The organism is Chromobacterium vaccinii (assembly GCF_001855275.1).
GTDB lineage: Bacteria > Pseudomonadota > Gammaproteobacteria > Burkholderiales > Chromobacteriaceae > Chromobacterium > Chromobacterium vaccinii.
In genome coordinates, this window is the sequence record NZ_CP017707.1 from 1,852,777 (window position 1) to 1,908,382 (window position 55,606).

The 55,606-nt window shown below is 64.3% G+C and carries 54 protein-coding genes and 3 tRNA genes (2 of these 57 running past the window's edge); 23 read left to right on the forward strand and 34 right to left on the reverse strand.

What is annotated here, in order from left to right; translation table 11 throughout:
- From BKX93_RS08525 to ndk, 4 genes are all read right to left on the reverse strand, one after another.
- Positions 1-916: the 5' portion of a RodZ domain-containing protein gene (locus BKX93_RS08525; protein ID WP_046158353.1), read on the reverse strand. Its footprint begins 23 nt before the window's first position; only the first 916 of its 939 coding nucleotides appear in the window; it begins with the start codon at positions 914-916; the stop codon falls past the left edge of the window.
- Between the two features lie 2 nt (positions 917-918).
- The gene (pilW, locus tag BKX93_RS08530; protein ID WP_235429327.1) at positions 919-1,632 is read right to left on the reverse strand and encodes a type IV pilus biogenesis/stability protein PilW; all 714 of its coding nucleotides are present in this window, start codon (positions 1,630-1,632) and stop codon (positions 919-921) included.
- 32 nt (positions 1,633-1,664) lie between these two features.
- A complete protein-coding gene (gene rlmN / locus BKX93_RS08535) occupies positions 1,665-2,759 on the reverse strand; it encodes a dual-specificity RNA methyltransferase RlmN (protein ID WP_021475000.1) in 1,095 nt (364 codons plus the stop codon).
- Positions 2,760-2,825: 66 nt separating this feature from the next.
- On the reverse strand, positions 2,826-3,251 hold the full coding sequence (ndk, locus tag BKX93_RS08540) for a nucleoside-diphosphate kinase (protein WP_011137089.1): 426 nt from the start codon (positions 3,249-3,251) through the stop codon (positions 2,826-2,828).
- 132 nt (positions 3,252-3,383) lie between these two features.
- Here ndk and BKX93_RS08545 point away from each other — a divergent pair, with 132 nt between their 5' ends.
- Positions 3,384-4,217, forward strand: a complete 834-nt coding sequence (locus BKX93_RS08545) for an SPOR domain-containing protein (RefSeq protein WP_046158355.1) — start codon at positions 3,384-3,386, stop codon at positions 4,215-4,217.
- Between the two features lie 851 nt (positions 4,218-5,068).
- Positions 5,069-5,992, forward strand: a complete 924-nt coding sequence (locus tag BKX93_RS08555) for a LysR family transcriptional regulator (RefSeq protein WP_046158364.1) — start codon at positions 5,069-5,071, stop codon at positions 5,990-5,992.
- Positions 5,993-6,004: 12 nt separating this feature from the next.
- Here BKX93_RS08555 and BKX93_RS08560 read toward each other — a convergent pair whose 3' ends face one another.
- Positions 6,005-7,204: a cyanate transporter gene (locus tag BKX93_RS08560; protein ID WP_046158356.1), complete on the reverse strand. Its 1,200-nt coding sequence runs from the start codon at positions 7,202-7,204 to the stop codon at positions 6,005-6,007.
- Positions 7,205-7,722: 518 nt separating this feature from the next.
- Between BKX93_RS08560 and BKX93_RS08565 the strand changes: the two genes are divergently transcribed.
- From BKX93_RS08565 to BKX93_RS08590, 6 genes are read left to right on the forward strand one after another with little or no spacing between them, the layout of a single operon-like run.
- Entirely contained in the window at positions 7,723-8,337 is a 615-nt protein-coding gene (locus BKX93_RS08565; RefSeq protein ID WP_070979513.1) for a thermostable hemolysin, read from the forward strand.
- Positions 8,334-9,920, forward strand: a complete 1,587-nt coding sequence (locus BKX93_RS08570; protein WP_070979515.1) for an AMP-binding protein — start codon at positions 8,334-8,336, stop codon at positions 9,918-9,920. Before BKX93_RS08565 ends, BKX93_RS08570 begins: the two co-directional genes overlap by 4 nt.
- Positions 9,892-10,776: a TauD/TfdA family dioxygenase gene (locus tag BKX93_RS08575; RefSeq protein ID WP_070979517.1), complete on the forward strand. Its 885-nt coding sequence runs from the start codon at positions 9,892-9,894 to the stop codon at positions 10,774-10,776. The genes BKX93_RS08570 and BKX93_RS08575 overlap by 29 nt, the downstream gene beginning before the upstream one ends.
- 10 nt (positions 10,777-10,786) lie before the next feature.
- A complete protein-coding gene (locus BKX93_RS08580; protein ID WP_070979519.1) occupies positions 10,787-11,932 on the forward strand; it encodes an aminotransferase class III-fold pyridoxal phosphate-dependent enzyme in 1,146 nt (381 codons plus the stop codon).
- Complete coding sequence (locus tag BKX93_RS08585) at positions 11,913-13,241, forward strand: aspartate aminotransferase family protein (protein ID WP_070979521.1); 1,329 nt, start codon at positions 11,913-11,915, stop codon at positions 13,239-13,241. The genes BKX93_RS08580 and BKX93_RS08585 overlap by 20 nt, the downstream gene beginning before the upstream one ends.
- A gap of 8 nt (positions 13,242-13,249) precedes the next feature.
- Positions 13,250-14,650 (forward strand): amidase, encoded by a 1,401-nt coding sequence (locus BKX93_RS08590; protein ID WP_070979523.1) that lies wholly within the window; start codon positions 13,250-13,252, stop codon positions 14,648-14,650.
- A gap of 148 nt (positions 14,651-14,798) precedes the next feature.
- On the opposite strand, the gene BKX93_RS08595 is transcribed toward BKX93_RS08590, so the two are convergent.
- The 3 genes from BKX93_RS08595 to BKX93_RS08605 all read right to left on the reverse strand — a co-directional run bounded on the left by BKX93_RS08595 (position 14,799) and on the right by BKX93_RS08605 (position 15,167).
- Positions 14,799-14,874 (reverse strand) — tRNA-Thr (locus BKX93_RS08595).
- A gap of 62 nt (positions 14,875-14,936) precedes the next feature.
- A tRNA-Pro gene (locus BKX93_RS08600) sits at positions 14,937-15,013 on the reverse strand.
- Positions 15,014-15,090: 77 nt separating this feature from the next.
- Positions 15,091-15,167: transfer RNA gene (locus BKX93_RS08605), tRNA-Pro, on the reverse strand.
- 96 nt (positions 15,168-15,263) lie between these two features.
- On the opposite strand from BKX93_RS08605, the gene BKX93_RS08610 reads away from it, so the two are divergent.
- The 4 genes from BKX93_RS08610 to BKX93_RS08620 all read left to right on the forward strand — a co-directional run bounded on the left by BKX93_RS08610 (position 15,264) and on the right by BKX93_RS08620 (position 19,150).
- A complete protein-coding gene (locus BKX93_RS08610; protein WP_070979524.1) occupies positions 15,264-16,259 on the forward strand; it encodes a recombination-associated protein RdgC in 996 nt (331 codons plus the stop codon).
- A gap of 269 nt (positions 16,260-16,528) precedes the next feature.
- Positions 16,529-17,974, forward strand: a complete 1,446-nt coding sequence (locus BKX93_RS08615; RefSeq protein WP_070979526.1) for a catalase — start codon at positions 16,529-16,531, stop codon at positions 17,972-17,974.
- Between the two features lie 111 nt (positions 17,975-18,085).
- Positions 18,086-18,262, forward strand: a complete 177-nt coding sequence (locus BKX93_RS25080) for a hypothetical protein (protein WP_186009510.1) — start codon at positions 18,086-18,088, stop codon at positions 18,260-18,262.
- A gap of 108 nt (positions 18,263-18,370) precedes the next feature.
- The gene (locus tag BKX93_RS08620; protein ID WP_046166819.1) at positions 18,371-19,150 is read left to right on the forward strand and encodes a DODA-type extradiol aromatic ring-opening family dioxygenase; all 780 of its coding nucleotides are present in this window, start codon (positions 18,371-18,373) and stop codon (positions 19,148-19,150) included.
- 10 nt (positions 19,151-19,160) lie between these two features.
- On the opposite strand, the gene BKX93_RS08625 is transcribed toward BKX93_RS08620, so the two are convergent.
- From BKX93_RS08625 to BKX93_RS25085, 4 genes are all read right to left on the reverse strand, one after another.
- On the reverse strand, positions 19,161-20,111 hold the full coding sequence (locus BKX93_RS08625; protein ID WP_083340482.1) for a dihydroorotate oxidase: 951 nt from the start codon (positions 20,109-20,111) through the stop codon (positions 19,161-19,163).
- Between the two features lie 141 nt (positions 20,112-20,252).
- Complete coding sequence (gene bfr / locus BKX93_RS08630; RefSeq protein WP_070979528.1) at positions 20,253-20,720, reverse strand: bacterioferritin; 468 nt, start codon at positions 20,718-20,720, stop codon at positions 20,253-20,255.
- Between the two features lie 47 nt (positions 20,721-20,767).
- Entirely contained in the window at positions 20,768-22,537 is a 1,770-nt protein-coding gene (gene feoB, locus BKX93_RS08635) for a ferrous iron transport protein B (RefSeq protein WP_070979530.1), read from the reverse strand.
- Positions 22,534-22,764: a FeoA family protein gene (locus BKX93_RS25085; RefSeq protein ID WP_070979531.1), complete on the reverse strand. Its 231-nt coding sequence runs from the start codon at positions 22,762-22,764 to the stop codon at positions 22,534-22,536. Before BKX93_RS25085 ends, feoB begins: the two co-directional genes overlap by 4 nt.
- 226 nt (positions 22,765-22,990) lie before the next feature.
- On the opposite strand from BKX93_RS25085, the gene dcd reads away from it, so the two are divergent.
- Both dcd and BKX93_RS08650 read left to right on the forward strand, forming a co-directional pair.
- Positions 22,991-23,563: a dCTP deaminase gene (gene dcd, locus BKX93_RS08645; RefSeq protein WP_070979533.1), complete on the forward strand. Its 573-nt coding sequence runs from the start codon at positions 22,991-22,993 to the stop codon at positions 23,561-23,563.
- A gap of 270 nt (positions 23,564-23,833) precedes the next feature.
- A complete protein-coding gene (locus tag BKX93_RS08650) occupies positions 23,834-24,310 on the forward strand; it encodes a glutathione peroxidase (RefSeq protein ID WP_046166816.1) in 477 nt (158 codons plus the stop codon).
- Positions 24,311-24,372: 62 nt separating this feature from the next.
- Here BKX93_RS08650 and BKX93_RS08655 read toward each other — a convergent pair whose 3' ends face one another.
- The 5 genes from BKX93_RS08655 to cysK all read right to left on the reverse strand — a co-directional run bounded on the left by BKX93_RS08655 (position 24,373) and on the right by cysK (position 27,969).
- Complete coding sequence (locus tag BKX93_RS08655) at positions 24,373-24,660, reverse strand: hypothetical protein (protein WP_046158150.1); 288 nt, start codon at positions 24,658-24,660, stop codon at positions 24,373-24,375.
- Between the two features lie 277 nt (positions 24,661-24,937).
- The gene (locus BKX93_RS08660) at positions 24,938-25,969 is read right to left on the reverse strand and encodes a histone deacetylase family protein (protein ID WP_070979535.1); all 1,032 of its coding nucleotides are present in this window, start codon (positions 25,967-25,969) and stop codon (positions 24,938-24,940) included.
- A 94-nt stretch (positions 25,970-26,063) separates the two neighbouring features.
- Positions 26,064-26,471 (reverse strand): YchJ family protein, encoded by a 408-nt coding sequence (locus BKX93_RS08665; protein ID WP_046166814.1) that lies wholly within the window; start codon positions 26,469-26,471, stop codon positions 26,064-26,066.
- On the reverse strand, positions 26,471-26,944 hold the full coding sequence (locus tag BKX93_RS08670; protein WP_046158178.1) for a hypothetical protein: 474 nt from the start codon (positions 26,942-26,944) through the stop codon (positions 26,471-26,473). The genes BKX93_RS08665 and BKX93_RS08670 overlap by 1 nt, the downstream gene beginning before the upstream one ends.
- A gap of 92 nt (positions 26,945-27,036) precedes the next feature.
- Positions 27,037-27,969: a cysteine synthase A gene (cysK, locus tag BKX93_RS08675; RefSeq protein WP_046166813.1), complete on the reverse strand. Its 933-nt coding sequence runs from the start codon at positions 27,967-27,969 to the stop codon at positions 27,037-27,039.
- 242 nt (positions 27,970-28,211) lie between these two features.
- Between cysK and BKX93_RS08680 the strand changes: the two genes are divergently transcribed.
- Positions 28,212-29,081 carry an ion transporter gene (locus BKX93_RS08680; RefSeq protein WP_021478996.1) on the forward strand — a complete coding sequence of 290 codons (870 nt, stop codon included), beginning with the start codon at positions 28,212-28,214 and terminating at the stop codon, positions 29,079-29,081.
- Here the strand turns inward: BKX93_RS08680 and BKX93_RS08685 are convergent.
- Positions 29,078-29,590 carry an O-acetyl-ADP-ribose deacetylase gene (locus BKX93_RS08685; protein WP_046158154.1) on the reverse strand — a complete coding sequence of 171 codons (513 nt, stop codon included), beginning with the start codon at positions 29,588-29,590 and terminating at the stop codon, positions 29,078-29,080. The two genes, BKX93_RS08680 and BKX93_RS08685, sit on opposite strands and share 4 nt — an antisense overlap.
- Before the next feature lie 451 nt (positions 29,591-30,041).
- Between BKX93_RS08685 and xseA the strand changes: the two genes are divergently transcribed.
- From xseA to BKX93_RS08705, 4 genes are all read left to right on the forward strand, one after another.
- Positions 30,042-31,406: an exodeoxyribonuclease VII large subunit gene (gene xseA / locus BKX93_RS08690; protein ID WP_082107052.1), complete on the forward strand. Its 1,365-nt coding sequence runs from the start codon at positions 30,042-30,044 to the stop codon at positions 31,404-31,406.
- 595 nt (positions 31,407-32,001) lie between these two features.
- Positions 32,002-32,178 carry a hypothetical protein gene (locus tag BKX93_RS25090; RefSeq protein WP_160298959.1) on the forward strand — a complete coding sequence of 59 codons (177 nt, stop codon included), beginning with the start codon at positions 32,002-32,004 and terminating at the stop codon, positions 32,176-32,178.
- A 63-nt stretch (positions 32,179-32,241) separates the two neighbouring features.
- Complete coding sequence (locus BKX93_RS08700) at positions 32,242-32,691, forward strand: hypothetical protein (RefSeq protein WP_052717360.1); 450 nt, start codon at positions 32,242-32,244, stop codon at positions 32,689-32,691.
- Between the two features lie 38 nt (positions 32,692-32,729).
- On the forward strand, positions 32,730-32,921 hold the full coding sequence (locus tag BKX93_RS08705; RefSeq protein WP_046158156.1) for a hypothetical protein: 192 nt from the start codon (positions 32,730-32,732) through the stop codon (positions 32,919-32,921).
- A gap of 62 nt (positions 32,922-32,983) precedes the next feature.
- On the opposite strand, the gene ispH is transcribed toward BKX93_RS08705, so the two are convergent.
- From ispH to BKX93_RS08745, 8 genes are all read right to left on the reverse strand, one after another.
- A complete protein-coding gene (ispH, locus tag BKX93_RS08710; protein ID WP_070981752.1) occupies positions 32,984-33,919 on the reverse strand; it encodes a 4-hydroxy-3-methylbut-2-enyl diphosphate reductase in 936 nt (311 codons plus the stop codon).
- Positions 33,920-34,014: 95 nt separating this feature from the next.
- Complete coding sequence (gene lspA, locus BKX93_RS08715; protein ID WP_021479003.1) at positions 34,015-34,497, reverse strand: signal peptidase II; 483 nt, start codon at positions 34,495-34,497, stop codon at positions 34,015-34,017.
- Positions 34,498-34,566: 69 nt separating this feature from the next.
- A complete protein-coding gene (gene ileS / locus BKX93_RS08720) occupies positions 34,567-37,344 on the reverse strand; it encodes an isoleucine--tRNA ligase (protein ID WP_046158157.1) in 2,778 nt (925 codons plus the stop codon).
- Entirely contained in the window at positions 37,341-38,276 is a 936-nt protein-coding gene (locus BKX93_RS08725; RefSeq protein ID WP_070979536.1) for a bifunctional riboflavin kinase/FAD synthetase, read from the reverse strand. The genes ileS and BKX93_RS08725 overlap by 4 nt, the downstream gene beginning before the upstream one ends.
- Positions 38,277-38,407: 131 nt before the next feature.
- Entirely contained in the window at positions 38,408-39,088 is a 681-nt protein-coding gene (locus BKX93_RS08730) for an OmpA family protein (RefSeq protein ID WP_021479006.1), read from the reverse strand.
- A 240-nt stretch (positions 39,089-39,328) separates the two neighbouring features.
- Positions 39,329-39,838, reverse strand: a complete 510-nt coding sequence (locus tag BKX93_RS08735; protein ID WP_070979538.1) for a DUF934 domain-containing protein — start codon at positions 39,836-39,838, stop codon at positions 39,329-39,331.
- The gene (locus BKX93_RS08740; RefSeq protein ID WP_046158160.1) at positions 39,822-41,480 is read right to left on the reverse strand and encodes a nitrite/sulfite reductase; all 1,659 of its coding nucleotides are present in this window, start codon (positions 41,478-41,480) and stop codon (positions 39,822-39,824) included. The genes BKX93_RS08735 and BKX93_RS08740 overlap by 17 nt, the downstream gene beginning before the upstream one ends.
- Before the next feature lie 43 nt (positions 41,481-41,523).
- Positions 41,524-42,228 carry a phosphoadenylyl-sulfate reductase gene (locus BKX93_RS08745; protein ID WP_070979539.1) on the reverse strand — a complete coding sequence of 235 codons (705 nt, stop codon included), beginning with the start codon at positions 42,226-42,228 and terminating at the stop codon, positions 41,524-41,526.
- 112 nt (positions 42,229-42,340) lie between these two features.
- Here BKX93_RS08745 and cysB point away from each other — a divergent pair, with 112 nt between their 5' ends.
- Positions 42,341-43,285, forward strand: a complete 945-nt coding sequence (cysB, locus tag BKX93_RS08750) for an HTH-type transcriptional regulator CysB (protein WP_021479010.1) — start codon at positions 42,341-42,343, stop codon at positions 43,283-43,285.
- Positions 43,286-43,531: 246 nt separating this feature from the next.
- Here cysB and fabG read toward each other — a convergent pair whose 3' ends face one another.
- Together fabG and BKX93_RS08760 are read right to left on the reverse strand one after the other, a co-directional pair.
- Positions 43,532-44,272 (reverse strand): 3-oxoacyl-ACP reductase FabG, encoded by a 741-nt coding sequence (fabG, locus tag BKX93_RS08755; RefSeq protein WP_011137123.1) that lies wholly within the window; start codon positions 44,270-44,272, stop codon positions 43,532-43,534.
- Positions 44,273-44,485: 213 nt separating this feature from the next.
- Positions 44,486-46,117 carry an ABC-F family ATPase gene (locus BKX93_RS08760; RefSeq protein WP_046158161.1) on the reverse strand — a complete coding sequence of 544 codons (1,632 nt, stop codon included), beginning with the start codon at positions 46,115-46,117 and terminating at the stop codon, positions 44,486-44,488.
- 313 nt (positions 46,118-46,430) lie between these two features.
- On the opposite strand from BKX93_RS08760, the gene dapA reads away from it, so the two are divergent.
- Both dapA and bamC read left to right on the forward strand, forming a co-directional pair.
- A complete protein-coding gene (gene dapA / locus BKX93_RS08765; RefSeq protein ID WP_046158162.1) occupies positions 46,431-47,306 on the forward strand; it encodes a 4-hydroxy-tetrahydrodipicolinate synthase in 876 nt (291 codons plus the stop codon).
- Between the two features lie 26 nt (positions 47,307-47,332).
- Complete coding sequence (bamC, locus tag BKX93_RS08770; protein WP_070979541.1) at positions 47,333-48,442, forward strand: outer membrane protein assembly factor BamC; 1,110 nt, start codon at positions 47,333-47,335, stop codon at positions 48,440-48,442.
- Between the two features lie 724 nt (positions 48,443-49,166).
- Here the strand turns inward: bamC and BKX93_RS08775 are convergent.
- On the reverse strand, positions 49,167-50,300 hold the full coding sequence (locus tag BKX93_RS08775; protein WP_070979543.1) for a ribosomal protein uL16 3-hydroxylase: 1,134 nt from the start codon (positions 50,298-50,300) through the stop codon (positions 49,167-49,169).
- Positions 50,301-50,441: 141 nt separating this feature from the next.
- On the opposite strand from BKX93_RS08775, the gene BKX93_RS08780 reads away from it, so the two are divergent.
- Positions 50,442-50,921, forward strand: coding sequence for an FKBP-type peptidyl-prolyl cis-trans isomerase (locus BKX93_RS08780; protein ID WP_046158165.1), 480 nt, complete (start codon positions 50,442-50,444; stop codon positions 50,919-50,921).
- 64 nt (positions 50,922-50,985) lie between these two features.
- Here the strand turns inward: BKX93_RS08780 and BKX93_RS08785 are convergent, their stop codons facing one another.
- The 5 genes from BKX93_RS08785 to aroE all read right to left on the reverse strand — a co-directional run.
- A complete protein-coding gene (locus BKX93_RS08785) occupies positions 50,986-51,732 on the reverse strand; it encodes a phosphatase PAP2 family protein (RefSeq protein WP_070979545.1) in 747 nt (248 codons plus the stop codon).
- Positions 51,733-51,735: 3 nt separating this feature from the next.
- A complete protein-coding gene (gene prmC, locus BKX93_RS08790; protein ID WP_070979546.1) occupies positions 51,736-52,557 on the reverse strand; it encodes a peptide chain release factor N(5)-glutamine methyltransferase in 822 nt (273 codons plus the stop codon).
- A 7-nt stretch (positions 52,558-52,564) separates the two neighbouring features.
- Entirely contained in the window at positions 52,565-54,004 is a 1,440-nt protein-coding gene (gene mgtE, locus BKX93_RS08795; protein WP_046166806.1) for a magnesium transporter, read from the reverse strand.
- 221 nt (positions 54,005-54,225) lie between these two features.
- Complete coding sequence (gene mtgA, locus BKX93_RS08800) at positions 54,226-54,912, reverse strand: monofunctional biosynthetic peptidoglycan transglycosylase (RefSeq protein ID WP_070979547.1); 687 nt, start codon at positions 54,910-54,912, stop codon at positions 54,226-54,228.
- A 2-nt stretch (positions 54,913-54,914) separates the two neighbouring features.
- Positions 54,915-55,606 carry the 3' portion of a shikimate dehydrogenase gene (aroE, locus tag BKX93_RS08805; RefSeq protein ID WP_046158170.1) on the reverse strand. Its footprint extends 130 nt past the window's final position, so only the last 692 of its 822 coding nucleotides appear in the window; its start codon lies beyond the right edge, outside the window; it ends in the stop codon at positions 54,915-54,917.

Genomic DNA, 55,606 nt, shown 5'->3' on the forward strand with positions numbered 1-55,606 from the left:
TGGTGCCCTTGATCTTGTCGGCCAGATCCACCGGTTTGCCGTTGTAGCTCAGCTCCACCTGGCTGGCGTTGCCTATCACCACCTTGAACGGCGCGGTGCCGACCACTTCGGCCGGATCGCCCGGCTGCATCACCTTGTAAATCAGCCTGCGGCCGTCGGCGTCCTGCACCGACACCCAGGCGGCATCCTTGACGTTGACGCTGACCTTGTCGGTGCCTTGGGACTGCGGCGCGCTGGCCGCTTGCGTCTTGGCCACCTTGGCCGGCGCGCTCGCCGCCGGTTTCGCGGCGGCCTGGACAGCCGAGGCCACCGGCTTCGCCGCCACGGCTGCCGGCGCCGAGGCCGGCTTCGCGGCCTGAACGGCGGCTTTCGCCGATTCGGAAGCCGCCGCCTTGGCTGCCGGAGCCGACGACTGCTCGGTCAGCATCGGCGCCAGCTCGTTGGCGGAGCGCTCCGCCGGTTTCTCCGGCGAGCCGTCGCGGTTGGCGTACCAGTAAGCGCCGCCCGCCACGGCCACGCCCAGCAACAGCAGGACCACCCACTTGCCGGCGCCGGCTTCCGTGGCTTCCTCCACCGCTTCCACCGGCTCGGGCGCCTGTTCGCGCGCGGTAGTACCCTTGACCAGATTGGCCACGTCGTTCACCGCCGACGGAAAATGCTGCTCCAGCGCCTTCATCAACGGTTCGGAATCCACTTCCAGGAAGCGGGCGTAATTACGGACGAAGCCGCGGACGAAGGTGGCGCCGGGCAGCGAGTCGAAATCGTCGCGCTCTATCGCTTCCAGCTGCCTGAGCGACAGTTTCAGCCTGTCCGCCACTTCTCCCAGGCCAAGGCCGGCCGCTTCCCGGGCGGCCTTCAAGGTTGCGCCGATGCCGCTGGGCCTCGGCGTGTCATGATGTTCGATTTTTTCTTCCATCCTCAGCTTCCACTCAACAGCAGTTGTGTTTCCCTAGAGTCCGGAAACCGGTTCTTTAGTTCATTCTCGCATGCGCGCTCCAGCGCCGCGTTACCGGTTTTGCGGGCGATCCTGGCGCCCAGCCACAGCTCGGCGGCGCCCAGGCCGTCCATCCCGCCGCCGCCGCGCAGCCGTTCGAAATAGAACGCCGCCAGCTTGGCGTTGCCCAGGCCCAGATGCATTTCGGCCAGTTCGCTCAACGCCGGCCCGTAGTTGGGCGCGACGCGCAAGGCGCTCAGCAAATAATCGTTGGCCTGATCCGTCCGCCCCAGCTTGGCGCTGCAGCGGCCCAGATTCAAATAAGCCGACTGTGGCGAATCATACAACGGATTGGCCAGCGCCTTCTGGAACAGGGCCAGCGAATCCTGCTCCCTCCCGTGCTCGCACAGGAACAAGCCGTAATTATTGTTGGCCTGCGGATTGCCGGGTTCCAGCCGCAGCGCCTGCTGGTAATCCTGCTCCGCCCTGCCGTCCATCTGCAGCAGGCCCAGCACGTAAGCCCGGCTCAGATAGCCGGTGACATAGGCCGCGTCCGCCGCCACCGCCTGGTTGGCGTTGTCCAGCGCGGACTTGAGGTTGCCTATCCTGGCGTACTCCACCGCCAGTTGGCTGCGGATCTTCGCCACTTCCGGCGGATTGCCATCCGCCGCGGCGGGAGCGACTACGCCAAATGCCAACAGCCATCCAGCCCATCTCCCCCGCCATGACGTCATGATTTCCTGTCCTCTATGATCTGCGTCCACTTGGCCTGGCGCCGCGTCTTGTCCTGCACTTGGCCGGCCAGCTGGCCGCAAGCCGCGTCGATGTCGTCGCCGCGGGTCTTGCGCACGGTCACCACGTATCCTTGTTCTTGCAGAATTTCACGGAAAATGCGAATCGCGTTGTTGCTGGAGCGATCATAACCCGAGTTCGGGAACGGGTTGAACGGGATCAGATTGAACTTGCAAGGCACGTCCCGCACCAGCTCCAGCAGCTGGCGAGCATGTTCCGGCCTATCGTTGACCCCGTCAAGCATCACATATTCAAAGGTGATGAAATCGCGCGGCGCCTTTTCCAGATAGCGGCTACAGGCGGCCATCAGTTCGGCAAGCGGGTATTTCTTGTTGATCGGCACGATCACGTCGCGGATCGCGTCGTTGGGCGCGTGCAGCGACACCGCCAGCGCCACCGGGCACTCCTCGCGCAGCCGGTCCATCTGCGGCACCAGGCCGGAGGTTGACAGCGTCACGCGGCGGCGGGACAGGCCGTAGCCATGGTCATCCAGCATGATCTGCATCGCGCTGACCACATTGTCGAAGTTGGCCAGCGGCTCGCCCATGCCCATCATCACCACATTGGACACCACGCGCTCGTTCTTGGGCGTCACGCCCATCGCCTTGTTGGCCCACCACAGCTGGCCGATGATCTCGGCGGTGGACAGGTTGCGGTTGAATCCCTGGCGGCCAGTGGAGCAGAACGTGCACTCCAGCGCGCAACCCACCTGGGATGACACGCACAAGGTGCCGCGGTCGTCTTCCGGAATGAACACGGTTTCCACACCGTTGCCGGTGCCGACGTCGAGCAGCCACTTGCGGGTGCCATCACTGGACTCCTGCCCGGTCATCAGCGACGGCACGCCCACCTCGGCGCGCTCGTGCAGCTTGGCGCGCAGGCTCTTGGCGAGGTCGGTCATCGCGTCGAAATCGTCTTCGGCCATCTGGTGCATCCAGCGCATCACTTGCTTGGCGCGGAACGGCTTCTCGCCCATCTCGGCGAAATGCCGGGTGAGCTGGTCCAGATTGAAGTCGAGCAGGTTGGTTTTCATGCAATCCTCAGCAGGCAAAAGAGGCCGCCGGCAGCGGCGACCTCCGGTCATTCAACTACTTTTGAATCAGCGGGAGCTGATTTCGGAAGCGGCGAAGAAGTAAGCCACTTCGATGGCAGCGTTTTCCACGCTGTCGGAACCGTGAACGGCGTTGGCGTCGATCGATTCGGCGAAGTCGGCGCGGATGGTGCCGGCTTCCGCTTTCTTCGGATCGGTGGCGCCCATCAGCTCGCGGTTCTTCAGCACGGCGTTCTCGCCTTCCAGCGCCTGGATCATCACCGGGCCGGAAACCATGAAGTCAACCAGGTCCTTGAAGAAAGGACGCTCTTTGTGCACGGCGTAGAAGCCTTCGGCTTCGGCGCGGGACAGTTGCTTCATCTTGGCGGCGACGATCTTCAGGCCCGCGGACTCGAAGCGGTCGTAGATTTTGCCGATAACGTTTTTGGCTACTGCGTCCGGCTTAACGATGGACAAGGTGCGTTCGATTGCCATATAAATTCTCCCTAACGACAAGACAAGTGGCTAAACTTGAGTATTATTACGCCACTCGGGTTACCCAATTCTGACGAACCCGCTATTTTAGCAGCGTTTTCAATCACGTGCTGCATATTCCGATCAGGCACCATGCGCGAACAAAACCAACAGCAGCAGCCGTACGACGGCGAAGACGAATCCAATCTCAACGGCAAGCTGAAAAAGCGGCTCTGGATCGCAGGCGGCCTGGTCGCCGTCGCGCTGGCGGCCATTCCGCTGATGGACGCGCTGACCAAGCCCAAGGTGGAAATGAGCAGCGACGCGCAAAGCCCCAGCTCCGGCAAGATCATCAAACCGGCCTCATCGGCCGACGCCGGCGCCATCAGCGTCCAGATCAAGTCCGCCAGCGCGCCGGCCGCGCAAAGCAGCGCCCCGGCGGCCGAAGCCGTCAACCACGCGCCCGCATCGCCGGCCGAAACCATTCCGGCGACGCCGGACCTGAGCAAAACGCCGGCCGTCGCCAATCAACAGCCCCCGCATCGCGCCGCGCCGCCAGCCGCTCACGCCCAGCAACAGGCCGCGCCCCAAGCCCCGGCGGCAAAACCCGCCACACCCCCATTCCGGGAAGCGCAGGCCAAGCCTCCGGCGCAACGCGCCGCCGCGCCGCGCGCCGAAACCGCGGCCGCAACACCGCAAAGCGCCGCGCCGGCAGAGACCAACCCCACCCCGACAGCGGCCGCCCCCAGCCCGGCCAAGGCGGAGCCGGCGGGCAGCTCGGTCGGCTACCAGGTCCAACTAGGCCTATTCTCCAGCATGGGAAACGCGCAAAAACTGGTCAGAGACCTGCAAAAACACGGCATCGCCGCGCACACCGTCACCCGCGTGCAGCTGGGGCCGTTCAAAAACCGCGCCGAGGCGGACGAAGCGATGAAGAAACTGCGCGAGCTCGGCTATTCCCCGCTGCTCGCAGCCAGCGGACAGTAAGCCGACACTCCGCTCGAAGCCGGCCCAAAACCAAAGCCCCTGGCAAACGCCCGGGGCTTTCTTATCGCCAGGCCCCACTGCCACGGCAAACCCCGCCACGCCCACCCCGAAACCAGCAATACCGAACAACGCGGCAAGCAAACAGGCGCGACCGAGCACGCGGACGCAAACCCGCCGCAACCCGGGGCAATCACAACAGAAAATGGATTCGCAGGCTCGCGCCGCTTCAACCAGCCAAGCAACCGAGAACAAGAACAAGGAGAGGAAAGAGGCGCAGCCCCCGAGGAGCCTTTCAAGCAGCCGATGCCGCCCGAAAAATGGATTTGACGCGCAAAAGCAAAAGGCCAGCTCTTTCGAACTGGCCTTTTGCTTTTAATTCTGGCAGGCGATACAGGGCTCGAACCTGTGACCCTCGGAATCAAAATCCGATGCTCTACCAACTGAGCTAACCGCCAACACTTCTCGATACGCGCTGCGTGTCGAGAGGGGAAATATACCTCTTACCCTATACGCTTGCAAGTCTTTTTCGAAAATAATTTTCAGCCGATCCGCACCTCAACGTCATGCCGTCCCTAGACATCATTCGCACAGAGATATTACTTATGGCTGAATATTTCAGAATTGAAACAGAATGATGGCAAAGTCACCATGATTTTTGTCATAATAAATTGACGAAATGCAATGTCGATATCATATTATTTCGCAATCGAGCGATCCTCGACATCGCTCGGCCATCACACAATGCACCGACGCCGCTGCCGGCCGTTGCCGCGCCGGCCAGCGCCGCCAAAAAAAACAAATGATTTCCGTTCGCAAACTTGCTTATGGAATCCATCCGGGATCGACAAGCCATGTTGCTCAATAACCGAGTCCGCAAGCTCGACTTTCAGGATCTGGTGATCTTCCAGCTGATCTACAAGCACAGAAGCGTTACCGAAGTAGCCGAACAACTCAGCGTCAGTCAATCCACCATCAGCTACTGCCTGAAGCGGCTGCGCGATTGCTTCGATGACGAGCTGTTCATCAACTCTCGGCTCGGCATGAGTCCCACCCAAAGGACCGAAGCGCTGTCGCCCCGCATCCAGAGCATTCTGAACCAGATGGCGGAATGCGTTCAGGAAGACGCCGCCTTCAATCCCAACGCGGACACATCCTCCTTCACCATCTACGCGCCGGAATACTTCGAGATTCTGGTGATGCCGGAACTGATGAAGAACATCCTGGAGGCCGGCTACAGGGTTTCGATCAATATCAAGAAACCGGAAAAAGACTTGCCCTACGCGGATATCGTCGGCGGCCAGATCGATCTGGCCATCTTCTTCGGCCCCGGCTTCTATCGCACCTACCCCGGCCTTACCACCCAGACATTGTTCCGCGACCATCTGCTGGCAGTACAGGACGGAGAGGACGACCCGCGCCCCCTGCCGCTGGACGACATGCTGGAGAGGCGGCACGTGTTCCCCACTCCCTGGATCTCCGACAGCAATATGGTGGACGGCTGGCTGCTCTCCCAAGGCCGCCATCGCACCATCGCGGCGCGGGCCAACAGCTACTATTCGGCCATCGAGCTGCTGCCCGGCACGGATCTGCTGCTGATGCTGCCGCGGCGGATACACGAGCGGGTGAAGCGCCAGCAGCCCAATATCGGCGCGCGCCCGGTGCCCGACGGCATGCCCGACTTCACTCTGGACATGGTGTGGAGCGCGGCGCTGGCCAACAGCCAGGCCAATATCTGGCTGCGCCAGCAACTGATCCGCGCCTGCGCCAACATTTAGCCCGGGCTCAGCTCAGCGCCGCCCCGCCTGGACCGCGAAGTGCCGCGGATATTCGGCCGGACGGAACCTCGCCACCATCGCCACCATGCCTGCCGACACCAGCGCCAGCAGCAGCCAGGCCTGGGTGAAGCTGGACGACACATCCTTGATGTAGCCGGCGATCAGCGGCGACAGCGCGGCGATCAGATAGCCCACCCCTTGCACGAAGGCCGTCAGCTGCCCGGCGCGGCGCGGCGCGTCCATGTGGTCCATCGCCACGATCAGACTCATCGGGAATAGTCCGCCGATGCCGAAACCCAACAGGCCGGCCCAGACGATGGGATAAGCGGTCGGCGCCAGAATCAGACCGGAGAAGCCGGCGATCACCGAAGCCAGCACCAGCAGCAGCACCGGGCGGCGATCCAGGCTGCGGCTGGCCAGCGCCGGCGTCACCAAGCCTGACACCACTTCCATGCTGGTCAGATAGGCCAGCAACAAGCCGGCATGCGTGTCCTGCCAACCCTGCTCCACATAGAACGGCGGCAACCAGGCCAGCACGCAGGTATAGGATGCGGTGCCTAGGCCGAAGAAGATGCCCAGCAACCAGGCCCGCGGCCGGCTGGAGAACGACTCCGCCGGCGCCGCCGCGCCCTGCTCGGCGGCGGAAAACGACACGATCTCGCCCCGGATCGCGTACCACGCGGCCAACGCCACCGCTGCCAGCGCCGACCAGGCGGCCAGCGCGTGCTGCCAATCGCCCAGCCAGCCGCCGATGAAAGGCGACGCCGAGGCCGACAGCGCGGCGCCGCCCATGATGGCGGTGACATACACCCCCATCAGTAGCGCCACCGCGTCCGGAAAGCGGCTCTTGATGATGCCCGGCATCACCGACTGGATCACGGCGATGCCCGCCCCAGCCACCACCGCGCTCAGAATCAGGTCGAGCGCCGTCGACGCGTACAGCCTGGCCAGGCTGGCCAAGCCGATCACCAGCAAGGAAACCGCGATGGCGCGGTGCTCGCCCCAGCGCGCCGCCAGCCGCGCGCCGCGGAACATCGCGAAACCCATCGCCAGCACCGGCAGCATGGTCAGCAAGGAAATCAATGTGTAGCTCAGGGGAATGCTGTTGCGGATCGAGGTCAGCAACGGCCCGATGGCCGCCATCGACGGCCTCAGGTTCAGGCCGACCAGCACCAGCGCCAGGATCAGCGGCGCGCGGGAAGGTTGGTTCATGTTCTAACTCCATGCATTTCGAGATGACTTGAGCATTGAATAGCTGTAAGCAATTAAATGCAATTCAAAGTTTCGAATCGACTATCGGTTTTTTCGCAAACCCCTCGCCAAGCTGCTGAATACACTGCCGCATCCCCGCCGATCAACCCGAAACCATGACCGCCATCGATATGGACGCCGGGCCGCTTTCATCGAAACAGGCGCTCAGCGGCCATTGCCGCCCTCGCCTCCGACACGCCTCCCCGACCGACAAAGAGCGGCAAGCTTCCCCCGCATCGACAATCCACTAAAAGGCGTGCCAGCGAGAACATATTCAATTTGGAATATCCATACATAACCGAACACCGTCCCAACCGGTATTTTTATAAGAAATTCACATTGAGGAATATTGCACGCATTACCTGACTATTTAAAAGATTCGAGAATTTAAATGTGCGAATCTAATTAATACAACATGACAATGTCACAAGCCAGCCATCATAGCCCTGTCGATTTTCGGCAAACCTACGGGAGATGTGATGAAGATCCGAGTTGCAAAGCACGGAACTGCTTTATGGAATCTTGCCGCAAGCGCCGTGCAGAAAAAGTATCAGAGCGCCTATGAAGCGCAAGTTGAGCCGAATCCTGAAAATTTCGTTGTCGCAATAGACAATGACCAGAATATCCTGGCTTGCGCGGGAATTACATTCGCCGAACGCGCGCCATTATTTTCAGAACAATATCTGGAAAAACCAATTGAACTGCTGACCCGGGAAATATGGCAGCGCGAATATTATCGTAGCGACATTGCGGAAATAGGCAATCTGATCTCCAACGATAAAAACGCCTCGGTCAGCATCATCAAACTGGTGCCGCTATTGGCATGGTGCATGGGCGCCAAGGCGCTGCTCTGCACCATCACGCCCAAGGTGGCGGGCCTGCTGAAAGCCTGCGACATCGAATTCGAACCACTCTGCGAAGCCGATCCATCCAAAGTGGCCGGCGGCGCGCGGGCCTGGGGCAGCTACTACGAAAGCCGCCCGATCACCGGCCTGATCCACGTCGCCAACCATCGCGCGCTGTTCCACAGCCTGACCACATCGATGGATTTCATCCGCAGCAACCACACAAGCCAACTGGAGACCATGTCGTGAGCCTGAGCCGTCAGCTGCACCAACAATTGCTGCGCCAGCCGGAACAGACCGCCTGCGTCGATCACGACGCCGACGGCGGCGTCCGCCGCAGCCTCAGCCGCCGCGAGCTGGCCGATGCCGCCCACTCCCTGGCCGCGCGCCTGCAGGCGGAATTGCCGGCCGGCCGCGCGGAATCCCGCTCGGTCGTCGGCATCGTCATCCGCAACAGCATCGACTGGCTGATCGCCGACCTGGCCTGCCTGTTCGCCAATCTCACCAGCCTGCCCCTGCCCCAGGCCTTCACCCGCGCCCAGGCCGAGCATCTGGCCGCCAAGTGCGACTTCTTCCTGGTGGACGAAACCGGCGAAGCCATCCTGGAACAGCGCTGGGGGCTGCGCCCCGCCGCCGGACGCAAGCTGCGCGCGGACCTGTCGGCGCCGACGCCCGGCGCCGCCGCCGAAACGCAGCCCTCTCCGCCGGACGGCGGCTGGATCTGCAAGATCATCCACACCTCCGGCACCACCAGCCGCCCCAAGGGCGTCTGCCTGTCCGAAAACGCCATCGCCGCCACGCTGGCCAGCCTCGGCGAAGCGCTGCCGGCCGAGTGCCATCGGCGCTATCTGTCGCTGGTGCCGCTGAGCCTGTTGCTGGAGCAGATCACCGCCGCCTATCTGCCGCTGCTGTCCGGCGGCGCGGTCCACTTCCTGCCGCAGAGCGTGCCATTGCTGGGCGAGCCCGGCGGCAACGCCGACAAGATGATCGACTGGCTGCTCCAGGCCCGCCCCAGCGCCTGCACCGTGCCGCCGGTGGTGGTCAACCGCCTGCTGGCGCGGCTGGAGCAGGGAGACGCCGCACTGGCCGGCTACCTGGCCGCCGGCGACGCGCCGCACATTACCTGCGGCGGCGCGGCGGTCAGCGTCGACGTGCTGGCCAAGCTGTCCGCCCTCGGCGTGGAGGTGTTCCAGGGCTACGGCCTCAGCGAGAACGCCTCGGTGGTCAGCGTCAATACCCGCGCTGCCAACCGCGCCGGCAGCGTCGGCCGTCCGCTGCCCCACGTCCAGGCGCGCATCGCCGCGGACGGCGGCATCCAGATCCGCAGCGCCTCGCTGTTCAGCCACTACTCCGGCGAAGACCCGAGCGCCTGCGCGAAAACCGCCGACGGCTGGCTGGACACCGGCGATCTGGGCGAACTGGACGCCGACGGCTACCTGTTCATCAGCGGCCGCAAGAAGAACGTGATCTGCCTGCCCAACGGCCGCAACGTCAGCCCGGAGCAGGTGGAGCTGGAGTTGCGCCAGCTGGAGGGCATCCACGACGCCGTCGTCTTCCTTGACGAGGAGGACGGGCTGGTCGCCCTGCTGCACACCGCCGAGGCGCGCGAAGCCGCGCCCTGGCTGAGCTGGATGGCGGACAACCTGTCCGACATCGAGCGCCCCGCCCGGCTGTGGCTGCTGCCCCGCGGCAGCGAGCTGCTAAGCCGGCTTTACACCGTCACCGGCCGTCCCCAGCGCGGAGACATCGCCCAGGCTTACGCCGCCCGCCGCGGCGCCCCTTCATCCAACGAGGAAAACCACAATGAACATGGCCGTCTTGTCGCAGTCTGAAACCACCGTCAAACGCCTGGCCGCCGCCGACATGCGCGGCCTGGACACCGAAGAGCTGCTGTCCGAGCTGGCCGAAACCGGCGTGCTGCTGTTCCGCCACGGCGCGGAAACCGTCGACGAGTTCTGCGATTTCGTCAAACGCCACAGCTCGCGGCTGAGCCTGGACCCGGCCCGGGCCATGGAGGGCGGCGCCGCCCAGCTGGTGGACGCCGGCACCGACGCCGTCGGCCTGCACTGCGAGAACGGCAACTCGCCGTTCTGGCCGGACCTGACCTGGTTCTACTGCAAGGAAGCGCCGCGCAAGGGCTCGCAGACCACGGTGTGCGACGGCGTGGTGGTGCTGGAACAACTGTCGCCCCGCACCCGCGACTTCTTCCTGCAGAACGAGATCCGCTATTCGCGCAACGTTCAGGCCGACAAATGGAAGCGGCTGGCGATGCACTACACCTCGGGCATCAGCCACCCGGACGAGGTGAGCTTCGAGCACTTGCAGCGCATCATCGGCGACGATCCGAACACCCAGATCACCTACAACCCGGCGGACGAATCCATAGGCTACGACTTCACCGTGTCGGCGGTCCTGGTCTCGGCCATCAGCCGCCAGCCGGCCTTCGCCAACAGCATCCTCGGCCCCTCGTACAACTACGAGAAGCCGCGCATCACCGTGGCGGCCAGCGGCCTGCCGATTCCGGCCTCGATGATGGACGAGATCATCCGCGTCAGCGACGCCGCCACCATCCCGGTCAACTGGGACGACAACGACTTCGTGATGATAGACAACCGCCGCGTGATGCATGGCCGGCGCGCCATCATCGACACCCGGCGCAAGATCTTCAACGCCCTCAGCTATCTGTAAGGAGAACGCCATGACAGCACGCGACGCCCTGCCCGCCGTACTTGGGCAGATACTGAGCGCGGAGGGAGCGATCCTGACCGACGCCGGCGGCCGCCGCATCACCGACCTGGCCAGCGGCGGCCTGGGCTTCGGCCTGCCGGACATCATCGGCAAGGTCCGCGAACAGGCCGCCGTGATGGGCCTGTCCAACCGGGTGATGATGTCCGCGCCGCTGCTCACGCTATGCCGCGAACTGGCCGGCATGCTGCCGCCCGCATTGTCCAACGCCTATGTCTGCAGCTCCGGCGACGAAGCCTTCGAAGGCGCGCTGAAGCTGTGCAAGGGCCTGCGGCCGCAACTGCGGCGGCTGGCCCACATCCGCGGCAGCGAATTCGGCTCGCTCAGTTACGGCCGCTGCCTGGAGGAGCCGGAAGGCTACGGCCAGCTGCGCCGCTTCCTCGGGCTGGAGACGCTGACGGTGGAGCGCGACGGCGCGCTGCCCTCCATCGCCGAGCTGTCCCAGTGCTATGCGCTGTGCTACTCGCCGCTGGTCCGCCAGAGCGACGGCTCGCTGGCCGCCCTGCCGCCGGAGCGCCTGCTCGCCATCGCGGCGCTGGCCCGCTCGGCCGGCGTGCCCCTGGTCTGCCAGGCCAGCGAAACATGCCTGGGCGCCGCCGGAACGATGTTCGGCCACGAACTCTCCGGCGTGGTGCCCGACATCATGGTGCTGGGCGGCGCATTGGGCGGCGGCGCGGTGCCGATAGGCTGCTATTTCACCTCGGCCGAGCGCGCCTACCAAGTGTACGGCTGCAGCTCCCCCGCCAAGCACGGCAGCACCACCGGCGGCAATCCGCTGTCCTGCACCGCCGCGCTGGCGGCGCTGGAGCACGCCGCGCGGCAGAAGGCGCCGGAGCGCTTCCAGGCGCTGGGCAAACAGATCGCCGGCGCGCTGCCGGAGTACGTGTCCTGCGTGGTAGGCGGCATCGCCAACCTGCGCCTGCCGGACGGACTGGACGCCACCGGACTGCCCGGCCGGCTGCTGGCCGCCGGCGTGCTGACCCGCCCACCCCGCGGCCGCACGCTCACCCTGCACCCCTCGGCCGCCACCCGCCCCCAGGCGCTGGACGCCGCTCTCGACATCATCAGGAGGACATTCGATGACCACCGCCGCCATTGACCGCCGGCAATTGCTGGACGACTGCGAAAAACACTGGGGCGCGTCCGCCGCCAAGCTGTACCGGATCGCCGGCAGCCAGGTGGAGGCGGAAGCCTCCGGCTGCGAGGTGCGCGACCACACCGGCCGCCGCTACCTGGACTTCGCCTGCAGCTACGGCGTCTTCATCGTCGGCCACCGCCACCCCGCCGTGCAGCGCCGCGTCGACGCGCAGCTGGCCCAGCTGGCCTGGACGCCGCGCGGCGCGGTCCATCCGGTCCAGCAGGAGCTGACCGAGCGCCTGAAAGCGCTGGCGCCCGGCGACTGGGGCGACATCCGCTACATGCTGTCCGGCGCCGAAGCGGTGGAGCACTCGCTGCGCTACGCGCTGGCCGCCAACGCGCCGCGCCGGCGCATCGTCATCACCGCAGGCGCCTATCACGGCAAGACGCTGGCGGCGATGAGCATACTCGGCCAGCGCCAGCACGAGGCCAGCTTCGGCAAGCTGTCGGCCGACGTGGTCATCGTGCCCTACGGCGACATGGCCGCGATGCGCGAGGCCGTCGGCGACGGCGCCTGCGCCGTCTACCTGGAGCCGATACTGGGCGGCGCCCACCTGCGCATGCCGCCGCTGGGCTATATGGAGGACATCCGCGCGCTGTGCGACCGCACCGGCACCCTGCTGGTGGCCGACGAGATCCAGACCGCCTTCGGCCGCTGCGGCAAGATGTTCGCGGTGGAATACGCCAACATCGAGCCCGACATCCTGATCCTGTCCAAGGGGCTGACCGGCGGCTACGCGTCCATCGCCTGCGCGATGTACCGCAAGCAAACGCTGGAGCGGCTGCCCGCCCCGGCGGACGACCACGACAGCTGCGGCGGCCACCCCTTCGCCTGCGCCGCCGCGCTGGCCGCGCTGGACGTGATCGAGGAGGAAAACCTGCTGCAGGCGTCGGTGGAGCGCGGCCAGCAGCTGCGCCAGGGCCTGATGCAGCTGGCCCGCCGCTTTCCGGACATCATAGAAGACGTGCCCGGCATCGGACTGATGACCGGCCTGCGGCTGAAGGGCGCGGTGTATGAATCGCTGCTGTCGATGGAGCTGGGCAAGCGCAATGTGCATACCGGCCATTCGATGAACGAGCGCGCCGAGCGCCCTGTGCTGCGCTACTACCCGCCGCTGAGCGTCAGCGCCGACACCATAGACGAGGCGCTGAAGCGCACCCGCGAGGCGCTGGAGGCGGTGGCCGCGCTGCCGGCGTGGAAGATCTCGGTGATGCGCCGCGTCACCCGCTCCATGTACCGCCTGCCCAACGCGCTGCTGCGCAAGATGTGAGGATGCCCATGCACGATATCGACGCCCTGAGCCTGCGGGAGATGGTGGACCTGCAGCGGCGCGGCCGCCTGGCCAGCCGCGACCTGGCCGAGCACTACCTGGCGCGCATCGCCGAGCGCAACCCGCGGCTGAACGCCATCATCGAGCAGGCGCCCCCGGAACGGGTGCTGGCTGGAGCCGACGCCGCCGACGCCGCGCTGCGGCGCGGCCGCCTCCAGGGACCGCTGCACGGCGTGCCGCTCAGCCTGAAGGACGCCTGCCACGTCCGCGGCTTCCACCCCAGCCGCGGCGTGCGCGAGCTGCGCGGCGCGGCCAGCGAAGCCAACGCCACCGTGGTCCAGCGATTGTTCGACGCCGGCGCCGTCGCCCTCGGCCTCAGCAATGTGCCGGAAATGTGCATGGCCTTCGACACCGACAACCTGCTGTACGGCCGCACGCTCAATCCGCACGATCCCGAGCGCTCGGCCGGCGGCAGCAGCGGCGGCGAGGCCTCCGCCATCGCCGCCGGCATGAGCCCGGGCGGGCTGGCGTCCGACGCCTGCGGCAGCGTGCGCGTGCCCGCCCACTTCAACGGCGTGTGCGGGCTGAAGCTGACGCAATGGCGCGCGCCGCTGACCGGCCAGTTTCCGCACGACCGCTCCGGCCTGTTCCACCTCAGCTCCTCGTTCGCGGTGATGGGACGCGGCGTCGACGATGTCGCGCTGCTGGGGGAGCTGATCAGCGGCCCGGACGGCCAGGACCCGGACACCGTGCCGGCGCCGTTCCGCGACTACCGCGAACAGCCGCTGTCCGCGCTGCGCATCGGCGTCTGGCAGGAAAACGCCGGTCCGGCCCGGCCCTCCGCGGCTACTTCCGCGCTGCTGCGGCATGCGGCGGCGCTGCTGGACGGCGCCGCGGCGTCGGTGACGGACATCGTCCCGCCGATGGTGGACGAGGCTTTCGATGTTTTATGGAAAGTGCTGGTGCTGGGCGGCGACGGCGGCCGCGGCTGGAGCCAGCTATTCGGCCGGATGGGCAAGACCGCCTTCTCCGCGCCCATCGCCCAGTTGCTGGAGTGGAGCGCCGGACTGGAAATGAGCGTGGACGAGCTGCGCGCGGCGCTGGTGACGCGGGACACGGTCCGCCACCGGCTGGCCATGATGTTCCGCGACATCGACGTGCTGATCTGCCCGGTCTATCCGGACGTCGCCTTCCGTCACGGCGAATCGCTGCGCGAACCGGGCGCCTACCGCTACGTGTTCCCGTTCAGCCTCACAGGCTCGCCGGCCGCGGTGATTCCGGCCGGCCGCTGCCCGGATAGCGGCATGCCGATCGGGCTGCAATTGGTGGGCCGCCATTGGGACGAACACCAGCTGCTGGCCGCGGCCGCGCACCTGGAGCGATTGCTGCCGGCCTGGCGTCCGGTTTAGGCAAATCATTCCCGACAATAAAACAACGGGCCCATTTTGAATTCCAGATCCAATATCCGGCGATTCAAAATGGGCCCTGTTTATATTTGGGCAAAAAAGCGGGCAATAAAGAAAGGGCTTAGTCTCGCGACTAAGCCCTTGATCTTTATGGTGCCGGTAAGAGGAGTCGAACCCCCGACCTTCGCATTACGAATGCGCTGCTCTACCAACTGAGCTATACCGGCGAACCAATCTGTAAAAAAAGCCCTGATTCTCTGAATTTGAAAATCAAGGCTTTTTTGAATTCTGGTCGGAGTGAGAGGATTCGAACCTCCGGCCTCTACGTCCCGAACGTAGCGCTCTACCAGGCTAAGCTACACTCCGATTTTGCTGCTTTTCGACTTGCGTCGAGGGAAGCTACTTTACCTCAGACTTCATTTTCTGACAAGCAATTTGTTAACTGGTCGGAGTGAGAGGATTCGAACCTCCGGCCTCTACGTCCCGAACGTAGCGCTCTACCAGGCTAAGCTACACTCCGACGACCGCTTACAAACTGCTTGTCTGAAAAACTGCTGCTGCATCGCTTGCTGCGGTACAATCAGCGGCTTCAGAGGACGCGCATTATGGAACAAATATGTGGTTTAGGCAACTATCTTTTTATCGTTTGAGCGGCGAAAGCCTGGTGGACGCCGATAAGCTGTTGCAGGCATTGGAAAAACGTCCGTTTCAACCCTGCATGGGCCTGGATTGGTTCAGCGAAGGCTGGGTTCCGCCCGCCGGACACCTGGAAGCGCCGGTCTACGCCGCCCGCGGCAGCCTGATGGTTTCCATGCGCCGCGAGGACAAGGTTTTGCCGGCTTCGGTGATCCGCGACTTCGTCGACATGAAGGTGCAGGAGATCGAAGACAAGGAGCTGCGCAAGGTCGGCCGCAAGGAAAAGCTGGCGCTGAAAGAGCAGATCACCGACGACCTGCTGCCGCGCGCTTTCGTGCGCAGCGGCCGCACCAGCGCCTACCTGGACATCGCCCGCGGCTGGCTGATGGTGGACTCCGGCTCGTCCAGCAAGGCCGAGGCGCTGGTCTCCAAGCTGCGCGAGGCGCTGCCGCCCTTCCCCGCCGCGCTGCCGCGCACCCAGATCGCGCCGCACACCGCGATGACCGACTGGCTGGCCGCCGGCGAAGCGCCGGGCGGCTTCGAGCTGGACGCCGATTGCGAACTGAAGGACGGCAGCGAAAACGGCGCGGTGGTGCGCTGCAGCCGCATCGACCTGACCAGCGACGAGATCCGCCAGCACATCGCCACCGGCAAGCAGGCCACCAAGCTGGGCCTGATCTGGAACGAGAAAATCCGCTTCCAGCTGACCGACACCCTGCAACTGAAGCGCATCCAGTTCCTGGACATGCTGCAGGACGAGGCCAGCCAGGCCGGCGACGACCGCGAAAGCCTGTTCGAAGCCACCTTCATCCTGATGAGCGAAGAACTGGGTGAACTGGTGGAGGCGCTGGTGGAAGCGCTGGGCGGCCTGGAAGACAGCCAGGCGCAGCCGGCGGCGGCCGCGCCGACGCAGACGCAAGCTCCGCAATCGGCCCCGTCCGACGCGGGCAGCGCCGTCGACGTGCCCTGGGACTGATCCCTCATCCCATCCTCGAACAACCCGGCCCCGCCGGGTTTTTTTGCGCCCGCGCGCGGCCCATTTTCCGTCATTAAGAAAAACTAACTATCAACTTAAAATAATTGATTTAACAAAACTATCAAACTTGCGGATACTGCGAGCGTCAACTATCGGGAGAGAGTCATGAAACAAAACTGGCATCAAACCTTGCTGGAAATGTGGTCCGGCTTCGCCTGGCTGCAATGAGTTCCCTTCCGTCGATTCGCCCCACTCAAGGAGAAAGCAGGATGAGCAAGCACAACCTCACCACCGCCGCCGGCGCCCCGGTTGTCGACAACCAGAACGTGCAGACCGCCGGCCCGCGCGGTCCGATGCTGCTGCAAGACGTCTGGTATCTGGAGAAACTGGCCCATTTCGACCGCGAAGTGATTCCGGAACGCCGGATGCACGCCAAGGGTTCCGGCGCCTTCGGCACCTTCACCGTCACCCATGACATCAGCCGCTACACCCGCGCCGCGCTGTTCTCCCAGGTCGGCAAGAAAACCGATCTGTTCCTGCGCTTCTCCACCGTGGCTGGCGAGCGCGGCGCGGCCGACGCCGAGCGCGACATCCGCGGCTTCGCCGTCAAGTTCTACACCGAGGAAGGCAACTGGGACCTGGTGGGCAACAACACGCCGGTATTCTTCCTGCGCGATCCGCTGAAATTCCCCGACCTCAACCGCGCGGTGAAACGCAATCCGTACACCAATATGCGCGACGCCAACGCCAACTGGGATTTCTGGACGCTGCTGCCCGAAGCGCTGCACCAGGTCACCATCGTGATGAGCGACCGCGGCATTCCGTCCAGCTACCGCCACATGCACGGCTTCGGCAGCCACACCTTCAGCCTGATCAGCGCCAAGGGCGAGCGCCACTGGGTGAAGTTTCACTTCCACACCCAGCAGGGCATCCAGAACCTGAGCGACGCCGAGGCCGAAAAGCTGGTGGGCCAGGATCGAGAAAGCGCGCAGCGCGATCTGCTGGAGAGCATAGACCGCGGCGATTTCCCGCGCTGGACCATGTACATCCAGGTGATGACCGAAGCCCAGGCCGACGCTTGTCCCTTCAACCCCTTCGACTTGACCAAGGTGTGGTCGCACAAGGCCTACCCGCTGATCGAAGTGGGCGTGCTGGAGCTGAACCGCAATCCGCAGAACTACTTCGCCGACGTGGAGCAGGCCGCGTTCAACCCGGCCAACGTGGTGCCGGGCATCAGCTTCTCGCCCGACCGCATGCTGCAGGGCCGCTTGTTCGCCTACGGCGACGCCGAGCGCTACCGGCTGGGCGTCAATCACCACCTGATCCCGGTCAACGCGCCGCGCTGCCCCTTCCACAACAGCTATCACCGCGACGGCGCGATGCGGGTGGACAGCAATGCCGGCGCCACCATCGGCTACGAGCCGAACAGCCAGGGAAAGTGGCAGCAGCAGCCGGCGTTCGACGAGCCGCCGCTGGCGCTGCAGGGCAACGCCTACCACTACGACTTCCGCGCGGACGATGACGACTACTACAGCCAGCCCGGCGCGCTGTTCCGCCTGATGACGCCGGCCCAGCAACAAGTGCTGTTCGACAACACCGCCCGCGCGATGGGCGGCGTCGACGAGGCGATCAAGCGCCGCCACATCGCCAACTGCGCCAAGGCCGACCCCGCATACGGCGCCGGCGTGGCCAAGGCGCTGGGCCTGAAGATCTGACGCAGAGCTGAGCGGCCGGCCGGGCGAAAGCTCCGCCGGCTTTTTCTTCCCTCTTGATTTAAATGATAATCATTATCATTATTATGGAAAGCCATTCACGTGAGAGCCGCCATGCAAACCGTCAGCCCCTTCCCATCCCGCCACAAGGCCAACAAACCCGCCCCTGCGCCGCGCCGCCGCTGGCGGCGTTGGCTGGGCCTGGCCATCTTCTGCGCCGGCTGCCTGCTGTGGCTGCAACACGGCGTAGCGCCAGCGCCGCGCCCCGTGGCGGCGTCGGCCGCGCGTTGAACCGATATTTATTGAACAAAAGTAAACAATTAAGTGAGAAAACCGGCGTTTTTTTAACCGCCATGCCGGCGTAAGCTGTTGCCATACCCTCATTGCAGGCAACAGATCATGACCACCCGACAACCCTCGCTGTTCATTTCCCACGGCGCGCCTACGCTGCCGATAGAAGACAGCCCCACCCGCCACTTCCTGGAACAATTGGGCCGCGACTGGCCGCGCCCGCGCGCCATCGTCATCGTGTCCGCCCACTGGGAGACGCGCGCCCTCACCGTCAATCTGCAGCCCAGGCCCGACACCCTGTACGACTTCGGCGGCTTTCCGCCGGTGCTGCGCACGCTGCGCTACCCGGCCGCCACCGACGCGGCGCTGGCCGAACGCGTGATCGGCCTGTTGGATGCTGCCGGCCTGCCGGTGGCCGCCACCGCCGAACGGCCGCTGGACCACGGCATGTGGACGCCGCTGCTGCTGATGTTTCCCCAGGCCGACATCCCGCTGGTGATGATCTCGCTGCACCACAAGGCAGGCGCCGCCGAGCATTATGCGCTGGGCCGGGCGCTCAAGCCGCTGCGCGACGAAAACGTGCTGGTGATGGGCAGCGGCAGCTACACGCATAATCTGTGGGAGCTCAGCCCGGAAGGCAGCGAACCCGCGCCCTGGGCGGCGGGCTTCGCCGGCTGGATGGACCAGGCGCTGCTGGAAAACCGCCGCGACGACATCATTCACTGGCAACAGCGCGCGCCCTACCCGAACGAGAACCACCCCAGCGACGAGCACTTCCAGCCGCTGTTGGTGGCGCTGGGCGCGTCGGACGACGACGCGGTTCCGGTCAAGCTGCACGACGACTGGCGGATGGGCTCGCTGTCGATGGCGTGCTGGCGCTTCGATTAAGGAAAACCGCCTACAGGGCGCGCAGCCTGCCGCGGAACGCGTCCAGGCTGCGATAGCCCTTGACCCGCATTAGCGCGGCCAGCTCGCCGGCAATGCGGGCGAAGGCACCCGGCCCCTCGTGGTACAGGCAGGTGCCCACCTGCACCGCGCGCGCGCCGGCCAGGATGTGCATGAAGGCCTCGCGCCCGCTCTTCACCCCGCCGCAGCCCACCACGTCCTTGCCCGGCAACAGCCGGTAAAACTCCCGCACATTCGCCAGCGCGGTCGGCAGCACGTAATCGCCGCCCAGCCCGCCCAGGCCGTCCTTGGGCTTGATGACCACAGCCTCGCTGTCGACGTCCACCACCAGGCCGTTGCCTATCGAGTTGATGCAGGTGACGAAGGCCAGCCGCGGGTGGCGGTTCAGTATCTCCGCCATCGCGGCGAAATGGGCGGGGTCGAAGTAAGGCGGCAGCTTGACGCCGTACAAGCCGGAATAGGCGGCGTCGAAAGCGTCCAGCGCCTCGGCCGTCGCGGCAAAGTCGTAGCCCAGCTGCGGCTTGCCCGGCACGTTGGGGCAGGACAGATTGACTTCCGGCACCGCCGGCAATCCCTCCTCGGCCAGACGCCTCAGCATGCCGCAATTGTCGTCTAGCGACAGGCCGGACAAGGACAGGAACAGCGGTTTGCCGCTGCCGTAGCGATAGCGGCGCGCGTAGTCCAGGTAGTAGTCGAAGCCGCGGTTGGGCAGGCCCATCGAATTGATGCTGCCCAGGGGCGTGCGGCAATAGCGCGGCTCGGGGTTGCCGTCGCGCGGCATCAGCGTGGCGCTCTTGGTGATCACCGCGGCGGCGGCGGAAGCAAGCACCGCCTCCAGTTCATCCGTCTCGCGGCACCAGACGCCGGAGGCGTTGTACAGGCAGCCAGGCATGGTCTGGCCCAGCCAGGTGACGGACAGATCGATCGCATGGTCGTCGGACATTTGAAGCTTTCGGCTGAAAGTGGAATGTCCTTGATTGTGCGGGGAAATACCGGCGGCGATGCTGAGCGGGGTCAAGGCTGGAGCATCCGCCAAAGAAAATGCCCGGCTTGCGGCCGGGCATGCTGGCGATGGCGGCAAGCCTTACATCTGCGCCTGCTGGTAGTTTTCCACGCCCATCAGCTCGATCAGCTTCAACTGCTGCTCCAGCCAGTGCGCGTGGTCGTTCTCGGTTTCCTCCAGCAGCACCATCAGCCCGTCGCGGGTCACGTAGTCGCGCACGCTTTCGCTGTGGGCGATCACTTCCTTCAACAGCGCGCCGACGCGGTATTCCACTTCCAGATCAGCCTTCAGCATCGCCGGCACATCCTCGCCCACCTTGATCGGCACGCGGCGGGCCACATCGGGGCGGCCCTGCAGGAACAGGGTGCGGGCGATCAGCGTGCGCGCGTGCTCCAGTTCGTCCTCGCGCTCGTGGTCGATGCGCTCGAACAGCTTGCTCAGCCCCATGTCCTTGTACATCTCGGCATGGATAAAGTACTGGTCTGCGGCGGACAGCTCTTCGGCCAGGAGGTCGTTAAGCAGCGCTATGGTCTTGGGATCGCCCTTCATGTTTTTGTCCTGTGGTTCCGGGTCATGCAAACCGTCATTCTAGGCGTTCACCGCAACAGATGCACGCCTTGGTAGAAAACGAAAGACAGCGACCAGGCCAGCAGCACCGACCAGCCTACCGACATCGCGGCGAAGCGCCAGCTTTTCGATTCGCGGTGCATCGCCGCCACCGTGGACAGGCAGGGCACGTACACCAGCGTGAAAATCAGGAAGCTCATCGCCGACACCCAATCCAGATGCTGAACCAGCACCCCGCCCAGACCGGCCTCGGACACGCCGTAGATCACCGCCAGGCTGCCCAGCAGAATCTCCTTGGCGATGAATCCGAACAGCAGCGCCACCGCCAGCTCGGCGCGTATGCCTATCGGGTCCAGCACCGGCGACAACGCCGCGCCCAGCGCGTAAGCCAGGGTCTTGCCGTCGCCGGCCGGGATGTGGGTCAGCAGCCAGACCATCACCACGCCAGCCAGGATGAAGGTGGAGGCCAGCCGCAGAAAGGCGCTCACCTCGGCCGCCGCCCGCGTCAGCATGTGGCGCGCGCCCGGCAGCCGGTATGGCGGCACTTCCAGCAGAAAAGCCTCGTCGCCGCGGTAGCGATGCTTGAACACCCATGCGGTGACGATGGCGGCGACGAAAGTCATCAAGTAGAGACCGGACACCACCCACGGCGCCTGGCTCTTGCTGAACAGGATGCCGGCGAAGAACACCACCACCTGCAGCCGCGCCGAACACAAGGAGAACGGGATCACCAGCATGGTCAGCAGCCGCTGGCTGCGCTCGCGCATCACCCGGGTGCCCATGATGGCCGGCACATTGCAGCCGAAGCCCATCAGCTGCATCACGAAGCCGCGGCCGTCCAGGCCCAGCCTGGCCATCATCGCGTCGGTGAGAAAGGCGGCGCGCGCCAGGTAGCCGCTGTCCTCCACCATCGCCATCAGCACGAAGAACACGAACAATATCGGCGCGAAGGTCAGCACCGTGGCCACGCCCTGCCACACGCCGTCCAGCAGCAGGCTCTGCAGAATGGCCGGAAGCGAGGACACCATAGGCGCCAGCGCATGGTCCTTGACCCAATCCAGGCCGCCGCCCACCGCGTCCTGCAGCGGCGTTCCGATCTGGTAGGTGAGATTGAACAGCAGCGCCATGAAGGCGAAGAACAGCGGCAGGCCCAGCCACGGATGCAGCAGCCAGCGGTCCACCTTCTCGGAGAGCAGCGTCGGCAGCACCGGCGGCAGCCGCCAGCAGCCGTCCAGCGCGCGGCGGGCCTGGTCGATGGCGCGCTGCGATTCAGGCACTTGCTCCAGTTGCGCGTGCGCCGCCGGGTCCGAGCGCGCGGCCAGCCGGTTCAGCGCTTCGTTCAGCCTGGGCCAGCCCTCCATCCGCTTGGCCGACACCAACGCCACCGGCGCGCCCAGCCGCTCGGCCAACTCCTCCACATCCACGGAAATGCCCAGCAGCCTGGCCTCATCGGCCATATTCAGCGCCACCAGACAAGGCAGGCCGCTGGCGATCACCTGCAGCGCCAAGGGCAACTGGCGGTCCAACTGGCTGGCGTTGAGCACCAGCACCGCGCCGTCGAACGGCGTGGACAGCAGCACGTCGCGCACCACCGCCTCGTCGTCGGTATAGCCGGTGAGGTCGTTGACGCCGGGCAGGTCGATCAACTCCACCATCTTGCCGCCCAGCAGCAGGCGCGAGCTGATCAGCTCCACGGTCAGCCCCGGCCAGTTGCCGACCCGCTGCGACATGCCGGTCAGCCTGTTGAACAAGGTGGACTTGCCGGTATTGGGCAAGCCTATCAACGCGAAACGCTTCATGCCGCCGCCCTCACCTGAATATGGCGGGCCAGGCTGCGGCGCAGCAGGAAGCGGGTGGCGCCCACCTCCAGCAGCAGCGGGCCGCCCCAGGGCGCGGCGCGGCGCAGATGAAAACGGCTGCCCGGCACCAAGCCGAAGGCGGCCACTCGGCGAAACGCCTCGTCGCTCAGGTCCAACCGGTCCACGACGCCGCAGGCGCCGGCCGGAAAGCCATCCAATGACTGCATAGCAATTCCCAGATAATGCGAATAGTTTGCATTAGTATATCGAAGCTCCTGCCGCCGGCCTGCGGCATATTGCCGCAATCCGCCTGGCGCTTGACCTCGGTCAAGCCCGCCTCCCCTTCGCGCAACGCCCCGGCGCTTGCGCCCTGCGGATTTCAGCCACCCGACATGGCGCGAAGCGGGTAAAATCCCGGGCATCGCACACATCGACACTAACGGGCCTACGACCATGAGCATCAAATCGGACAAGTGGATACGCCGGATGGCGGACGAGCACGACATGATCGCGCCGTTCGAGTCCAACCAGGTGAAAATGGCCGCCGACGGCCAGAAGCTGATCTCCTACGGCACCTCCAGCTACGGCTACGATATCCGCTGCGCCGACGAATTCAAGGTGTTCACCAACATCAACAGCACCATCGTCGACCCGAAAAACTTCGACCCCAACTCTTTCGTCGAAGTGTCGGGCAAGGGCTACTGCATCATTCCCCCCAACAGCTTCGCGCTGGCGCGCACGGTGGAATACTTCCGCATTCCGCGCAGCGTGCTGACCGTCTGCCTGGGCAAGTCCACCTACGCCCGTTGCGGCATCATCGTCAACGTCACCCCGTTCGAACCGGAATGGGAAGGCTATGTGACGCTGGAGTTCTCCAACACCACGCCGCTGCCGGCCAAGATCTACGCCAACGAGGGCGTGGCCCAGGTGCTGTTCTTCGAGTCGGACGAAGTCTGCGACGTGTCCTACAAGGACCGCGCCGGCAAGTACCAGGGCCAGGTGGGCGTCACGCTGCCGCGCCCCTGAGCCAGCGGAAGCGCGCGAGAAAAGGATGGCTTCCGCCATCCTTTTTGTTTGCGCCGCGCGCAAAAGCCGCTCGCAATTTCCGGCATCTGTTCTAGGCTAAACAAAGGGTTAGCTGACATCCCGGTTGTGCCGACCCTTTGCACAGCAAGCTGTTTCTTCTTGGGGCGTCGCGGTTCCCCCTTGCCGCTGCGCCCCCTTTTTATGCTCCGTCCGCTTGCCAGCCCGCCGCGCTGAAGCCATCATCGTTTTTTGTTCTCCCCCTTGTCATCCATGAACATCTACGACTTCACCTTCCGCCGCCTGGACGGCGGCGAACAGGCGATGGCCGACTACCGCGGCCGCGTGCTGCTGCTGGTCAACACCGCCAGCCGCTGCGGCTTCACCCCCCAGTACGCCGGCCTGGAGACACTGCACCGCCGCTTCGGCGAGCAGGGACTCACGGTGATAGGCTTTCCCTGCAATCAGTTCGGCGAGCAGGAACCTGGCGCCGCCGCCGAGATCGGCGCCTTCTGCCAGAAAAACTACGGCGTGGATTTCGCGATGGCCGACAAGATAGAGGTCAACGGCGCCCGCGCCCATCCGCTGTGGCAATACCTGAAACGACAGAAACGCGGCCTGCTGGGCCGGCCGGTGCGCTGGAACTTCAGCAAGTTCCTGGTGGACCGCAAGGGACGCGTGGTGGCGCGCTTCGCCCCGTTCACCCGGCCGGAAAAACTGGCAGCCAGGATCGAAGCGCTGCTGCAATGAAAAGAGCCGGGCGCTGCCCGGCTCCGTTGCCGCCTGTATGGCGGCGCTGCGGGTCTACCCGCCTATGCGCATGAATCGATGTGGCGTTTGGCGATCTCCGCCAACAGATCCAGATCGTCGTCCAGATGTTCCTGGATATCCATCAACGCCGCGCGCAATACCGCCGCGGCCAGTTCAGACTGATCTCCGTTGAACACATGGGCCAGCGCCCTCAATTCGCGGCATGCGGTGATGTCCAGCGGCACCTCCAGCCTGCGCACCACCGTCAGCTCCAACTCGGCTGCCGCATCCGGGCAAGCCGCGCGCTGGGCTTCCAGCTCCGCCAACAAGGTTTTCAAGGCCAGTCCCATTCCGCCCTCCCCTGCTCTCTCGTTCATCTTCGCCGGGTCCTGCCCGACCCCTGCGGCCTGTGCCTTTCCGCGCCCGCCGACCGCCTGCAGGGCCCGGTCGTTTCATTCGTGGGGCCTAGGCGTCCCCGTTGTCCTGCCTCCGCCAGCGCGCCCTGGCAGCAGGCAATAACGGGCCATCCAGGCGTCGCCAAACCCGCGACTCGAGCGCCGACGGCGCCCGCCATCATGGCGGCGAAAGACTCTTTGAGCATAGGCCAAAGTCCGGCAAAAAACCGCGTCAGCCGCGCGCCTCGAAACCAGCCAGCACATTGACCACATTGGTCCCGATCGGCCCCACCGCGTAGCCGCCCTCCAGACAGAACAGCGTCGGCAGTTTCAGCCCTGCCAGCCGCGCGCCCAGGGTGACGAAATCGGGAGAGTCGAGCTGGAAGCGCGAGATCGGATCGCCGCGATAGGTGTCCACGCCCAGCGATACCACCAGCGCCTCGGCGCCGAAGCGGGCGATCTGATCCAGCGCGCAGTCCAGCGCGATAAACCATGTGCTGACGCAGGAACCGGCCGGCAGCGGGAAGTTGAAGTTGTAGCCCAGCCCCTCGCCTTCGCCCTTTTCGTCGGCGAAGCCGAGGAAGAACGGGTACTCGGTGCGCGGATCGCCGTGTATCGACAGGAACAGCACGTCGGCGCGGCGGTAGAAGATGTCCTGAGTGCCGTTGCCGTGGTGGTAGTCGACGTCCAGCACCGCCACCTTGCGCATGCCGCTGTCGCGCAGCGCCTGGGCGGCGATGGCGGCGTTGTTGAGGAAGCAGTAGCCGCCGCAGTAATCGAAAGCCGCGTGGTGGCCGGGCGGCCGGGTCAGCGCGAACGCCGCGCGCTCGCCGCCGATCAGCCTGTCGGCCCCGGTCAGCGCGGTATCGGCGGCCGCGGTCGCCGCCGCCCAGGTGCCGGCGGTGATCGGCGTGCCGCAATCCATCGAGTAATAGCAGAGCTGGCCTTCCACGTGATCGGGGATGGCCTCCCTCAGGCGGCGGACCTGCCACATCTTCGGCAGCGCGTCATAGTCGCGGCCCATGTCGCTCCAGCGCTGCCAGGCGGTTTCCAGGAAGCGCGCGTAGTCGGCGTCGTGCACGCGCAGGATGGGATCCAGGCCGTGGCGGCGCGGATGGATGATGTCGCCCAGCTCGCGCTCGCGGACGGCGGCCAGCACCATGTCGGCGCGGGACGGGGTTTCGAAACAGGGTTTGAGAGTGCCGTCGATCAGCTCGGACTGGCCGTGCTGCAGGCGGTGGGAATCAGAATAGACGGTGAGCATGGCGTTCTCCCGCAGAGGAATGCCTTATGCTCCCGCCATGGCGCCGCGTGGTCAAACATTGATGGGCGCGAACTTGCGCCAGGACAAGCGCCGCTCAGGCCACCAGGCCGGACACGTAATACCAGCGGCCGTCTTCGCGCAGGAAACGGCTGGTCTCATGCATGCGCTCGGCCTTGCCGCCCACCTTGCAGCGGGCGACAAACTCCACCACGCCCTCCCCGTCCGCCTCCAGGCCCGCTTCGCAGCGCTTCACCTCCAGGCCTATCCACTTCACCACGCCTGCGTCCTCGTCCAGATGCAGCGCCTCCGGCCGGGTGGACGGATGCCAGGTGGCCAGCAGGTAAGCCTCCAGCCCCAGCGCGTAGGCGCTGTAGCGCGAACGCATCAAGGCCTGCGCGGTCGGGGCCGGCGGCGCATCCGGGCCAAGGTAGCGGCCGCAGCAGGCCGCCAGTTCGCCGCCGCCGCAGGGGCAGGCGGCGTTCGCGTGTTTCTTCGGCTTCATCAGTAACCCAGAGGCGGCAGACCGTACAGCTTGAGCAGGAAATTGGAGAACGCCGGATCGGCCGGCTTGGGCGAGTATTTGGGCCAGCGCCGCATCCATTCGCGCAGATGCGCTTCCAGCTTGGCGCGGAAAGCGTCGGAATCGATGCGGCCGGCGTCGCGCTCCACCGTCAGCTGGCGGTAGACGGCGAAGTTGTCGTTGTCGACCGGATTGCCGCCGGCGATGCGCAGCCGGGCGGCGTTCATCTGGTCGGCCGCCGCGGTGCGGGTCAGTTCACCCGACTTGACCTTGTCGGCCAGCCGGTTGGCTTCGGCCAGCAACTGGTCCACCTTGCCGGACGCGCGCGGCGGGGCCGATTGCGCCGGCCGGGACGAGGCGCCGGAGCCGGAATGGATGGGCACGCCCAGCTGCTGCAGCGCGCTGCAAGCGGTCAGCGAGCCCAGCAGGGAGAAAGCGATGAGCTGTCTTTTCATGGCGGCCATTGTAGCCCGCCCTGCCCGCGCGCCGTCAACGGCAAACGTATTGCGATCGATTGCGGGCGAGGACAAGAGACGGGCTGCCGGCGTCAGCCGAGATGCTCGAACAGCACGGTGGACAGATAGCGCTCACCGAAGGACGGGATCACCACCACGATCAGCTTGCCGGCGTTTTCCGGCCGTTTGGCCAGTTGCAGCGCCGACCACACCGCCGCGCCGGACGAGATGCCGACCAGGATGCCTTCCTTGGTGGCCACTTCGCGCGCCACTTGCAGCGCGTCCTCGTTCTTGACGCGGATGATCTCGTCGTAGATGCCGGTGTTGAGGATGGCCGGCACGAAACCGGCGCCTATGCCCTGGATCGGGTGCGGCCCCTTGGGACCGCCGGACAGCACCGGCGACGCGTCCGGCTCCACCGCCACGATCTGCACGCCGGGCTTGCGCGCCTTCAGCACTTCGCCGACCCCGGTGATGGTGCCGCCGGTGCCCACGCCTGCCACGAAGATGTCCACCTGGCCATCGGTGTCGTTCCACACTTCTTCCGCGGTGGTGTGGCGGTGGATTTCCGGATTGGCCGGGTTTTCGAACTGCTGCGGCATGAAATAAGTGTCGGGGAATTCGTCGACCAACGCCTTCGCCTTGGCGATGGCGCCGCCCATGCCATCCGGGCCCGGAGTCAGGATCAGCTCGGCGCCGTAGGCTTTCAGCAACTGGCGGCGCTCCTTGCTCATCGATTCCGGCATGGTGATCGCCAGCTTGTAACCGCGCGCCGCGCACACCATCGCCAGGCCGATGCCGGTGTTGCCCGAGGTCGGCTCGATGATGACGGTGTTGGGGCCGATCTTGCCGGCCGCCTCCGCCGCGTCCAGCATCGCCACCGCGATGCGGTCCTTGACGCTGTGCGCCGGGTTGAAGAACTCCAGCTTGGCGACAACCGTGGCGCCGACGCCCTCGGTGACGCGGTTGAGCTTGACCAGCGGGGTGTTGCCGATCAGGTCGGTGATGGTATTGGCTATGCGCATGATCTTATTCCTCATCCTGCTAAAATGACGATGCCGATATTCCACGGCATCATAATCAATACAATGCGGGCGACCTAATATTGTTTGCTTATATCCAGCAAACCAAACTCCGGCTACCCTCTCTAACCCGCCGCGCATCCGCCCGCGGCCGGCCCGAAAACAGGCCCGGCGCCGCTGCGGAGAAAACGCCGGCGGACTCAAACCGCTTTGTTATAGTCAATGCAAACACAGGCAAGGTTCATATGCCCACTCAGGAAACCCTGATCCCGCTGTCCGGCTGGCGGCGCAAACTGTACATCGTCATCTACGAGGCCGACACCCGCGCCGGACGCATTTTCGACATGGCGCTGATCGCCGCCATCCTGCTCTCCGTCGCCTGCGTGATGCTGGAAAGCGTGTCGTCGATACGCCAGCGCTACGGCACGCTGCTGACCGTGCTGGACTGGCTGTTCACCCTGCTGTTCACCATCGAGTACGCGCTGCGGCTGATCTGCGTGCACAAGCCGATGCGCTATGTGAAGAGCTTCTTCGGCATCATCGACCTGCTGTCCATCCTGCCGCTCTACCTCGGCCTCTTCATCCCGGAAAGCCGCTTCCTAGCCGACGTGCGCATCCTGCGCCTGCTGAGGATGTTCCGCATCCTCAAGCTCAGCCGCCACCTGGGCGAGGCGGCCCAACTGCGCAAGGCGCTGATGGCCAGCCAGCGCAAGATCACCGTGTTCCTGGTGACCGTGGTGCTGCTGGTGATCGTGCTGGGCACGCTGATGTATGTGATCGAGGGCCCCGAGCACGGCTTCACCAGCATCCCGATCAGCATCTACTGGGCCATCGTCACGCTGACCACCGTCGGCTTCGGCGACATCACGCCGAAAACGCCGCTGGGACAGGCGCTGGCCAGCCTGGTGATGATCACCGGCTACGGCATCATCGCGGTGCCCACCGGCATCGTCAGCGCCGAGATCGCCCGCAGTTCCCCGCCCGAGCCTTCCGAAAACCGCTCCGCCACCCGGCTGTGCCCGCATTGTTTCAGCGAGGGGCATGACTGGGACGCCCGCCACTGCAAGCACTGCGGCGGCCAGCTGCCGCGCCCGGCCAAGGGCGAGGTCAGCTAGGCGTCGAACGCCCGCCGGTAAGCCTCCTGCGCGCGGGCGTCGAAAGCCACCAGCCTCACCTCGCGCAGGCCATGGGGCTGGCCGGACAGCCAGGCCCTCAGCTCGCCGATCGCCAAAACGCAGGCGGCCTCCAACGGATAGCCGTAAACGCCGCAGCTGATCGCGGGAAACGCGATGCTGGCCACGCCATGGCGCGCGGCCAGCTCCAGGCTGTTGCGGTAGCAGGCCGCCAGCAGCTCCGGCTCGCCCTCTCCCCCGCCCTGCCATACCGGCCCCACGGTGTGGATCACGTAGCGGGCGGGCAGCAGATAGCCATCGGTCAGCCGCGCCTCGCCGGTCGGGCAGCCGCCCAGCAGGCGGCAGGCGGCCAGCAGGCCCGGGCCCGCCGCCCGATGGATGGCGCCGTCCACCCCGCCGCCGCCCAGCAGGCTGTTGTTGGCGGCATTGACGATGGCGTCCACCTTCATGCTGGTGATGTCGCCCTGAACGCATCGCAGCAAATCTTCCATATCGTCTCCTTTGCCTCGCGGCCCGCGCCCGATCTCCGGCCGCCGGAAGCCGCCGGGTGGTATCATGGCCGCTGCCGCGATGGCGGGTTTCAATTCACGCGATTGTCATTTATTCGACACAACAGAGACAAATCGCCTTCGGCAAATAGCAAGCGTTTACTCTGGCTGCGGCAGTGACGCAACATGCCATTGGCAATCCTAATCGCTACGCCGGGCAGGGAACAAGGCTGCGCCGAGCTTTGCGGCCAGTTGTGGATAACTTTGTGGATAAGCCGGTGCACAGTTGGGCTAAACCCTTGCCAAGCCGGGCTTCCACTGGTTTTTCACGCCGGGGATTGATTTTTGTAAGATATTGATTTGCTTGCATTTTTAATCAGATATCAAACGCTACGCAGGTGGGAGGCCGCCCGCGTCCCTTGAATATTTACTCCAGTGAAGCATTGTGGATCACTTGACAAGATACAATTTCCCTGATCAGAGCCAGGACGTGATCAGCGTCTCCTCCCTCAACCGCATGGCGCGGGACCTGCTGGAAGCGGGCATTCCGCCAGTGTGGATAGGTGGGGAAATCTCCAACCTGACGCTGGCCGCCTCCGGCCACGCCTACTTCTCACTGAAGGACGGCGGCGCCCAGCTCCGCTGCGTGATGTTCCGCCACAAGCTGTCCATGCTGCCGTTCCGGCCGCAGGAAGGCATGCAGGTGGAACTGCGCGGCCAGGTGACGCTGTACGAGGCCAGAGGCGAATTCCAGATCAACGTCGGCGAGATGCGCGCCGCCGGCCTCGGCAGGCTGTACGAGGCTTTCGAGCGGCTGAAGGCGCGGCTGCAGGCCGAGGGCCTGTTCGACAATGCCCGCAAGCGCGAGCTGCCCGTCCACCCAACCGCCATCGGCATCGTCACCTCCCCCGCCGCCGCCGCGCTGCGCGACGTGGTCAGCACGCTGCGCCGCCGCATGCCGGGCATCCCGCTGATCCTCTACCCGGCCCAAGTGCAGGGCGAAAACTCGGCCCGGCAGATCGCCGACGCCATCCGCCAAGCCGGCGAACGCCGCGAGGTGGACGTGCTGATCGTCTGCCGCGGCGGGGGCAGCATCGAAGACTTGTGGTCATTCAACGAGGAAATCGTCGCCCGCGCCGTCGCCGCCTGCCCGATTCCCACCGTCAGCGGCGTCGGCCACGAAACCGACTTCACCATCTGCGACTTCGTCGCCGACCGCCGCGCCCCGACGCCGACCGCCGCGGCGGAGCTGGTGTCGCCCAACCGCGAGCACCTGGCCATTCAGCTGGAGCAGACCAAACGCGCGCTGGAGCGGGCGCTGGGCCGGCTGCTGACCGACAAGGCCCAGCAGCTGGATTTCCTCGGCCGCCGCCTGACCCACCCCGGCGCCAGATTGCAGACCCAGCGCGAACGGCTGAACACGCTGTCGCAAACGCTGAAGCAACGCGTGCACGCCGCCTTCGAGCAGGGCCGCTGGCGGCTGCAGCTGGCCGGCACCCGCCTCTCCCGCCACCAGCCGGATCTGGATGCAGGCTGGCAGGCGCTGCGGCAACGGCAGGACGCGCTGATCCGCGCGCGCGACCGGCTGCTGGAGCGCCGCGCCCAACGACTGGCGCAGCTGGCCGCCACGCTGACCGCGCTCAATCCCGACGCTGTGCTGGCGCGCGGCTACGCCATCGTGCAAAAACAGGACGGCCAGGCGGTCAAGAATCCGGCCGAGCTGCTGAACCACGAAAAGGTGACGCTGCGGCTGGCCGAAGGCAGCACCGAGGCCCGCATCGAGCATTCCGAAGGCGCGCAAGCCCAGCTGCCGTTTTAAAACCCGCTGACAGAACCCCCGATCCTGCGTTGCGTCTCCCTGTCGAACGACGGGCATTGCCTGCGTCGGCGCGCCTTGGCCCAGGTTCTTGGCGAGGTTTTGTTAGCGGCACTAAAACGCGACCCTCGCGGCGCGAAGCCAGGCGCGTCATCAACGGCGCCCCGCCATGCCTCTGGTTTTACACGGGCCTCTCCGACTGATAGCTCCATCCCATGAAAGACGCCGCAGGCGTCTTTTTGCATTTCCGCGTCACGCTTCCGAAACGGTTTATTTTCACGTAAATAATTTTCCGATTATTTATCCAAGCGCAGCTTAAAATAATTTCCGTCTTATTTTATTCTTCCGCGCCATATTCTTATCAAATCACGCATTTACTGATCCAGATTAATCTTTCCAGATTGACGGCGTCATTTCACTTTGCGATCATGCCCCGCAACAAAAACATTCAGCCACGCAGCGCATTGATTTTAATGAATGTCTGCAATTGAATGGTTGTTATTGGTCATATAAAAATAGCGCGAGAAAAACAAACCAAGCAATTGAAACAATGCTGATAAATAGCCGCATGAAAATCCATCAACACGAGGCATTAAACATGAAACCGAAACAAATCAATAGCGTCGCCGAATTTGAAAACCAAATCCAGAAAAGTTTGGCGCTTGCCAAAATGGTGCGATTAAGCGCCGAGGAAATAGAAATGATCAACGGCGGCACGCAGGAAAACCCGCCTCGCATGACAGGGAAAATCGTGCAGTCATCAGCCAAGCAATAAAAGCGGCCATCCATTCCGCCCAACCGGCGGGCGAACATTCATTCAGGCGCTTCGCGAACCAATATGAACAACGACCAAACCCGGCTCTGCCCCAGCTCCACCTTCGAAGGCGATGGCAATATGGTGTTCGGCATCGTGGGAGGCAGCGCGCATCAACGCCGCGTGATCTATCTGAAGAAAATGCTGCCGGCCGCCGAGATCGACCGTTCCCGATTGGACGGCATCGCGCCGGAGGAAGTGTTCCGCACCGCCGGTCCTTGCGCCCAGACCCGTTGCGCCCATCACGACAATGCCGCCTCGCGCTGCACGCTGGCCGAGCGCGTGGTGGCCGCGGCGGACGAAGTGGTGGACCGGCTGGCCTACTGCGCGATACGGCCCCGCTGCATGTGGTGGAGCCAGCACGGCCGCGACGCCTGCGCGCGCTGCCCGCAGGTGGTATCCATCGACCGTCTGCCGGATGCAGCCATCGCCCAGGCCCGGATTCCGCCCCAGCCCGCCTCCGCCGGCAACTGAACCCCCTTCCAGCAATCGCTCAGCAAAGGAAAATCGCCATGAAACAAAGCCAGACCCTTCAACACACCGAGTGGGACGCCCAACTCGACCACAGCCTGCAAATCGCCCAACTGGTGCGCCTGAGCGCCGACGAGATCGAGTGCGTATCCGGCGGGCAGGCCAATAACGGGCCGAGCACCGGCTTCGTGCCGCGCAAGCCGCCGACGACCGGCTTCGTTCCACAGCCCTGAGCCAGCCATGAAAAAGGCCGCTCCCTGTGGAGCGGCCTTGGCTTTTGCGATAGGAATTCGCGTCAGGCTTGCGGACGCAGCGCCAGCGGCAGCGCGAACACCGTGCTCTCCTCCACCCCGGGCAGCTCGGTGACCTGAGTGACGTCGAACGCCTTGATGCGGTCGATCACCGCTTGCACCAGCACTTCCGGCGCGCTGGCGCCGGCGGTGACGCCGACGCGGCGCTTGCCGGCGAACCATTCCGGCTCCAGCAGGCTGGCGTTGTCGACCATATAGGCGTCCACGCCCTTCAGCGCCGCCACTTCACGCAGGCGGTTGGAATTGGAGCTATTGGGCGACCCCACCACCACCACTATGTCGCACTGGTCGGCCAGCAGCTTCACCGCGTCCTGGCGGTTCTGCGTCGCATAGCAAATGTCGTCCTTCTTCGGACTGTGGATCTTGGGGAAGCGGGCTTTCAGCGCGGCGATGATGTCGCGGGTCTCGTCCACCGACAGCGTGGTCTGGCTGACGTAGGACAGCGCGTCCTCGCGCTTGACCTGCAGCGTGGCGACGTCGTCTACCGTTTGCACCAGATACATGCCGGAATCCACCTGGCCCATCGTGCCTTCCACTTCCGGATGGCCGGCGTGGCCGATCATGATGATTTCCATGTCAGCCTTGTGCATCCGCTTCACCTCGACATGCACCTTGGTCACCAGCGGACAGGTGGCGTCGAACACCGTCAGTCCCAGCGCCTCGGCCTCCGCCCGCACCGTCAGCGGCACGCCGTGGGCGGAGTAGATCAGCGTGCTGCCGGGCGGCACGTCCTTCAAATCCTCGATGAACACCGCGCCCTTGTTGCGCAGGTCGTCGACGACGAAGCGGTTGTGCACCACTTCATGGCGCACGTAGATGGGCGCGCCGTACAGCTCGATGGCGCGCTCGACGATGGCGATGGCCCGGTCGACGCCGGCGCAGAAGCCGCGCGGGTTGGCGAGCATGATGGTCTTCGTCATCAAAATTTCCTCAATCGAGCCGGAACCGCGTCCCGGCAGGTGCGCGAATGGCCCGCTGCGCGGGCCATCGCCTTGCATTCACAACGGCGGCCGTCTCAGTTCGACGGTTTTTTCAGGCTGTCCAGCACCATCAGCGCCGCGCCGACGCAGATGAAGGAATCGGCCAGGTTGAACGCCGGGTAAAACCACTGGTTGTAGTAGTGGAGCATGATGAAATCGATCACGTGGCCATAAGCCAGGCGGTCGATCACATTGCCCAGCGCGCCGCCCATGATGAAGGCCGCGGCCAGGTTCATCATGCCGGAAAAACGCCGCTTGACGATGTTCCAACCCAGCCAGCCGGACACGGCGAAGGCCAGGATGGTGAACAGATACTTCTGCCAACCGCCGGCATCGTGCAAAAAACTGAACGCCGCGCCGGGATTGTAGACCAGGGTGAAATTGAAAAAGCCTTCCACCACCGGCCGGATTTCTCCGTACTGGAAGCGGCTGTTGAAATACAGCTTGCTGATCTGGTCCAGTACGATCACCAGGGCCGCCAGCGCGAACCACTTGGGCCAGCTGCGGGCGCCGGGCATAGTCATTGCAGAATCCATCTATCGGTATCCATGGGCTGGCGGGGCCGCCTGAGCGGCCCCGGCGGACGGTCAGGCGTGCAAGCGCGGCTCGCCCTTGCCGTCCAGGTTGTCGACGCAACGGCCGCAGACAGCGCCGTGTCCGGCGTGGCTGCCCACGTCGGCGCGGTAGTGCCAGCAGCGGTCGCACTTGCCGTGCGCGGACGGGGATACCCGGATGGCCAGCTCGCCGGCCTCGCGCACACCCGCCTTGGACACGATCAACACGAACTTCAGTTCCTCGCCCAAGCTGGCCAGATGGCGGGCCAGCTCGGCCGGCGCGTCGATTTCGATCTCCGCCTGCAGCGAAGAGCCCAGCTTGTCGGCGCTGCGCAGCTCCTCGATCTCCTTGTTGACCGCGACGCGCAGCTCGCGGATCGCTTGCCACTTGGCGGACAAGGCGGCCTCGCGCTCGACGGCCTGCGCCGGGAACTCATGCCAGATGTGATACAGCGTGGACTCTTCCTCGCTGTCCACCAGCACATTCCACGCCTCGTCGGCGGTGAAGCACAGGATGGGCGCCACCATCAGCAACAGGCTGCGGGTGATGTGGTACAAGGCGGTCTGCGCGCTGCGGCGGGCATGGCTGCCGGCCTGGGTGGTGTACAGGCGGTCCTTGATCACATCCAGGTAGAACGCGCCCAGGTCTTCCGAGCAGTAGCCGACCACTTCCTGCACCACGTGGTGGAAGGCGTAGCGGGAGTACAGCTCGCCCACCACTTTTTCCTGCACCTCGCGGGCGCGCAACAGCGCGTACTGGTCCAGCTCCACCATCTTGTCCAGCGGCACGGTGTGCTCCAGCGGATCGAAGTCCGACAGATTGGACAGCAGGAAGCGGATAGTGTTGCGCAGGCGGCGGTAGCTTTCCGTGGTGCGCTTCAGAATCTCTTGCGACAGCGACATGTCGCCGGAGTAGTCGGCGCTGGCCACCCACAGCCGCAGGATGTCTGCGCCCAGGGTGCCGCAGATCTCTTCCGGCGCGATGCCGTTGCCCTTGGACTTGGACATCTTGTAGCCCTTGTCGTCCACGGTGAAGCCGTGGGTCAAGAGCTGCTTGTACGGCGCGCGGCCGATGGTGGCGCAGCCGGTCTTCAGCGACGACTGGAACCAGCCGCGGTGCTGGTCGGAGCCTTCCAAATACAGGTCGGCCGGCCAGGCCAGTTCCGGACGCTGCTTCAGCACCGCGAAGTGGGTGGCGCCGGAGTCAAACCACACGTCCAGCGTGTCGGTCAGCTTGCGGTATTGCTCGGCCTCGCCGCCCAGCAATTCCTTGGCGTCCAGGCTGAACCAGGCTTCGATGCCCTGCTGCTCGATGCGCAGCGCCACTTCCTCCAGCAGCTGGGCTGAGCGCGGATGCAGCTCGCCCGACTCCTTGTGGATGAAGAAGGTCATCGGCACGCCCCAGTTGCGCTGGCGCGATACGCACCAATCCGGGCTGTTCTTGATCATCGCGTCCAGACGGGCGCGGCCCCAGGCCGGGAAGAACTCGGTGGCGTCGACGGCGCGCTGGCTGATCTCGCGCAGCGTCTCGCCGCCATTGGCCTGGCGGTCCATGCTGATGAACCACTGCGGCGTGGCGCGGAAGATGATCGGCGTCTTGTGGCGCCAGCAATGCGGGTAGCTGTGCTCCAGCTTGGCCTTGTGCACCAGCGTGCCGTGCGACTCCAGCGTCTCGATCACGCGCGGGTTGGCGTCCCATACCAGCATGCCGGCGAACAGTTCGGTGGTGCTCTTGTAGCGGCCGTCGTCGGCAACCGGGTTGGCGATAGGCAGCTTGTACTGCAGGCCGGCCTGGAAGTCTTCCAGGCCATGGGCCGGCGCGGTGTGCACCAAGCCAGTGCCGGCGTCAGTGGTGACGTGATCGCCCAAAATCACCGGCACCTGGCGGTCGTAGAACGGGTGGCGCAGCTGGATCAGCTCCAGCGCCTCGCCCTTGGCTTCGCCCAGCACGCGGTACGCTTCAACGCCGTAGCGCTTCATTGCCGACTCGACCAGATCCTTGCCCAGGATCAGCTTGCCCTTGGGCGTGTCGACCAACTGGTAATCCAGATTGGCGCCGGCCGCGACGGCCTGATTGGCCGGCAGCGTCCACGGCGTGGTGGTCCAGATCACGGCCAGCGCGCCGGATGCGTCGGCGTCGAAGGCGGCGGAGGCCTTGTCGGCGTCGATCACCTTGAAGCCGACGTCGATCGCCGGCGACACCTTGTCTTCGTATTCCACTTCGGCCTCGGCCAGCGACGAGCCGCACTCGATGCACCAGTGCACCGGCTTCTCGCCCTTGGTCAGATAGCCGTTTTCATGGATCTTGCCGAGCGTGCGGACGATGTCGGCCTCGGTCTTGAAATCCATGGTCAGATAGGGATTGTCCCAGTCGCCGAGCACGCCCAGGCGGATGAAGCCCTTCTTCTGGCGCGCCACCTGCTCCTTGGCGTATTCGCGGCACAGTTCGCGGAACTTGGCGGCGGGAATGTCCTTGCCGTGCAGCTTCTCGACCATCAGCTCGATCGGCAGGCCGTGGCAGTCCCAGCCCGGCACATAGGGCGCGTCGAAGCCGGCCAGCGTCTTGGAGCGGACGATGATGTCCTTCAACACCTTGTTGACCGCGTGGCCCAGGTGAATGTCGTTGTTGGCGTACGGCGGGCCGTCATGCAGGATGAACTTGGGCCGGCCGGCGGACAGCTTGCGCAGCTTGTCGTAGCGCTTCTCTTCCTGCCAGCGCTTGACCCAGGCCGGTTCGCGTTTGGCCAGATCCCCGCGCATGGCGAAGGGTGTATCCAGCAGGTTTACGGTTTTACGATAATCGATGCTCATGCCTGCTCTCGCTGCAAACTTGTCAAATAGGTCTTGGCGCTGGCCGCGTCGCGCTCGATCTGGGCCACCAGGGTCGCCAGATCATCATAGCGCTCTTCGTCGCGCAGTTTCTTCAGGAAGCGTACTGTCAGCCGCTGGCCGTACAGATCGCCCGAGAAATCGAACAGATGCACTTCCAGCTTGTAATCCAAGGTGTCGCTGACCGTCGGGTTCAGGCCCAGGCTGGCCACGCCGCCCAGGCGGCCCTGCGGCGCGTCAACCTCCACCACGAACACGCCCTTCAACGCCGGCTTCAAATGCGGCAGGTGGATGTTGGCGGTGGGAAAGCCTATCGTGCGCCCCAGTTTCTTGCCATGCATCACTTTGCCCGATATCCGGTACACGCCGCCCAGCAACGCGTTGGCCGAATCCAGATCGCCGGCGGCCAAACGCTCGCGCACCAAGGTGCTGGAAGCGCGTTCGCCCTTGACCAGCACCGACGGCATCGCCTCGGTGGCGAAATGCGGACAGGAGGCCAGCAACTCGAAATCGCCCTTGCGGCCGGAGCCGAACTGGAAGTCGTCGCCGATCAGCAAATACCGCGTGTTCAGTTCCCGCACCAGCACCTGGTCGACGAAGCCCTGCGCCGACATATTGGAAAAACTGTGGTTGAAACGGTAAACGAACACGTAATCGATCAAGCCCAGCTCTTCCAGCAGCGCGAACTTGTCGCGCAAGGTCGACAAGCGCGCCGGCGGATTGGCGCGGGCGAAGAACTCGCGCGGGTGCGGCTCGAAGGTCAGCAAGGCTGTCGGCAACGCGCGCGCGCGCGCTTCCGAGCGCAAACGTTCCAGCATGCGCCTGTGGCCCTGATGCACGCCATCGAAATTGCCGATGGTCAACGCGCATCCCGGCAGGGCGAAACGACGCGGATCCCCCAGAAATACCTGCATTCGCTGTCTTTACATACGTCCCGAAACCTTCGATTGTAGCCGCCGGCTAGCGATAGCGTCCAGACATGATCCGGAGGGAGGGCAAACAAAAAGCCCCGCATGCAGCGGGGCTTTTTGGCGTTTGGCAAAAATTAGTTGCCAGACTTCTCTACCACGGACTCTTTAACAGCGTCGATGGTCACTTCCACGCGGCGATCAGACTCGATGCAAGCCTTGATTTCGGCGTTTTGCTTCTTGTTCTTCACGTATTTCGGGAACTTGGCCTTGCACTCTTCGGTCATCTTGGCTTCAGCCTTGCCCTTGCCTACAGCGGCAACCTTCTCGGCCGGCACGCCAGCATTCACGAAGTAGTTCTTGACAGCGTCGGCGCGATTCTGGGACAGAGCGTTGTTCAGCTTGTCGGAACCCATGAAGTCGGTGTAACCGTCGATTTCAACACCGTTCAGGTAACCCTTGCCGGCGTGGGCCTTCAGCTTGGCGACCAGCGGGTCCAGTTCGTTCTTGGCGTCAGCGCGCAGAACGGACTTGTTGAAGTCGAACAGAACCTTGGCGGACAAGGTCACTTTTTCCTTCACGGAAACCAGAGCCGGCTTCGGAGCGGCGACAACCGGCTTGGCGGCTTCGCGATCGCCACATTCAACCAGGCCGTCCTTGGCCTTGTCGAAGTAGGTGGTCTTCCAGCATTCGCCGTAGCTGTTGCGGGTCACTGCGTCAGTGGATTGGTCAACGGCATAACCCGGTTTGGCAGCAAAAGCGCTAGCAGAAACCAACAGGGCGGCAACCAGTGCGCTCAGTTTCAGCTGTTTAGTCATGTTATTCCCTCTTTAATCTATAAAATGGGTAGCAATGCGGGCTGACGCAAAGACCACGCGAACTAAGTTGACTGCAAACATCAGGGATGGCTACATGCTGTGTTGATGCAGTTAACCCGCACTATAGGAATGCTGCAACACCATGTCAACACAGCGTCGAGCGCTTTGTCGCGTCAGCGTTGTATAAATACATCACATTTCGCTAAATTATACCCGAAGCTGTGTCTCCCATGCGACACATTACGGTCTTGTGACGCGCCGGCGAAACAGTGGCAACGGCTGCCTGTAAGTTACTTGATAGCTATCACTGAAGGTATTGTAATAATCACCATCATCCAGCGACTTGCCGTCCTTGACCGCAAAGGCGTCGAAACCCACTTGCCACAAGGGCCGGATCAGATCCGCCCAGACATCGCCCACCGCTCTCAGCTCGCCGGCATAATCATAGCGCTCGCGCAACAGCCTGGCGAGGCTGTAGCCCCGTCCATCGGTGAAGGCGGGAAAATCCACGGCGACCAGCGCCAGCTCGGCCAGATAAGGCTGCAGCTGCGCCGGATCGTCGTCCGGCGACAGGTAGACGCCAACGCCCCCGCCGTGCGCGCGCCAACCGCCGACATCGGCCAGCCAGCTGGCCAGCGGCACGATCACATCCTCGGCAGGATCCGCTTCCGGCAGCTTGCCGCTCTCGTCCGGCCGCAACAGCCGCCAGTGGTCGGCCTGCAGCCGGCCATCCTTAATGAACTGGGGCATACACCCTCTCCTTGAACGGTTCGGCGCCGAGGCGGCGCAGGGTTTCGATGAAGCGCTCGCCGTTCTGCCGCCGCTCGATGTAGACCTGCATGATCTTGGAGAAAGCCACCGGCACGTCGGCCTGGGCGAAAGACGGGCCGATCACCTTGCCGATGGCAGTGTCGCTGCCCTGGCTGCCGCCCAGCGTGATCTGGTACCACTCCTCGCCGTTCTTGTCGACGCCGAGAATGCCGATATTGCCGATGTGGTGATGGCCGCAGGCATTCATGCAGCCGGAGAAGTTACAGGCGATGTCGCCCAGATCATACAAGTAGTCCAGGTCGTCGAAGGTTTTCTGGATCGCGTTGGCCACCGGGATGGAGCGCGCGTTGGCCAGCGAGCAGAAGTCGCCGCCCGGGCAACTGATGATGTCGGTCAACAGACCGATGTTCGGCGTCGCCATGCGCAGTTGCCGCGCCTCGCGCCATAGCGTGTACAGATCCTTCTGCTCGACATCCGGCAATACCAGATTTTGCTCGTGGGCTACGCGCAGCTCGCCGAAACCGAAACGCTCGGCCCAGTCGGCGGCGGCTTCCATCTGCTCGGCGCTGATGTCCCCCGGCGGCGCGCCGGTCTCCTTCAGAGACAGGACCACCGAGCGGTAGCCGGACAGCCGGTGGCCGCGGGTATTGCGCTCGAACCAGCGGGCGAAGGCCTTGTCCTCGGCCAGCGGCCCGGCCAGCTCGGCCGGGTCGTCGGCCAGCATCTTGTAAGCCGGATCGCCGAAGAAGCTGGCGTAATGGACGACATCCTCGTCGCGGAGGGTCGCCGGGCCATCCTTCAGATGGCGCCATTCGTCCTCCACCTTGGCGGCGAAACCGTCCCGCGTCAGCGCCTTGACCAGAATCTTGATGCGCGCCTTGTACTTGTTGTCGCGGCGGCCGAAACGGTTGTACACCCGCAGCACCGCGTCCAGATAGGTCAGCAGATGCTGGCGCGGCAAAAACTCGCGGATCACCTCGCCCACCATCGGCGTGCGGCCCAGGCCGCCGCCCACGATCACCTTGAACCCCGCCTCGCCGGCCTCGTTGCGGCTGACGTGCAGGCCGATGTCGTGGACCATGGTCGCCGCGCGGTCTTCCACGCTGCCGGACACCGCGATCTTGAACTTGCGCGGCAGGAAGGTGAATTCCGGGTGCATCGTGCTCCACTGCCGGATGATCTCGCAGTAGGGCCGCGGGTCGAACAGCTCGTCGTCGGCCACGCCGGCGAAGGCATCGGTGGTGGTGTTGCGCACGCAGTTGCCGGAGGTCTGGATCGCGTGCATTTCCACCGTGGACAGCTCTTCCAGGATGTCTGGCACCTTGGACAGCTCCGGCCAGTTGAACTGGATGTTCTGCCGGGTGGTGAAGTGGCCGTAGCCCTTGTCGTAGCGGCGGGCGATGTCGGCCAGCTTGCGCAACTGCTCGCTGCGCAAGTGGCCGTAGGGAATCGCCACCCGCAGCATGGGCGCATGGCGCTGGATGTAGAGGCCGTTCATCAGCCGCAGCGGCCGGAACTCGTCCTCGGACAGCTCGCCTGCCAGAAAACGGCGGGTCTGGTCGCGGAACTGCACCACGCGCTCTCGCACCAGCCGATGGTCTACTTCATCGTATCGATACATGTTTGGATTCCAGCGGGAATGCCGACGACTGCGGGCCGGCGGTTCAAACGGGGCGTTGCAGCGGACTGGACTTCGCGTGCAGTCCGCACTCCTTGGTTTCCGGGTTTTCCCACCACCAGCGCCCGGCGCGCACATCCTCGCCCGCGCTGATGGCACGGGTACAGGGCGCGCAGCCTATCGACGGGTAGTGCCGGTCGTGCAGCGCGTTGTACGGCACCTGGTTTTCCTTCAGGTACTGCCACACCTCGGCCTCGGTCCATTCCAGCAAGGGGCTGAACTTCACCAGGCCGTTATCGGCGTCGTACTCCCTGTCGGCCAGGTCCTGCCGGGTAGGCGACTGCTGGCGGCGCAGGCCGGTGATCCAGGCCGAACGTCCGTCCAGCGCGCGCTTCAGCGGCTCCAGCTTGCGAATCTGGCAACAGGACTTGCGCAGATCGACGCTCTGGTAGAAGCCGTTGATCCCGTGGAAGTTGACGTACTGCTCGGTGGCGGCGGTGTCGGGGAAATACACCCTGACCGGATGGCCTGGATAGCGCTCGGCCACCCGCTGCATCAGGTCGTAGGTTTCGGCCGGCAGGCGGCCGGTATCCAGACTGAAGCTTTCCAGCGGCAGATCGAGGCGGGCGATCAGGTCGGTCAGCACCATGTCTTCGGCGCCGTAGCTGTTGGCCAGCACCGCGTCGGGGTGCTCGGCGGCGACGGTTTGCAACAGGGCCGTGGTGGCGGCGAGTTTGGACTCCAGGCTCATTAAGCGCTCCGGGGATGGTTCGAGCGTATCCTAACCAAAGCGCTTATAAACCTAAAAGAATATTGTGTTAGTATTTAATGACTACAGGTTGTATAGAGGATAGATCGCCAAGATGAAGCTACAACAACTCCGCTACCTGGTCGAAGTGGCCAAGCAAGGGCTCAACGTTTCCGAGGCCGCCGAGAAGCTGCACACCTCGCAGCCCGGCATTTCCAAGCAGATCCGCCTGCTGGAGGATGAACTGGGCATCCAGGTCTTCATCCGCAACGGCAAGCGGGTGGTCTCGGTGTCCGAGCCGGGCAAGGAAGTGCTGCGCATCTCGGAACGCATCCTGCGCGAGGCGCAGAACCTGAAGCGCGTCGGCGACGAGTTCTCCCGCGAGTCGGAAGGCGCGCTGACCATCGCCACCACCCACACCCAGGCGCGTTACGCGCTGCCGCAGGCCATCGCCGAGTTCGTGCGCCGCTACCCCAAGGTGCGGCTGTCGCTGAAACAGGGCAGCCCGACGCAGATCTGCGACATGGTGGTCTCCGGCGAGGCCGATCTCGCCATCGCCACCGAGGGCATCGCTCTGTACAAGGAACTGGCGACGCTGCCCTGCTACGAGTGGAACCGCTCGCTGGTGGTGCCCAAAGGCCATCCGCTCACCGCTCTGGAGCGCGAGGTGACCCTGGCCGACATCGCCCAATACCCGATCGTCACCTACGATTTCGCCTTCGCCGGCCGCTCCAAGATCAACAAATCGTTCGCCGAGCAGGGCCTGACGCCCAACGTGGTGCTGACCGCGATCGACACCGACGTGATCAAAACCTACGTTTCGCTGGGCCTGGGCATCGGCATCATCGCCAGCATGGCCTTCGAGCCCGAGCGCGACCACAACCTGACGGCGATCGACGCCGGCCACCTGTTCGAGCCGTCCACCACCAAGATCGGCATCCGCAAGGACGCCTATCTGCGCGGCTTCGCCTACACCTTCATCGAACTGTTCGCGCCGCACCTGCACCGGCGCGAGGTGGACTCGGCGCTGCTGGCCCACGACGTCGACGACGAGGAATGAGCGCCCGCCGACGCATGCCGACGCACAAACGCCCCGGATCAGCCGGGGCGCCGGCTGCGGATATCATGATTCGGCGCGAACCTACAGGGCCCGGCAAAGCCGGGCCCCTCCACTCTTGCAAGCCTGTCGTTTGCATCCCCATCCCCCCGCCCTTGCTCTGCAAGGGGGCCTCGCTTCGCTCGCTCAGCCGATACACAAACGCCCCGGACCAGCCGGGGCGTTTTCTTTGGGAGGACAGGCTAGCGCTTACAGCGTCAGGCCGCCGGTCACCTCGATGGCGGCGCCGTTGATGTAGCTGGCCTCGTCGGACGCCAGGAAGGCGTAGACGTTGGCTATCTCGGCCGGATCGGCCATGCGGCGCATCGGCACCTTGTCTTCCATCGCCTGCAGCACTTTTTCCGGCATCGCCTTCAGAATCGGCGTGGCCACGAAGCCCGGACACACCGCGTTGGCGCGGATGCCCTTCTTGCCCAGCTCCTTGGCCCAGGTCTTGACGAAGCCGATCACGCCGAACTTGGCCGCCGCGTAATTAGTCTGGCCGAAGTTGCCGTAAACGCCGACCACCGACGACGCGTTCAGTATCACGCCGCCGCCCTGCTCCACCATGGTGTCCACCACGGCGCGGGCACAGTTGTAGACGCCCTTCAGGTTGATGTCGATCACCTTGTCGAACTGGTCTTCGCTCATCTTGATCAGCTGCGCGTCCTGGACGATGCCGGCGTTGTTGACCAGCACGTCGATGCGGCCGCAACGATTTTTCAGGTCGGCGACCATCTCGGCGATCTGACCCTTGTCGGTGACGTCCACCTTGTAGCCGTAGGCCTCGCCGCCCAGCGCCTTCAGTTCATCGACCACGGTCTTGACCGCGTCCGGATTCAGGTCGCACACCGCGACGATGGCGCCTTCCTTGACGAACTTCTCCGCCGTCGCCTTGCCGATGCCGCTGGCCGAGCCGGTGATGATGGATACTTTCCCTTTCAAACGCATGTGATTTCCTTCTATCTCTCTGGCTTGCAGATCTCATCGGGTCGCCAGGACGGATGAGCCCGGATGTCTCCAGCATCGGCCTTCCCGGCCGAATCCCCGATTATTGTTGTCTTTCCGCGGATCGCGGATATGAAAAACGGGAGTTTGTGCACCGCAATATAGCGCACGCCCTCCCGTCGGTAAAGCTACGGCCTGTGACAGACCGTAACCGGATTATTCCAGGCCCTTGCTGGCCAGGTAGTCTTCGTAGTTGCCGGTGTAGTAGTCGTAACCGCCCTTGCCGTCCAGCTCCAGCACGTGGGTGGCCAGAGAGCTGACGAACTGGCGGTCGTGCGATACGAAGATCAGGGTGCCCTTGTACTTCTCCAGCGCCATGTTCAGGGATTCGATCGATTCCATGTCCATGTGGTTGGTCGGCTCGTCCATGATCATCACGTTCGGTTTCTGCAGAATCAGCTTGCCGTACAGCATGCGGCCCTTCTCGCCGCCGGACAGCACGCGCACCGCCTTGCCCACCTCGTCGCCGCCAAACAGCAAACGGCCCAGCGTGGCGCGGATCGCCTGCTCGTCGTCGCCCTCCTGGCCCCATTGGCGCATCCACTCGCTCAGGGTCCAGTCGCTGTCGAAGTCCGCCTCGTGATCCTGGGCGAAATAGCCGATCTGGGCCTTTTCCGCCCACTTGATGTTGCCGTAATCGGCAGTCAGGCCTTCGGCGTAGGCTGGTTCGAACGCGCCGGCCAGCAACTTGACCAGCGAGGTTTTGCCCGCGCCGTTGGGGCCGATGATGGCCAGGCGCGCGCCGGCCTCCAGAATCAGGTTCAGATCCTTGAACAGCACCTTGCTGTCGTAGGCCTTGTTCAGGCTCTCCACCTCCACCGCCTGGCGGTGGAGCTTGAACTTGTCATCCATCTCGAAGCGGATGAACGGGTTCTGGCGGCTGGACGGCTTCACCTCCACCATCTCGGACTTCAGCTTGTCCACCTGCTTCAGGCGCGAGGTGGCCTGGCGGGCCTTGGACTTGTTGGCCGAGAAGCGCGCCACGAATTCCTGCAGTTCCTGGATGCGCTCCTTGGCCTTGCTGTTGGACGACAGCTGGCGCTCGCGGGCCTGGGCCGACGCGATCATGTAGTCGTCGTAGTTGCCCGGGTAGATGCGGATGGTGTTGTAGTCCAGATCCGCCATGTGGGTGCAAACCGAGTTCAGGAAGTGGCGGTCGTGCGAGATGATGATCATGGTGGAGTTGCGCTCGTTCAGCACATGCTCCAGCCAGCGGATGGTGTTGATGTCCAGGTTGTTGGTCGGCTCGTCCAGCAGCAGGATGTCCGGATTGGAGAACAGCGCCTGCGCCAGCAGCACGCGCAGCTTCCAGCCCGGGGCCACTTCGCTCATCGGGCCGAAGTGCTGGTCGACCGGAATGCCCACGCCCATCAGCAGCTCGCCGGCGCGCGCTTCGGCGGTGTAGCCGTCGTACTCGGCGAACTTGGCCTCCAGCTCGGCCGCGTGCATGTAGTCTTCTTCGGTAGCTTCGAGGTTGGCGTAGATGGCGTCGCGTTCGCTCATCGCCGCCCACATCTCGGTGTGGCCCATCATCACCACGTCGATCACGCGCTGATCTTCATAGCCGAACTGGTCCTGGCGAAGCTTGCCGAGGCGCAAGCCATTCTCGATGGCGACTTCGCCCGCGGTCTGCTCCAGATCGCCACCCAGGATTTTCATGAAAGTGGACTTGCCGGAACCGTTGGCGCCGATCAGGCCGTAACGGTTGCCTTCGCCGAATTTGACGGTAACCTTCTCGAACAGAGGTTTCACGCCAAACTGCATGGTAATGTTGCTTGTGGTAATCACGCTTGAGGATCCTTCAGCCAGGGCCGTGAGCCTGTTTGCGATCTTTTCGCGAGCGTCTCCCGGCCTCTTTTCGCCGGCGCATGGCTTCGCCAAACGCCTCCGGCGGGGACTGACGCCGCGGCGCGCCCATCAAATGGCCGCCTTCGGACAAGATCTCAAACAGGTTCTAAGTATCGGAAAAACGTAGGATTCTATCACAACGGGGACCATTCCCCGAAGCCTCGCGCGGCCGCGTCTCACGAACTTTTGCCAGCCAGACGAATTCCGATACAATCGTAAACCTTGTAAATCCTTATTCCAGATAGGCAAAACTATGCTTACCGGCAGCTTGGTAGCGCTCGTAACACCGATGTCGAACGATGGGGCGGTGGATTTTGCGGCGTTGCAACGATTGGTTGAGTTCCACATCGAAAACGGCACCGCCGGCATCGTCGCCGTCGGCACCACCGGCGAATCAGCCACCCTGTCGGTGGAAGAGCACATCGCCGTGGTGAAAGCGGTGGTCGAGTACGCCAAGGGCCGGGTCAAAGTGATCGCAGGCGCCGGCGGCAACGCCACCAGCGAGGCGATCGAGCTGGGCAAGCTGTCGGCCGATGTCGGCGCCGACATGGTGCTGTCGGTGGTGCCCTACTACAACAAGCCCACCCAGGAAGGCATCTACCAGCACTTCAAGGCCATCGCCGACGAAAGCCCGCTGCCCGTCATCCTTTATAATGTTCCCGGCCGCACCGTCGCCGACATGAGCAACGACACTGCCCTGCGCCTGGCCGCCCATCCGAACATCGTCGGCCTGAAAGACGCCACCGGCGACATCGGCCGCGCCTGCGATCTGGCGCTGCGCGCGCCGGAAGGCTTCGCGCTATACTCGGGCGACGACGCCACCGGCATGGCCTTCATGCTGTGCGGCGGCCACGGCGTGATCTCGGTCACCGCCAATATCGCGCCCAAACAAATGAGCGAGCTTTGCCAAGCCGCCACCTCCGGCGACGCCCGCAAGGCCCGCGCCATCAACGACAAGCTGCAAGGCCTGCACAAGCAGCTGTTCGTGGAACCCAACCCGATCCCGGCAAAGTGGGCGCTGGAGAGGATGCGACGCATCCCCGCCGGCATCCGCCTGCCGCTGACCCCGCTGAGCGCCGCCGCCCAACCTCTGGTGGACGCGGCGCTGAAACAAGCCGAAGTCATTTGATTCACCCCCGAAAGATGGGAGTAAGCATGAAACGAAGCGCGTCCGTCGCGATTCTGCTGGCAAGCGGCGTTCTGGCCGCCTGCAGCACCCAGCAACCGCTGAGCAAGCCTCTGGACTTCAAGTCCGACGCTCCGAAAACCACCGCCAACAGCCTGGAAGTGCCGCCCGATCTGACCGCGCCGCAAGTCCAGAACAAGTACAACCTGCCTGGCGGCGCCACCGCGACCAACGTCGACGCCGCGGAACCGACGGTCGGCTCGCCCGTTGCCGTCAATCAGCTGGACAACATCAAGATGGAACGCGCCGGCACCCAACGCTGGCTACTGGTGGGCAACAAGAAGGCCGCCGAGCTGTGGCCGGTGCTGAAGGCGTTCTGGCAGGAAAACGGTTTCGTGATCAAAACCGAAGACCCGGGCCTGGGCATCATGGAAACCGACTGGGCGGAAAACCGCGCCAAACTGCCTAACGACGGCCTGCGCAAGCTGCTGGAAACCGTCGGCCTCGGCAGCGTGTACTCCACCGGCGAGCGCGACAAGTTCCGCATCCGCCTGGAAAACACCCCGCAGGGCACCGAGGTCTACTTCTCGCACCGCGGCATGGAAGAGGTCTACGCCGACAACAGCAAGACCAACACCGTGTGGCAGCCGCGCGCCACCGACCCCAATCTGGAAGCCGAGCTGCTGGGCCGCTTCATGATGCGGCTGGGCATGAACGAAGAGAAGGCCCGCGACCAGGTCAAGCAGACGCTGGCCAAGCCGGCCAAGCCGCAGGATCCGATCGTCGACGGCCAGCTGCAGCTGTCCGACGGCTTCGACCGCGCTTGGCGCCGAGTCGGCCTGGCGCTGGACCGCGTCGGCCTGATCGTCACCGACCGCGACCGTTCCCAGGGCCTGTACTACGTGAAGCCGGCCAAGGGCGACACCGACAAGGAAGAATCCGGCGGCTTCTGGTCCAATCTGGCCTTCTGGAAGAACAAGGACGGCCAGGCGATCAAACCGACCGCCCCCGAGTATCGGATCAAGCTGGTCGAACAGGGCGCCACCACCACCCTGCAGATCCAGGACAAGCAGGGCAAGCCGCTGTCCGACGACTTCGTCAAAGCGGCGCTCGGCAAACTGCAGACCGAGCTGCAATAACGCAACAAGCCTTGGACCAAAAAACAACAGCCCGCGAAAGCGGGCTGTTTCTTATGCGGGATTCATTTAATTGCCGCCCGGTCGCTAGAAACCGCCAGATGAAATAGCGCTGCTGATTACCGATAGCAATATGTAACGCTTTGTATTCGACAGCAATAACTGTGGTTTTTCCACCAAACATTTACAAATCATCGATCCCGCACCAAACAGCAGGCGCAAAAAAACCGGCCGAGGCCGGTTTTTTTGTGTTGCTCGCCGCTAATTACTTGGCAGCGGAAGCAGCCGGAGCGGAAGCGTCAGCAGCCGGAGCGGAAGCGGCCGGAGCGGAAGCTTCAGCTGCCGGAGCGGAAGCGGCCGGAGCGGACGCTTCAACTGCCGGAGCGGAGGCTTCAGCCGGAGCTTCTTTTTTACCGCAAGCGGACAGGGCTACGGCCAGCAGGGCAGCAACGAGGAGCGACTGTTTCATTTTTTCTTTACCTTTGAGGATAAGTTGAACAAGACGTCAGTTATCGCACGGTCTCGACAATAAGCCGGGCGACTGAAAATCCATCAGTGAGCAAATTGTATCACGAAAAAAATGGCTGTATAGAGGGCAAAAATCTAAAAAAACAACAATGCCAAGCACAGACTGACATGTGTCCGCCCAAGCATTAAAACGGGCGTTTACCCCCTGGATTCAGCCTTCCATCGCGTTGCTTGAACGATACAAGCAAGAAAACTGTTGTTATTCTGCTACATTTGCCGAAAGATGCCAATAACCTGACAGATAACCATCGTACAGCGCGTCCATCATATCGGCGGAATAGCGGCCCGCTTTCAGCCTCCGCCGATTGCCGAAGTGTTGCCAATCGGCAAAATCACCATCGGAAACGTCCACTTTCTCGCCGTTGCAGTAGACGCAGGCATCGCAGAACAGGATCTGGCTCTTGCGGTCCAGCTCCAGCCCCCGCTCGGCCAATGCCTCGGCGAACGCGTCTTCGTCCAGTTCGTCTTCCGGCGCGTCATAGAACACATGCGCCTTGGGCTCGGTCAGATAGTGGCCGAGAAAATCGCAGACCGTGTCCTTGTCCCAGCGGATCTGCGACAACAGGCCAGCCACCTGCCCTATCATCTCGTCGCCTATCCTCGCCGGATCGGCCTGCAGCTTCAGGTCCGGATCGGCATAAACGCCGTCCAGGCAGACGCGGTCCTGCAGATAAACCAGGAATTGCGTCGCCAGCTCCTGCGCCGGCGGCGCGCGGAAACCGATCGAGTAGGTCATGCCGGGCTCCAACGCCACGCCGTAGTGCGCGCAGTGCGGAGGCAGGTACAGCATGTCCCCGTGCTCCAGCACGAACTCCTGCTCCGTGCGGAAGTCCTTCAGCACCCGGATCGGCGCGTCCTCGATGAAGTCATCGTCATGCTGGGAGGAAATCTGCCAGCGCTTCTTGCCACCCACCTGCAGCAGGAACACGTCGTAGGCGTCGAAATGCGGGCCGACCGTGCCGCCAGGCGGAGCATAGCTGATCATCAGATCATCCAGCCTGGCATAAGGGATGAAGTTGAAACGCCACAGGATGTCGTCGATATGCGGCAAGTGATGGTTGACGCCTTGGACCAGCAGCGTCCAGTCGGTGTCAGCCAGCCGGCGGAAGCGCGAGGGACGGAACGGGCCACGCTCAAGGTGCCACTTGTCCTTCTTGTACTCGATCAGCCGCGACTCGGCGTCGTCGCGCTGCGCCAGCTCGGACAGCACCGAAAAATCGACGTGCGGGCCGACATCGGTCAACGCGCCGCGGATCAACAGAGGTTTCTTGTGCCAGTATTCGGCGAGGAATTGTTCGGGCGACATGCCGCCCAGCAAGTTTGTGGTATTCATCAGCTTTTACGGGCTCAGCCGCCCGTCTATGGTTTACAATTACGCCAGCGGACGCGCGAGCGTCCTATCTTGCGGTGGAAGGAACACCCTCGGGACCGTCCCTGTCAAGTTTTTTTACCATCCATCACGGATATCCAACTCATGCAAATCGCCAAAAACACCATCGTCACGATCCACTACGAGATGTTTGACGTCGACAATAACCTGCTCGACAAGACCGAAGAGCCGATCAGCTACCTGCACGGCGGCTACGATGGCATCTTCCCTCTGGTGGAAGAGGCGCTGGAAGGCAAGAATGTCGGTGAATCCATCGACGTGAAGCTGACCTCCGATGACGCGTTCGGCGACCCGGAAGAAGAGCTGATCCGCGTGGAAGATCTGGAAGTGTTCCCGGCCGACGTCGAAGTCGGCATGGTATTCGAAGCTGACGATCCGGAAACCGGCGAACTGCTGCTGTTCCGCGTCACCGACATCGCCGACGGCAAAGCCGTCGTCGACGCCAACCACCCGCTGGCCGGCCAGAGCATCCGCTTCTCCGCCAAGGTGGTGGAAGTGCGCGCCGCCAGCGCTGACGAAGTCAGCCACGGCCACGCCCACGGCGAACACGGCCACCACCACTGAGCGGCAGCGGCGATTCATCGCCCTGTCTGAAAAAGCGGCCTCCGGGCCGCTTTTTTATTCGCGCTCAGTGCCCGCGCCGGGCAAAGCGCCAGAATCCGGCCAGCACCACCCCGCCCGCGATCGCCGCGCGCAGCCAATATTCGGCGAACACGCCGCGCTGCCCCAGCAGCCAGGCCTGCGCGCCGGCCAGCAACACCAGCAGGATCAACTCCGCCGTGCGGGAGATGTCTCGCGGCCAGCCATCCGGCCAGGCAAAACGCAGCGCGAGCCTCATCGCTCCCCAGCCCAGCAGCGCGCCCACCGTCAGATCCAGCGGCCAGTGCACGCCGATGGCGATTCTGGACAGCATCACCAGCCCGGCCAGCGGCAGCCATGCAGCCGCCCTGCCCCAGCCTATGCCGCGCCAGGCGAAGGTGGCCAGCGCGGCCGAAGCCATCGCGTGCCCAGACGGGAAGGAGCCATTTCCGGGCAAACGATCCAATAAGTCCACCATGCCCTGCGGCAGTACTTGCGGCGGCCTGGACACGTCGAAACCGGCCTTCAGCAGCACCGCCAGCGCGATGGCGGCCGCGCCGCCGGCGATCAGCGCCGGCAAACGCCGCGGCTCGCGCCAGCACAAGGCCAGCATCAGCGCCAATGCGGTCGGCCAATCGCCGAACACGCTGAAAAAGCGCCACAGCGGCGCCGGCAGGTGGTGCAGCAGCGGATGCAGGAACAGAAACAGCTGACGATTGGCCTGCGGCCAGGCCGCCAGCGCCGCGCTCAATACCGCCAGCAGGACGGCCGGCCAGAATCGACGAAGCACGACCATCGCTCAGCCCGCCTTGCGCCCGACGGTGATGCGGTCCTGGCCGGCCAGGTCGCAAATAGTTTCCACCTGGCTCAAGCCGGCGGCGGAAAACAACCCCCGCACCGCCTCGCCCTGGTCGTAACCGTGTTCGACCATCAGCCAGCCGCCGTCGGCCAGCCGCCCCGGCGCGTCGGCGGCGATCTCGCGCAGGCAGGCCAGGCCGTCGGCCTCGTCGGTCAGCGCGCCGCGCGGCTCGAAGCGCAGGTCGCCTTCGGCCAGATGATGGTCGTCGCGCTCGATATACGGCGGGTTGGAGACGATCAGGTCGAAACGCGCGTCCGCATCCAGCGGATCGAACCAGCTGCCCAGCCGGAAATCGACCCGGGCGGCCAGCGCGTCGGCATTGCCGCGCGCGACGGCCAGCGCGTCGGCCGAGACATCCACCGCGCCCACAACCCAGTCCGGCGCTTCCAGCGCCAGCGTGACGGCGATGATGCCGCTGCCGGTGCCCAGGTCCACCGCCCGCGCCGGCGCGGTCCGGTCGACGCGGGACAGCGCCTGCTCAATCAGATGCTCAGTCTCAGGCCGCGGAATCAGCACTCCCGGGCTGACCTGGAAATCGCGGCCGTAGAATTCGCGCGCGCCGAGCAAATAAGCCATGGGCTCGCCGGTCAGGCGGCGCGCGGCCAGCGCGTCGAAGGCGGCCGCGACGTCGTCCGGCAGATCCCGTTCGGGATGGCCGATGATGGCGGCGTGGGTCAGGCCGGGCCAGGCATGCGTCAGCAGCATCCGGGACTCCAGCCTGGGCAGGAGGTGGCGCCGCAGCGCCTGTTCTATGGTCGGCATGGTTCTATTACAGCAGGAACAGGGTGGCCAGCCCCAGGAAAATCAGAAAACCGCCGGAATCGGTGCAGGCGGTGATCAATACGCTGGAGCCCAGCGCCGGGTCCTTGCCCAGCTTCTGCATCAGCGTCGGGATCATCACCCCCATGGTGGCGGCCAGCATCAGGTTCAGCGTCATCGCCGCCAGCATCACCAGGCCTAGCGACACGCTGCCGTACAGCAGCCAGGCCACCACGCCGATGACGCTGCCCCAGGCCATGCCGTTGATCACGCTGACGCCCAGCTCCTTGCGCCACAGCCGGCCGGCCTGGCCGACCTGCATCTGGCCCATGGCCAGCGCGCGCACGATCATGGTGATGGTCTGGTTGCCGGAATTGCCGCCTATGCCGGCGACGATGGGCATCAAGGCCGCCAGCGCCACCAGCTGGGCGATGGAATGTTCGAAGGCGCCGATCACTCGGGAGGCGAAGAAGGCGGTACAGAGGTTGATCGCCAGCCAGGACCAACGGTTCTTCACCGAATCCATCACCGGCGCGAACAGGTCTTCCTCCTCCTTCAGGCCCGCCAGGTTCAGCATCTCGCTGTCGGACTCCTCGCGGATCACGTCCACCATCGCATCCACGGTCAGCCGGCCCAGCAGCGCGCCGCGCTCGTCCACCACCGGCGCGCTGACCAGGTCATAGCGCTCGAAGGCCTGGGCCGCGTCCACCGCCGGCTCGTCCGGATGAAAGCTCACCACCTCGGTGGCCATCGCCTCCGCCACCAGCGTGTCCGGATCGGACACCAAGAGCTTGCGCACCGACAGCACGCCCTTGAGCAGGCCGGCGTCATCGGTGACGAAGATCTTGTCGGTCTGGCCGGGCAGATCGTCGAAGCGGCGCAGGTAGCGCAGCACCACTTCGCAGCTGACGTCGGCGCGTATCTTCACCAGCTCGAAATCCATCAGCGCGCCGACGCGGTCGTCGTCGTAGGACAGCACCGCCTGCAATTGGCCGCGCTCTTCCTCGTCCAGCCGGCCCATCGCCTCGTACACCACCTGGCGCGGCAGGTCCGGCGCCAGCTCGGCCAGTTCGTCGGCGTCCAGCTCGTCCAGCGCCGCCACCAGCTCGTCGGGCTCCATCACCTCGATCAGCGACTCGCGCACCGCGTCGGACACTTCCAGCAGCACCGCGCCGTCGCGCGAGGGATCGGTCAGGTCCCAGGCCAGCAGCCGGTCTTCCAGCGGCAGCGCCTCCAGCACGTGGGCGATGTCGGCAGGGTGCAGTTGGGACAGTTTCTGTCCCAGTTCCAGCAGATTGTGTTGCGGCGCCTGCGGATCGGCGGCGGCTTCGGCCGCGTCCTGACGCGTAGCAAGATGTTCAAGCTGGCGCTGGCGCTCGATCAAGCGCTGCACCAGGCCCAGGCTTTCCTGCAGACGATCGGCGGATTGTTGCTTGTAGGCAACCGTCATGCACGTCTCCTTCCGCCCACTGGGCGCGCGAAGGGGGCCGACGGTGTGAGGCGGGATTTTATAGAGTGATACGGGATTCGATTAAGGGATAACTGGGTAAGTCCATTGCGTTGGCCGCGGCGTGCCCGCGGCGCGCGAAAAGAAAGTCGCGATTGTAACATATCGTCACAAGCGGCTTCCACCCGCCGCCGCGGACAAAGCGGCGGGCCGGAACAGCGGGATCAGGGCAGCTCGACGTAGCCCATCCGGCGCTGGATGATGCGGGTCTTGCGCGCCAGGCCCGGCGCGCCGCGGTGCTCGTCGTAATAGCGCGGATTGGGCACCATCGCGGCCAGCTTGGCGGCCTGGGACGACGACAGGCGCGAGGCGCCGGTGCGGAAGTAATAGCGCGAGGCGGCCTCGGCGCCGAACACGCCGTTGCCCCACTCGATCACGTTCAGGTAGATCTCGTAGATGCGGCGCTTGTCCAGCACCGACTCCAGCATCACCGTGATCAGCGCCTCCTCCAGCTTGCGCCACGGCGTCTTGCCGCTGGACAGGAACAGGTTCTTGGCCAGCTGCTGGCTGATGGTGGAACCGCCGGCGACGATCTTGCCCTTCTGCAGATTTTTCTCGAACGCCGCCTCGATGCCGTCCCAGTCGAAGCCTTCGTGGTCGACGAACTTGGCGTCCTCGGACGCGATCAGCGCCCGTTTCAGATTCGGCGATATCTTGTCGTACGGCACCCACTTGTGGCGCAGCTCGGCCTCGGGGTCGTCCTGCTGCAACCTGGCCAGCTGCTCGTTCATGAAGGAACTGGCGCCGGGATTGTGGTCGCGCCAGTAGACGATATGGCTGAGCACCCACAGGTTATACAGCAGAAAGGCGGCCACCAGGGCCGCCAGGATCTTGAACAGGATGCGCGTCATGCTCAGGCCAACACTTCCCTCAGCATATTGGTCACCTTGCGCGTCTCGGGCTGCACGCCGCGCCAGATGGAGAACGACTCGGCCGCCTGCTCCACCAGCATGCCCAGGCCGTCGGCCAGCATGCCGGCGTTTTCGCCTTGGGCGCGCTGCAGGAACGGCGTCAGGCCAGCGCTGTACACCATGTCGTAGGCCAGCGTGCGCGGCGTGAACACGCCGTGCGGCAGCGGCGGCATTTCATTGTTCAGGCTGGTGGATGTGGCGTTGATGATGATGTCGAAGCTGCGGCCTTCCAGCGCGGCGTAGCCGACCGCCTCCACCTTGCCGTAGCGGGCGAAATGGTGCGCCAGCGCCTCGGCCTTGATCACGGTGCGGTTGACGATGGTCAGGCTGGCCGGCTTCTGCTCCAGAATGGGCTCCAGCACGCCGCGCACCGCGCCGCCGGCGCCCAGGATCAACACGCGCCGGCCGGCGATCGGGTAATCCAGGTTTTCCACGATGTCGCGCACCAGGCCGACGCCGTCGGTGTTGTCGCCGTACACCTTGCCGTCGCGGAAGGCCAGCGTGTTCACCGCCTCGGCCGCGCGCGCTCGCTCGGTCAGCTCGGACGCGTAGCGGAAAGCGTCGCCCTTGAACGGCAGCGTGATGTTCAAACCCTTGCCGCCCTTGGCTGCGAATTCGCCCACCACCTCGTTGA

Excerpts from the sequence above, each read along its gene's own strand:
- dapA (WP_046158162.1), top strand. The coding sequence starts at position 46,431 with ATGCTTACCGGCAGCTTGGTAGCGCTCGTAACACCGATGTCGAACGAT.
- BKX93_RS08725 (WP_070979536.1), bottom strand. The coding sequence starts at position 38,276 with ATGCAGGTATTTCTGGGGGATCCGCGTCGTTTCGCCCTGCCGGGATGC.
- bamC (WP_070979541.1), top strand. The coding sequence starts at position 47,333 with ATGAAACGAAGCGCGTCCGTCGCGATTCTGCTGGCAAGCGGCGTTCTG.
- BKX93_RS08590 (WP_070979523.1), top strand. The coding sequence starts at position 13,250 with ATGCACGATATCGACGCCCTGAGCCTGCGGGAGATGGTGGACCTGCAG.
- BKX93_RS25085 (WP_070979531.1), bottom strand. The coding sequence starts at position 22,764 with ATGCAGTCATTGGATGGCTTTCCGGCCGGCGCCTGCGGCGTCGTGGAC.
- BKX93_RS25090 (WP_160298959.1), top strand. The coding sequence starts at position 32,002 with ATGAAACCGAAACAAATCAATAGCGTCGCCGAATTTGAAAACCAAATC.
- BKX93_RS08610 (WP_070979524.1), top strand. The coding sequence starts at position 15,264 with ATGTGGTTTAGGCAACTATCTTTTTATCGTTTGAGCGGCGAAAGCCTG.
- BKX93_RS08650 (WP_046166816.1), top strand. The coding sequence starts at position 23,834 with ATGAACATCTACGACTTCACCTTCCGCCGCCTGGACGGCGGCGAACAG.
- BKX93_RS08565 (WP_070979513.1), top strand. The coding sequence starts at position 7,723 with ATGAAGATCCGAGTTGCAAAGCACGGAACTGCTTTATGGAATCTTGCC.
- BKX93_RS08745 (WP_070979539.1), bottom strand. The coding sequence starts at position 42,228 with ATGAGCCTGGAGTCCAAACTCGCCGCCACCACGGCCCTGTTGCAAACC.
- cysB (WP_021479010.1), top strand. The coding sequence starts at position 42,341 with ATGAAGCTACAACAACTCCGCTACCTGGTCGAAGTGGCCAAGCAAGGG.
- BKX93_RS08620 (WP_046166819.1), top strand. The coding sequence starts at position 18,371 with ATGACCACCCGACAACCCTCGCTGTTCATTTCCCACGGCGCGCCTACG.
- BKX93_RS08780 (WP_046158165.1), top strand. The coding sequence starts at position 50,442 with ATGCAAATCGCCAAAAACACCATCGTCACGATCCACTACGAGATGTTT.
- BKX93_RS08660 (WP_070979535.1), bottom strand. The coding sequence starts at position 25,969 with ATGCTCACCGTCTATTCTGATTCCCACCGCCTGCAGCACGGCCAGTCC.
- fabG (WP_011137123.1), bottom strand. The coding sequence starts at position 44,272 with ATGCGTTTGAAAGGGAAAGTATCCATCATCACCGGCTCGGCCAGCGGC.
- dcd (WP_070979533.1), top strand. The coding sequence starts at position 22,991 with ATGAGCATCAAATCGGACAAGTGGATACGCCGGATGGCGGACGAGCAC.
- BKX93_RS08655 (WP_046158150.1), bottom strand. The coding sequence starts at position 24,660 with ATGGGACTGGCCTTGAAAACCTTGTTGGCGGAGCTGGAAGCCCAGCGC.
- ispH (WP_070981752.1), bottom strand. The coding sequence starts at position 33,919 with ATGACGAAGACCATCATGCTCGCCAACCCGCGCGGCTTCTGCGCCGGC.
- bfr (WP_070979528.1), bottom strand. The coding sequence starts at position 20,720 with ATGAAGGGCGATCCCAAGACCATAGCGCTGCTTAACGACCTCCTGGCC.
- BKX93_RS08670 (WP_046158178.1), bottom strand. The coding sequence starts at position 26,944 with ATGAAAAGACAGCTCATCGCTTTCTCCCTGCTGGGCTCGCTGACCGCT.
- BKX93_RS08735 (WP_070979538.1), bottom strand. The coding sequence starts at position 39,838 with ATGCCCCAGTTCATTAAGGATGGCCGGCTGCAGGCCGACCACTGGCGG.
- BKX93_RS08555 (WP_046158364.1), top strand. The coding sequence starts at position 5,069 with ATGTTGCTCAATAACCGAGTCCGCAAGCTCGACTTTCAGGATCTGGTG.
- BKX93_RS08775 (WP_070979543.1), bottom strand. The coding sequence starts at position 50,300 with ATGAATACCACAAACTTGCTGGGCGGCATGTCGCCCGAACAATTCCTC.
- ileS (WP_046158157.1), bottom strand. The coding sequence starts at position 37,344 with ATGAGCATCGATTATCGTAAAACCGTAAACCTGCTGGATACACCCTTC.
- rlmN (WP_021475000.1), bottom strand. The coding sequence starts at position 2,759 with ATGAAAACCAACCTGCTCGACTTCAATCTGGACCAGCTCACCCGGCAT.
- BKX93_RS08730 (WP_021479006.1), bottom strand. The coding sequence starts at position 39,088 with ATGACTAAACAGCTGAAACTGAGCGCACTGGTTGCCGCCCTGTTGGTT.
- BKX93_RS08625 (WP_083340482.1), bottom strand. The coding sequence starts at position 20,111 with ATGTCCGACGACCATGCGATCGATCTGTCCGTCACCTGGCTGGGCCAG.
- BKX93_RS08580 (WP_070979519.1), top strand. The coding sequence starts at position 10,787 with ATGACAGCACGCGACGCCCTGCCCGCCGTACTTGGGCAGATACTGAGC.
- BKX93_RS08545 (WP_046158355.1), top strand. The coding sequence starts at position 3,384 with ATGCGCGAACAAAACCAACAGCAGCAGCCGTACGACGGCGAAGACGAA.
- BKX93_RS08685 (WP_046158154.1), bottom strand. The coding sequence starts at position 29,590 with ATGGAAGATTTGCTGCGATGCGTTCAGGGCGACATCACCAGCATGAAG.
- BKX93_RS08705 (WP_046158156.1), top strand. The coding sequence starts at position 32,730 with ATGAAACAAAGCCAGACCCTTCAACACACCGAGTGGGACGCCCAACTC.
- feoB (WP_070979530.1), bottom strand. The coding sequence starts at position 22,537 with ATGAAGCGTTTCGCGTTGATAGGCTTGCCCAATACCGGCAAGTCCACC.
- BKX93_RS08585 (WP_070979521.1), top strand. The coding sequence starts at position 11,913 with ATGACCACCGCCGCCATTGACCGCCGGCAATTGCTGGACGACTGCGAA.
- ndk (WP_011137089.1), bottom strand. The coding sequence starts at position 3,251 with ATGGCAATCGAACGCACCTTGTCCATCGTTAAGCCGGACGCAGTAGCC.
- BKX93_RS08680 (WP_021478996.1), top strand. The coding sequence starts at position 28,212 with ATGCCCACTCAGGAAACCCTGATCCCGCTGTCCGGCTGGCGGCGCAAA.
- BKX93_RS25080 (WP_186009510.1), top strand. The coding sequence starts at position 18,086 with ATGCAAACCGTCAGCCCCTTCCCATCCCGCCACAAGGCCAACAAACCC.
- lspA (WP_021479003.1), bottom strand. The coding sequence starts at position 34,497 with ATGCCCGGCGCCCGCAGCTGGCCCAAGTGGTTCGCGCTGGCGGCCCTG.
- mgtE (WP_046166806.1), bottom strand. The coding sequence starts at position 54,004 with ATGACGGTTGCCTACAAGCAACAATCCGCCGATCGTCTGCAGGAAAGC.
- BKX93_RS08665 (WP_046166814.1), bottom strand. The coding sequence starts at position 26,471 with ATGAAGCCGAAGAAACACGCGAACGCCGCCTGCCCCTGCGGCGGCGGC.
- cysK (WP_046166813.1), bottom strand. The coding sequence starts at position 27,969 with ATGCGCATAGCCAATACCATCACCGACCTGATCGGCAACACCCCGCTG.
- BKX93_RS08560 (WP_046158356.1), bottom strand. The coding sequence starts at position 7,204 with ATGAACCAACCTTCCCGCGCGCCGCTGATCCTGGCGCTGGTGCTGGTC.
- BKX93_RS08700 (WP_052717360.1), top strand. The coding sequence starts at position 32,242 with ATGAACAACGACCAAACCCGGCTCTGCCCCAGCTCCACCTTCGAAGGC.
- BKX93_RS08785 (WP_070979545.1), bottom strand. The coding sequence starts at position 51,732 with ATGGTCGTGCTTCGTCGATTCTGGCCGGCCGTCCTGCTGGCGGTATTG.
- mtgA (WP_070979547.1), bottom strand. The coding sequence starts at position 54,912 with ATGACGCGCATCCTGTTCAAGATCCTGGCGGCCCTGGTGGCCGCCTTT.
- BKX93_RS08740 (WP_046158160.1), bottom strand. The coding sequence starts at position 41,480 with ATGTATCGATACGATGAAGTAGACCATCGGCTGGTGCGAGAGCGCGTG.
- BKX93_RS08575 (WP_070979517.1), top strand. The coding sequence starts at position 9,892 with ATGAACATGGCCGTCTTGTCGCAGTCTGAAACCACCGTCAAACGCCTG.
- prmC (WP_070979546.1), bottom strand. The coding sequence starts at position 52,557 with ATGCCGACCATAGAACAGGCGCTGCGGCGCCACCTCCTGCCCAGGCTG.
- BKX93_RS08615 (WP_070979526.1), top strand. The coding sequence starts at position 16,529 with ATGAGCAAGCACAACCTCACCACCGCCGCCGGCGCCCCGGTTGTCGAC.